Source organism: Pelagicoccus sp. SDUM812003, from assembly GCF_031127815.1.
Taxonomy (GTDB): Bacteria; Verrucomicrobiota; Verrucomicrobiia; order Opitutales; family Opitutaceae; genus Pelagicoccus.
Genome location: NZ_JARXHY010000012.1, coordinates 115344 through 173014, shown reverse-complemented (window position 1 = coordinate 173014; position 57671 = coordinate 115344). Strand labels below are relative to the sequence as shown.

Here is a 57671-nt window from a genome sequence, read left to right as displayed (position 1 = left end):
TCGGCGAAAACGCGAAGACACGCTGGTTCTTTGCGAGGACGATCAGGTTGTCTTGCGTATCGACTTCCAGCGCAATTGGTTCAAATGGGGTGTCGCGCACCAGCGACAAGGTTTCGTCTCCAGCCTCCCATCGATAGATTCGATGCAGGCGCGCATCCACGAAGTAGAGATTGCCTTGACTGTCCGTAGCGCTGCCATCGATGAAGTCGAATCCCTTGGCCAATTCTCGAACGCTACTCTCCTTCGGTCGAACCGGGCTTTTTCTCTGGTTTCTTTCCGCTGGCAGCGGCTGCGATGAAAGGTTCAGCCTAGCGATCTCACGCGAGCGAATTTCCACATCTCTCGATTGGTCGTAGAGCGTGGCGTCGAAGGAGAATTTGGTGGGACTGTAGACGTGAATCCCCTTGAAGGTCAGGTCGTCCGATCCGCGCACGCGAATCCCATGCGGATAAGGCGTGGTCATGCGATCGACTCGGTACAGATAGGTGTTGGCGAAAAGCAGATTTCGGCAGTTTTCGATTTCGATCGGAAGCGCATCGGGCCCCTCCCCGCTTTCCTCCTCGAACTGCACTGCATAGAATCTCCAGTTTTCGACATTCCTGAGTTTCATCTCTGAACGTACATGGTGCTCCAAAGAGAGTTGGTACACGCGACCTTCGGTTTTCGTATCCGAAACGTAGATACCGGCCTGGGCGTACGGACTGGGCGACCAGATGTTCTTGAAGGTTCCGCCTCCACCGTTTGTGACCCACAGACTTGCGTATTGAGAGTCCCATCGGCGTCGGTAGTCGCCATCGCCCGTTCGATTTTCGTTGTAGACGGGCACCGGCGATCCATCGGCCCGGTAGGTTCCGTGGCCCCCGAGAAAGCGCACGTCGTTCACCATGGAGTTCTCTCCGGCCATCCATTTTAGAGCGACGGCGCTAGGATTGGCTCCGCCGGTGTTCAAGCCGATGCCAGTGATCACGGTTTCGCCGCCGCGAGGGGCGAGCAATAGCGGCACCGGACTTCCCGAAACAGGGGGAGCTGCAGGCGTGAATCGCCTCAAGACAGCTGGGTCATCTGGATCCAGCCCCAAGCGCTCGATGCGTTGGAGATCGGCGGTTGGCTCTTCGGCCAGTCCCATGAAAGCCGGCGTGTAGTCGTCGATAAGGATCTGCGTGGTGATGGGGCTCAGTCCGACCAAAACGCTTTTCTCGAGAAGGTCGATGGTGTCCGTCACTCGATACCGGCCCGTCGGAAAGTAGACCGCCCTGCTCGCTTCGATAGCGGATCGAATCGCTACGGTGTCATCTGTTTCACCGTCGCCTTCGGCCCCGAAATCCTTGACGTTCGCCCAGCTCGACTGCGGCGGCAGCGGGGGGATGTCGGACGACACCGCTGCGGGCATTTCCTCGAGCGCCTCAATTTCGAAAGTGGTCTTCAGAACCGGCTCGCTGGCCAGATCGGCGATTTGCAGGCCATGTGTGAACGATGAAATCCGATAGATTTCCTCCTCGCTGCGCACGCTTTCGCCGCTCTTTCGAAACGTAGCGAGGACCGGCGTGTTTTTGGCGACCACGTTTTCAAGGTTGAACTGGGGTCGAGCGTTGAACTCGTCGCTGATGACGAGAGCCGGTCCGGAGATGTCCGTGAAGGTTGAATCCTTTAGAAAGAGCTCTTCGGCCCGGTCGGGGTTTACCAAGATGGCAGTGGGCGTATCGGAAAACTGTATACGCAGCAGGGTCAGTCCTGCTTCCTCCGTGCGGATCGATGCCTTGCGTTGTCCCTTGAACTGCGAATCGACCATCACGAACGGCCAACTCGGAGACGGCTTCGTCGTGAGGATGCCGTAGTCGCCGCCTAGGAAACGGCAGTTCTCGATTATGTTTCCCACTTTCTCCACCCCTGCTTTCCCGGAGCCGGTGTGAAAGTCGATATGGGCGAGAAAGCTATGCTGAGCGAAATGCGAGCGTACTCCGACCGCTGCTGGGTTTCCGTCATCGATGACGATATTCAGGTTGCTCAAGGCGCTGTAGAAGGTGCCCGGATTTGCGTCGCGAATCGCCTGACCTTCTCTCGGGCGATTGCTGGCGAAGTGTATCAGGTAGCGCGAGCTGCCGCCCTGGAAGCCAGGCGTATTTTTTCCGAGATAGATCTCAGGCCGCTCTTCGCCGTAGCCGATGAGGCGGATGCCTTTCCAAACGTAGACGGTATCGGTGATTCGGTAGCGTCCGGGCGGAACCAGCAGAATCCCGTATTCCGATCGCTCCTGCACCGCGTTGATCGCCATTTGCAGCGCTTCGGTGTCGTCGGCGTGGCCGTCGCCGACCACGGGAAACCGGTCCGCGCTCAAGGTGATGGCCTGGTCGTCGGGAAACGCATCGGTGTAGAACGAGCCCGAAGCGTCCAGTCGGCAGGCAAATGAGCATACGAAAACGAAAGCGGCGAGAAAGGTCGAAAATCGAGGCAGGTGCGTCATGGGGTACGAAAGGGTTACGGGGTCAGTTTTGGGTTATAAGATGCAAATCAATGCAACTTCAAGCAAAACGATGTCTTGCATATCATTGCAACAAGCGAGTGCCTTTGCTCTCCGCCGCTCTCCTTCTCGGCTTGGCCTGGCACGGCAGGAGGGACTTGAACCCCCGACCCACGGATTAGAAATCCGTTGCTCTATCCAGCTGAGCTACTGCCGCGTGAGAACCGACGCAACAGGGCGTCGAATAGAGCTGCGTTTAAAAGTCGTCGTCCACGCCTTGTCAAAGCGGAAAACAGGCGAGGGTTTCACCGCCAGCGAGCGCGCACAATTTCGTAGACAGAGAGCGCTTTAGGGCTAGCCTCTCGCCCATCTTGTAAGCCCCCAGGCGCTATGGCTCATCAACTACACCCGAACATCGATCTAGAAACCTTCGAAAGGCTTGCTCAGCAAGGAAATGTCATACCGGTTTTCGCCGACCTGATGGCGGATCTGGAGACGCCGGTCACTGCCTACGGCAAACTGAAGACCGATGGGCCAGCGTTTCTTCTGGAATCGATCGAAGGGGGCGAGAGGCTGTCGCGCTACACCTTCATCGCCTGTCGCCCTCGAAAGATTTTCAAAAGCTACCAGGACCGCACCATCATAGAGGAAGCGGGAAGAGCTCCGATCGAAATCGAAACGCCTCAGGATCCCCTGACTCTGATCGAGGAGGAAATCGCCAAGCACCAACCCGTGGAGATGCCGGACTTGGCCCCTTTCACCGGAGGCGCGGTTGGGTATCTTTCTTATGAATACATCTCGCGGATCGAACCGGTGGTCCCTTTGGCCGCGAACAATTGCCACGGCTCTCCGCTCGCCTACTACATGCTGGCCGATTCGATGGTGATCTTCGATCGCGCCAAGCAGACCATGCGCCTGCTAGTGAACGCTCGGTTGGAAGGCAAGTCCTCTCCGGCTGAAGCTTACGACTCCGCTCTCGAAGAGTTGAGCTATTTGAAGAGCAAGCTCGAAGGGCGCTGCTCGCTGAACGCCGCCCCGTTGAACCCGCCAGGCGAAATTCAGGTGCCGTCGGGCAATTTCGTTAAGAGCGACTTCGAGGATATGGTCGAGCGGACAAAGGAGTACATCCGTTCCGGAGACATCATCCAAGTGGTGCTGAGCCAGCGTTTCGAAAAGGACTTTCAAAACTCCGGCCTCGATCTGTACCGCGCATTGCGGACGGTTAATCCGTCTCCCTACATGTTCCTTCTGGAAACGGACGACTTCGCTATTGTGGGAGCGTCACCCGAGGTGCACGTACGATTGACAGGCGACAAGGTGGAGATTCGCCCCATCGCTGGCACTCGCCATCGCGGCAAGTCGGTCGAGCAGGACTTGGAGCTGGAGAAGGAGCTGCTTGCCGACGAGAAGGAGAAGGCGGAGCACCTCATGCTGGTCGACCTGGCCCGAAACGACATCGGCCGCGTTTGCAAATTTGGTTCAGTGGAAGTGCCCGACTATATGATTGTGGAGCGCTACTCCCACGTCATGCACATCGTGTCGCAGGTGGAAGGCACCCTCGCTAGCGATAAAAGCGCCTTCGATCTCATGCGAGCAACGTTCCCGGCCGGCACGGTCAGCGGAGCTCCGAAGATCAGGGCCATGCAAATCATCGCTGAAAACGAACCGGATCAGCGGGAGTTCTACTCCGGCGCCCTTGGCTACTTCAGCTACAACGGCAATCTCGACTCGTGCATCACGCTGCGCACCGCTATGATAAAGGACGGAAAAGTGATCATCCAGGCAGGCGCTGGCATCGTGGCCGACTCGGTGCCCGAGAGCGAGTATCAGGAAACCATCTTCAAAGCCTCCGCCCTCTTCAAAGCGGTCGGGCTGGCTTCGGACTTCAAGGCCTAGACTCTGCGTCCGCCTCAAGGCGAGCCTCGACGGACGAGGAATTTCAGGGTCTATCGAGGCGATTCGACATCGGCGTGGCGGCAAAGCGTAGCCGCAAGCGGCTCACCGACGCTTTGAAGCGCGTTTGCTTGGCGTCGCAGCCTCCAATTTCGCTCGAGCCAACCTGCTTGACCGAAGCCCTTTCTCAGGATTCTCCAGTCTCCTGAGGCTATTTTCCTTCAGCGACCGCGAACGCCCTGTCGTTTTACATTTATTAGCAATCGGGACTTACCCGTTTTTTAAACATAGGGGAATGCGATAGTTTTAGGACCAAAAAACTTACCTTTTCTCCTAGTTTTGGGAGAGATTTCTCGCTTTTGTGTAAACTGTCCGCTAACACTAGGTTGTCTTATGTAAAAAGACGTTAGTTTTAGCGGAGTTTTTGTAAATGCGGTTTAAAAGCTAGTGGGTGTAGTACCCTACCGCTTTTTTAAGCTCAACAGGAAGTCCGATAAGACCTTTAGTTACCTCATAGTCTCAAGCGCCTAGTCCAGTTCCAATTTCTACTCTAAATCATCGCTGGATTTTCTGATAGATCTCCCGGAAGCCCTCTAGATTCGCCGCTTGTTTTGAAAACCTAGCAACCTACGTCGGAGACCCATATCTATGCCTAAAAAAGCGTTTACCGAGCGATTGAACGTCGATCCTTCCAACTCGCAGAGTGCTGAAAGCAAACACGTTAGATCAGAATCGGCGCAGTCCGTAACTACCCCTCCATCCTTTACCGAGCCGTCCGAGAAACCCGCTCCAGTCGAGCATCTCGAGCGAAACAGCATCAAAATCTACCTACAGGAGATCGGTCGCATTCCGCTCCTTACCCCGTCTCAGGAGATATCCCTAGCGCGGCGTATCCGAAACGGCGACAAGGAGTCGCGGGACCTCATGATCAAGTCGAACCTTCGCCTGGTGGTGAAGATCGCCCACGACTACAAGGATTTCGGCCTTCCGGTGCTCGATCTGATCAGCGAAGGCAACATTGGACTCATCAAGGCGGTCGAGCGTTTCGATCCGGAAAAAGGCGGCAAGCTGAGCACCTACGCAGCGTGGTGGATCAAGCAGTCGATCAAACGAGCTTTGGCCAACCAGAGCAAAACCATCCGCCTCCCGGTCCATCTGGTGGACAAGATCTCGCGCATGCGCAAGACCGCCATGATGCTGACCGAAGAGCTCGGTCGTGAGCCTACCGATCAGGAGCTGGCAGAAGTGCTGGAATTGCCCGTCAACAAGGTTTCCCATCTGAAATCGGTCAGCGTGCGTCCGGCGTCGCTAAACGCTCCGGTGGGCGACGATGGCGAAGGCACGGAATTTGGCGAAATCGTGGGCGACGACAATTCCCCTACGCCGTACGAAAATCTCCACGAAAAGTCGCTACGCATGGACCTGCAGGAGATGATTTCCAATCTCGACGAGCGCGAAGCGGAAATCATCAAGCTTCGATTCGGACTCAATGGCGAAACGCCCATGACCCTGGAAGAAGTCGGGCAGCTTTTCGGAATCACTCGCGAACGCGTTCGCCAGCTGCAGAACATCGCTCTCTCGCGCATGCGCAAAGTCATGGCCGGCAAGGAGCGTCAGCACACGCTCGAAGAGATCGAAGAGGAGAATCGCGAACGCCAACGCATGGAAGTCTTCAAGGAATTCTACGAAGCCACGGCGTCGCGCTCGTAGCTGACGAAATCGAATACGGTTTCCGAATTGGGTTTCACATCGAAAGCCCTGTCACCGTTTTCTGGTGACAGGGCTTTTGCTTGTCCGAGCAACGAGGGCGATTCCGGTGGCGGCTCGGACAAGGCGGTGGCGTTTCCTTCCTAAAAGAGGCGGCAGATGAGAAGCTCCCGCTCGAAGATCAGTTCCTTCGGCAAGTGATCATGCAGCTTGAGGAAGAGCTCGTCGTGCATGATGACCTCGCTCTTCCAGGCGTCACGATCCACCGTCATGATCTGATCCCATTTTTCCTTTGGGAAGTCCAGGCCCTCCCAGTCAATGTCCGCGTAGTGCGGAACCCATCCGATGGGTGTTTCCCGAGCGTTGCCATGTCCTCTGGCGCGCTCGACGACCCACTTCAGGATGCGCATGTTTTCGCCGAATCCCGGCCAGATGAAGTTTCCTTGTTCATCCTTGCGGAACCAATTGACATGGAAGATGCGAGGCGTTTCGCGGATGCGGCGCTGCATCTTGATCCAGTGACGGAAGTAGTCGCCCATATGGTAGCCAGCGAACGGCAGCATGGCCATCGGATCTCGCCGGACCTTGCCCACGCTTCCAAAGGCGGCAGCCGTCATCTCGGATCCCATGGTTGCTCCGATGTATACGCCGTCCGACCAATTGAAGGCCTGGAAAACCAGGGGTATAGTCGTCATGCGACGGCCACCGAAGATGATGGCCCTGATCTCCACCCCGTTGGGGTCGTTCCATGCGGGATCGATCGTCGGACACTGGGCTGCCGGAGCGGTGAAGCGCGCGTTCGGGTGGGCTGCGGGCCGATCGCTGGCGGGCGTCCAGTCGTTTCCTTGCCAATCGATGCAGTGGGCCGGCGGCTCGCCATCCATGCCTTCCCACCAGACGTCGCCATCGTCGGTGAGCGCCACATTGGTGAAGATCGCGTTTTCCTTGATCGACTCCATGGCGTTCGGATTGGTCTTGTAGGAGGTTCCCGGGGCGACGCCGAAGAATCCCGCTTCCGGATTGATGGCTCGGAGCCGGCCGAACTCGTCCGGCTTGATCCAGGCGATGTCGTCCCCCACGGTCCAGATCTTCCATCCTTTGAAGGACTTTGGCGGGATCAGCATCGCGAAGTTCGTTTTTCCGCAAGCGCTAGGGAAAGCGGCGGCGACATAGGTCTTCTCGCCATTCGGGTCCTCTACCCCCAGGATGAGCATGTGCTCCGCCATCCACCCCTGATCTCGGGCCATGCATGATGCGATGCGCAGGGCGAAACACTTCTTGCCCAGCAAGGCGTTGCCTCCGTATCCACTTCCGTAAGACCAGATGGCACGCTCTTCCGGGAAATGCACGATGTACTTCTTTTGAGGATCTGGTTCGCAGGGCCATGGCACGTCCTCCTGCCCAGGAGCGAGCGGCATGCCCACCGAGTGCATGCAGGGCACAACGCGCTTGTCGCCAAGATTGTCCAAAACGTCCTTTCCCATGCGGGTCATGATTTTCATGTTCACCACGACATAGGGCGAATCCGTGATCTGAATGCCGATGTGGGAGATGGGAGAACCGATCGGCCCCATGCTGAACGGCACGACATAGAGGGTACGCCCACGCATGCAGCCATGGAAGAGAGCCTTGAGCTGCTTCTTCATTTCGACAGGTTCGCGCCAGTTGTTCATCGGACCTGCCGCATCCTCGCTGAGGCTGCAGATGAAGGTTCGATCTTCCACGCGGGCAACGTCCGAGGGGTCGGATCGGCACCAATAGCTATTGGGGCGCTTTTCCTCGTTCAGCCTAACGAAAGTGCCTTTGAGAACCATTTGCTCGCATAGCGCGTCGTACTCCTCTTGAGAGCCGTCGCACCAGTGGATGGCGTCCGGCTTGCACAGGTCCGCCATCTTCTCAACCCACTTGATAAGCGGCTGATTATCAGTGAGAGGGGTATTAGAGCTTCTTGTTTTCATCACAGAAAAGCGTAAATGAAATTAATAAAAGAGCAACGGAGCCGCCCTTCGGATAAGCATTTATTATACTAGTGCTTTCCGTATGTAAGAATATGTAATGCTCGAGGGTGGTTTCTACTGAATCAAAAGCGGGTAAAAAGCTCGTTAAGCTCTTCAGGATCAGCGGGTGGAACCGAATAGGTTGGAAGAGTGATTCTACACCTTTCCTACACTTAAACTCTAACCACAGGACCAGTTTTGAATAAGAAGATTCTAATCGTTCGCGGGGATCGGCAGAAGGCGAAGGCCCTGTCCTTCCTGCTGGCGGGTTCGGGCTATCAGATTTGCACGCACGCCACCGCTGGCGAAGCGGTGGAAGCGGCTAGGCACCAGCGTTTCGATCTCGCCATAACCGACGGAGTTCTGCCCGAAAACCAGCCCGACCTCGGCCTCGTTTCCACCCTCAAGGAGGCGCAGCCCAGCCTCCCGGTCCTCTACCTCTCCGACGAAGAGAATCTGGAGACAGTCATCAGCTGCATCCGGGCAGGCGTGAACGAGGTGGTGCACAACCCCAACGACCTGCAGAAAGTCATCGAGACCACGCACTCCTTTTTCCGAGCTCCGACCACCGAAGAACCGGAAAACGAAGTGACCTGGCAGGATATTCTCGAGGTGGAAAGAATGCTCGAGTCCACCATCGGCGGCGGGAGAGCCCGTGGCGGCAGCATCGAGAGCTCCGCTGAAGTGGCCCAGATGCGGCTCAAGCTGGATGAAGCGCTGAAGGAACGCGATCGCATCAGCGGCGAGCTTTCCTTCGCTATCTCGAACCTCGAAAAATCCAAGCGGATGATCGAGGAGCTCAAAAACGAGAACGGTCACCATAGCACCGATAGCGAGATCGCGGAACGAGCGGCCGAGCTCGACGAGCGCGAAAAGCGCATCAAGGACCTTTCATCCAAGATCGCCCAGCAAAAGGTGGATCTCGAAACGCAAATCGCCGAGCTGGAAGCGCAAAAGATCGAGCTGGAAGAGGCGCAGAAGGAGGTAAAGGACAACCTCGACGCCAACCCGGCCGCCTTGTACCAGCTCAATCAGGAATTCGAGGTCGAGCGGACCAAGATGAACGAGAAGCGCCTCGAGCAGGCGGCTCGCATCAAGGATCTGGAGCGCGAGCTGGAAGCCGCTCAGGCAGGCGACTCCGCGGTCGCGGAGCTCGAAGCGCGGGTGCGCGAGCTGAACGATCGGCTTCAGGACGCCCAGGAGCAGATTTCGCAGAAGGACTTTCTCATCCAGCAACGCGAGCGAGAGCTCGAGGAAGCTCGGGAGCCCCAAAACCTCAGCCAGCCGGAGCGCGAAGCTCTGGAGGAGGAAAGGCGCTTGCTGGAGATCGAAAAGCACAAGCTAAGCGAGAAGATCGACCAGTTCGAGATCGAGAAGCGCATGGCTCAGGAGACGCATACCAAGAATCAGCGCGAGCTGCAGGTGGAGCGTCGCGATGCGGAGGTCTCGCTGCGTGAGCTTCAGAACCAGATCAAGGAGGAGCAATTGAAGCTCAAGGTGGATCAGGCTTCTCTGAAGGACGAGATTCGACAGTTCGAGCAAGCCCGCCAAAACTTCCAGGAGGACGTGCAGGACCTGCAGAGCAAGCAAGCCGAGCTCCGAAAGATGGAGGCGTACCTCCAGCAGATGGAAAAAACCATCCAGAACGGAAACATGGAAAACGCCTTGCCGAAGCCGGATTCCTCCGCGCTCGATCCGATAGAGGTGAACTCTGCGGCCCACAATCCGAAGCCCAGCGCTCCGCCTCCATCCAACGGAATCGAGCAAGGCGCACCTTCCCCGTCAGCTCCCGCTTCCACGCCGCAAGGCGCCGAAGGCAAGGGCCCAGACGGGCAGCCCAAGGATCCCAGCAGCTGGGGCAAGCCGGATTTCGAAAAGAAGAAGGCAGGCCGCGGGCCGCTACGCATCGGACGTCGCTCTTCCTTCTAGTCGAAGCGGACCCGACTTTCAAGCAGCGTCATCCTCTCAAGACGGGTGGCGCTTTTTTGCGTCGAGTCCTGACGGTTCGCCAGACTTCGCAGACCGCAAGTAGCCACTGATCGCTCCGCTTGTGGTTTGCGCCACCTGCCTGACAACGGATCCAACAGGGCCCCTGTTCGGCGCGGGTTCGATCGCTCCGCTGATGAGTGGAAAAACCTGGCACGATGAAACCGGGCGGAACCGCGCCTGTCCGCGTTCGCGTGGGGCAGGTCGGAGTTTGGTTTCGCCGCAGGCGAGAGCTTGGCCCTCGCTCGAGCGGGATGGACCGGCGAGGGAAGGGTTCGCTCCCTAGTCGCGATCCGATGCGAATTCGTCCACCGAACTATCCGTGTAGTGATCGTCGTCGGTGACGTCGGATAGGTGCTTGAACAACTCGCGATTCTTATCCCAGACGCCTACTCCAGCCGTCTTGGCCTTGCTTTCGGCCTCCACCAGCGGGGCGATGTAGCCGATGCCCGTCGATTCGTAGCGAGCGAGGCCCTTGCTGAGCATCATGGCGTTCAAGCAGTCTCCGTTGGAGGACTTGAGCGATACGTAGCGGCAACCTTCGACCTCACGATGGACTTCCATGTAGAGCCGGCGTCCGACCACCACATCCTCCACCACCTCGGCGCAGTCCTTTTCGGAGCGCTGGTCGCCGGGAGGAAATCCGATACCAGCCAGGATCACCCTTTCCTTCCTCTTTTCGTGTATTACCTCCACCGTCCTGCCGTCGATATAGCCAACCACATCCACGATAGACGTTTTCGGGGAGTTGGAGCTATGCAAGACCATGTAGACGATGGCGATTGCTGCGATTGCGAGGGCGATGAAACCGATAACCATTTCTTTGAGAAGCTAGGAACGTGTTAACCTCCCTCTTCTATCGTCCTTGGTCGACGGGGCATTTAGCTCGCGATTGAAGAATTCACTGAGAAAGCTTGCCCTTCAGCTGGGGTGTTTCACTCAGGAACGTCAGATGGACTCACAAAATGCGGGGATTCTCAGCATTCAGCCCGAAGCAGCGTTCGGAGGATTTTCAGACAGCGCTCCATCTCTCCGACTTCGATAAACTCGTCGTTCTTGTGGGCTTGAGCGATATCCCCAGGTCCGAAAACGAGGGATTGCATGCCGGCCTCCTCGTAAGCCACCGCGTTGGTCATGTAGGCGACCTCCCTTTCTTCGATCGCGACGCCGGAGGCGCGGCCCGCCCTCAGCATGGACTGCACGAAGGCCTTGGAATTCTCGCCCGTGAGGGCCGGACGCTCGATGAGCGACTCCAGCCTGGCGCCCTGCCAGCGCGAACAGATCGCCTCGAATTGGCTCCGCCCATCGGCTGGCGTTTCCCGAATCCCGTAGCGTCGATCCAGATCGATGACGCAACGATCGGGCACTACGTTGAACCCGATGCCCCCTTCGATTGCTCCGATGTTGAGGCTGCCCAGATCGATCTCCATCTCACCAGGACCTGCTCGGAGCCGATCCGCCAGATCGCCCAGCTCCGCGCAGACCTTGGCGGCTTTGAGAATCGCGTTCTCGCCGAGATGGGGCGTCGATCCATGGGCCGCCTTGCCGCCTAGCTCGATGCGATACCTGCCCACTCCCTTGTGCCGGGAAACCACGTCGCTTCTGGTAGGCTCTCCCGTGATGGCCCGGTCGATGTTGAGGTCCCGTTTCAGTTCCGCCAGCTGGTACGCTCCGATCTGCTCGCTTTCTTCGTCGACCGACGCGGCGAACACCAGGGCGCCTGACAGCTCGCCAGGATTTCGATGGAAGTAGTCAAGGGTCAGCATGAAGCAGCTCAGGCTGGCTTTGGTATCGCACGCCCCCCTGCCATAGAGTCTACCGCTTCGTTCCTGCAGTTCGAAAGGAGACCCATTGGCCCAGCCAGCGACTCCGACCGTGTCCATATGCGCTTCAAGCAGCAAAGCGGGAGCATCCAAAGGACCAATACGAGCCACTACGTTTCGTCTCCCAGGGACTAGCTCATGTGTTGAAAACTGGATACCGCGCTCCTCTAGCCAGCCTTGCACGAAGCTGGCGACGGCATCTTCTCCCGATCCCCCGTAGACTGGATTCACGCTCTCGATGGCAACTAGTTTCGAAAGTAGTTCACCCGCAGATTCTCCGCTGTCATCACGCCTCATATGGGCGCACACCCTAGTACAACTCGGAAACAAAGGTATAGGGGAATATTCCACAGGCGGATGAAATACTCATAAAACTGTAGGAACGCCTTGTTACGAAGTCGAGTCTGGCTACCTTCTCACCAGCTCGACTCTAACCCGAGCTCGGGATCCGGCTGGCTATCACCTTCCTCCTAAAAACCTTACTCTTCAATGGCGAAAAACGTATCAGCGAGCACTGCGAGTCCAGAGGATTCCTCTGCCATGCTGGAGCAGCTGGAGCTCGAAATAAGCGCATTGGACAAGCTCCCCGAAGAAGGCGCCTCGTGCGCCCTGGTGGACGACTCGCTTCTCGTCCTAGACAGCGACGCCTTCGCCGCGTCCCTGCTCGGTCTTCCCACTCGGAAGCGTTGCTCCATCGACGATTGCAAGCACCTCGACAAGGCGCAGCGGCGACGCTTCAAGTCGATTCTTTCATCGCTCTTCAAGCAGTCCAACGAATCCGAAGCCTACCTGCGGCTCCAACTGACCAACGGGATCAGCAAGCGGCCCTACTGCGTAACGTTCGAAAAGCAGGAGCAGAAAAACGCCCGCCCTGTGGCCCTCTGCTATTTCGAACCGATTCACCAGCACACGCACGGCACCAAATCGGGCCCGGCCCAAATCGTCGATTCGGGCATAGAGCTGTGGTCCATGGATGTCGATCAACGCTGCTTTTTGGTGCTCTCCTCTGTCGCGAACTCCCGGACCGACGGCGTCGCCGAGAGCGTCAGCCTCGAGGATTGGATCGCCCGCATCGAGGACGAGGACAAGGCGCGGTTTCGCGACAGTTTCGAACAGCTTCTCTCCGGCAAGATATCGAGCGTGAATCTGATCTACCGGGTTCGTTCGCTCAGCGGATCCATCCGCTACCTATCCACCATCGCCAGACGCCGCACTGCGGAGAGCGGAGAACGGAGCAGAGAGCTGGTGGTCGGCATGCATCGCGACGAAACCGAAGCGACCAACGTCATCGACGACCTGAAGCTCTTTTCCTACCTCGCACAGAAGGCCCAGCTTTCCATCCTGGTCACCGATTCGCATGACTGCATCAGCTGGTGCAACCACGCCTTCACGGAAGTGAGCGGATACGAGCTCGACGAGGTGTTCGGAAAAATCCCCTACACTCTGCTGGAAGGGCCAGCAACCGATCAGAGCGCCACCGACTACGTGCGAGACCGCATGCGCCGCGGCAAGGCCTTTCACGCGGAGCTGGTTCAGTACAAGAAAAATGGAGCTCCGTACTGGGTGCGGGTCGACGGAAATCCACTGGTGGACGAAAACGGGCAGATCACTCGCTTCATCCTATTCCAGACGGATATCACTGAAACCAAGAAGACGCAGAACGCCATCCTCCGAAACGAGATCAAGTTTCGCTCCCTTTTCGACAACTCAAACGACGCCCTGCTCCTGCTTTCGCCGAAGGACGGCGTCATCATCGAGGCCAACGAAGCGGCGGTGTCCTTGCTCGACAGCAAGCGCCTCGTGGGACGAAAGCTCGACGAGGTCAGCGTCGACAGCACCTTTCTCGATATCGAGAATCTCAATACGCTGGTCGAGCAGGATGATCGGTCCATTCGCGAAAGCGGAGTCATCGTCACCAGCTCAGGAGATCGCCGTCCAGTCGAGCTCTCGGTCAATCGCACGCCGATCGGCGAAGCGATGGCCCTTTTCGTCACCTTGCGCGACGTATCCGAAAAACGGGCCCTGGAAGAGCAGCTTCGACACGCCCAGCGCATGGAGGCGGTCGGCCGTCTCGCCGGAGGAATCGCTCACGATTTCAACAACCTTCTGGCCGGTTTGCGCGGCTTCAGCGAACTGCTTTGCAATTCGCGCGACTTGACCAAGAAGGATCACGTCTACGCCCACGAGATACTGAAGATAACCGATCGCGCCAGCAAACTCACCAGTCGCCTGCTATCCTTCAGCCGAGGGAAAAGCGACAAGCCTGTCGTGGCGAACCTCAACGACATCGTAGGCAACCTTACGCCAATGCTTTCCCGTATCCTGAAAAAGGATATTCAGTTCACCTCTCAGCTCGAACCCCAGCTTTGCAACGTTCGCGTCGATCCTTCGCAGATCGAACAGGTTATCATGAACCTCGTGGTGAACGGGCAGGAAGCCATCAATTCGAACGAGGGTATCGTTACTTTGAATACAAGCGAAGTCGAGCTCACGGGCAACGAGATCTGCATCACTGGCCAGCCCAAGGAGGGTCGCTATGCCAAGGTTTCAGTACGCGACAATGGCCAAGGCATCGCGCGGGAGACCTTGGAGAAGATCTTCGAGCCGTTCTTCACCACCAAGAAAGGAGCCGGAACGGGGCTGGGGCTGTCTATCGTCTACGGCATCATACAAAGCAATGGCGGTCACCTCATGGTGGATAGCGAGGTCGGACGAGGCACCGAGTTTTCCTTCTACTTTCCGCAGGTGCACGAAGAAATTCCTCAGGAGGAGAACACTGACCACCAGGCTCGGATGCCAAGCGCTCAAGTATCCGACGGCGACGAGTTTCCAACCATCCTCGTGGCGGAAGATCAGGATCAGGTCCGCGAAATCTTGGAGCTCGGCCTGGGACAAAGCGGATACAACCTTCTCATCGGCGAAGATGGAGCCAAGGCGATCGAACTCGCGGAAAAGAACGAAGGGAAGATCGACCTGCTGCTCACCGACTCGATCATGCCGAAAGCGAATGGATTCGCGGTGGTCAAACGGGTTCGCGAGCTGTATCCAGATATCAAGGTTATCATGATGTCCGGACTTCCCCAGCAAGAAGCGGAGGAATGCAAGGGCCTGAAGATCGACGCCTACGTCGACAAGCCGTTTTCCATCCGAAAGCTCCTGGAGCTGATCGAATCCCTGCTCGGCGTGCCGAGCTGAATCGCTGCGACCTTCGTTTCTCCCACCTGATCAGCGCTCCAGGACTAGCGAGCCAAAGTGTATCCAAAGCGGCATGGTGGCAAAGCCAACAATCGTAGTGGCGAACACGATACGCACCGCCACGATGGGTTGGCCTCCGTAGTGCTTCGCCAACACGATCGGCATGATTCCCGCAGGCATGGCGGCTTGGATGACAAGGATTCGCTTCAGCTCGATGGAAAGCGGAGCGAACCAGGCGATTGCGATGCCGATAAGCGGCAGCAGCCCTAGCCTGAGCACGATTCCCCCAAGCACGTCCCGCGTATTCCAGAGCGGTTCCTTGGTATCGAGGTACTCGTAGAGATTGGCCCCAATCGCCAACAGGCCAAGCGGGATGGCGCAGCCGCCCAGAAGGCGCAGCGTGGTCATAACAATGTCCGGAAGGTCGCTTGCGAACCCGGAGAAGTTGACCGTGGCGCCGATCACCAGGGCCACCACCATGGGATTGAAGATCTTCTTTATTCCGTCCTTAGCCGAACCGCCTGCGAGCAAAGCGACCCCGATGGTCCATATGGCGAACTCGATGCCCACGTTGTGCATGAAGAGAACTGCCAGCTCATTGGGACCATAGAGGCTTTCCACCAGCGGAATCGGCAGGTAGCCGTAGTTGAAGATTCCCACCGAGAAAGCGAAGGTTCGCAGGCCTTTTCCGGTCTGCATGCCGATGGCCCGAGCAGCGAGTTTCGCCAGCAGAAAACCGCACACGATGGTGGCAAACCCAGCGACCGGGGCCAGCAGCACGTCTGGCTGCCGCCGAAAGGAGTCCGCCTCCAGCATGGACTTCACGATGAGACAGGGATAGAGCGCCTTGACCACCAGGTTCACGATCCCCTTCTCGGCTTCCGGCTGGAGAATTCCTTTCCATCGCAACCCCATCCCGATGGCCAGCAGGAGGAAGACGGGAGCGATCAAAGCGAGAACGTTCAAGTAGTTAGACATGGGCAGGTACTCGGTCCTGCTTTGCCTAGACGGCGGCGGCGCGTCAAGACTTGCTCGCGCCGAGGGCCTATTGGAATATCCGTATGCCGCCTAGCATCAGCAAGATACAAAACAGACGACCGAGAGGGGCAGCGCCGGGCAGAGGTTTTATCTCCTTGCGCCGCTGGGATTGACAAGCCTCCCTCGGCACTGAAAAACTCTCCGCCGAAACATGGCTTGGCGCATAGATAAGTACGTCGTTCGCGGACTCATTCAAAACATAGTGCCCGGAAGAGTAGTCGGCACCATCTGGCTGAAGGGTCTCAATCAACCCATCGAGCTGAACCTGCGCGGCAACTGCTACCGCGACATTGCGGGCGCCCGGCTGGAATTCAAGAACCCGAGTCCGATCGAAGGTGACTACACCGGCTTCGACCTCTTTCAGGACGGCACGGTGGGCGATATAACCGCATCGAAGAAGGTCAAGGTGCTGGTCGATCCCGAGGATGAGGAATCCGAATCCACCGACGATGGCCCAGCGTTCACATGGGCGAATTGCCTGTATCTCGAATGGTTCAGCGAGGCGAACGGACGGGTGCTGGTCGAGTCGGTGGATTTCTCTTGGAAGATCGGACTGCCGAAATGGTCCCTCTCGGCGGACGACGAGCGCCAGCAGGTCGAAGCCAACAAGCAGGCCATGTTCAAGTTCATGGAGGAAGTCTCGCGTGTGCTGGATCCCAAGGTCGAATCCGAGATATCGGACCCGGAGGGCGAGATGAACGAGTTTCAATGGGAAGCCTACCTGCAGAAGACCGACGCTCGCAGCGACATGCTGCTCGAGCTCTTCGAAAAGTACGAGGACGATCCCGATTGCGAAAACCTCATCGCGCAAGCCATGGGCTGGGACATCGAGTCCATGGAGGTCACCGAAGAAATGTTCGATGATTGGGATGACGACGATCCTGAAAACGAACCTGACGAAGCGATCCCCAATCATCCGGTGATCAGCCGCATGGTCGAGCTGACTTCGCAGCTTTATTACGAGGCGGAAAACCGAGGTCTGATCACCGAAGACACCGTCAATCCCTGGAATCAGCTGATCTGGCACGCTCAAATGACAGTGAGCAAGCTCATCGCCGCCTTGGAACCCGTTTCCGAAGGCGTGCCCGCCGAGGATGGTTTCATCATCGCCACCCTCAAGCGCGCGCTGCATTTGCTGCACCTCACCATCGCCACCCTCGAGGCATGCACTACCGTGAGCGCCGACCAATTCAAGTGGACCTCCGAAGCCCGCAAGGAGCTCTTCGAACTGCGGGAGACGATCATCGACCTGATGCAAAGCTACCGCTCCTGACCTCGGTCCACGCGGCGCTGTCGCTACGAATAGTACCGTGCGAGAACAGGTACACTATGCGTAGCGACCTCCGTAGAAACACTAGTTTTTGGTTTGCCAAATCCCTTTAGTCGGACATTCGAAGACGAATGCGTTTTCGCTTTGTTTTCTTCTCCCTTCTAGTCTCCCTACTCCTATCTCACCCCCTTCGATCCGAAGAGAAACCGGCCTTTCTCGCGGACATCCCCTTTTACGAGACCGTCAAGGATAGGCTCCTCCAAGTGGAGGACGTACGCGGTGGAATCGAACGCTTTAAGGATTCTTCCGAACCTGGAATCGTCCTGCTCAACGAGCGCATCGAATACATCGTTTCCGATACCGAGCGCTACCGGGTCGATCATGGCATCTACTATGTGCTGGCGGAGTCGGGCGTGAGCGCCTCCTCCAAGGAGATTTTCCGCTATCGTAAGGATCAGGAAGAGCCATTCCTCGTCCTGGGTAGGACTTACCTGCCAGACGGCAGAATCATCGACGTGGACCCAGACGCTGTATTCACGCAATCACCACAAGACGAAGCGGATTCCGATCTCTACACCGATCAAGAAGAGCTTGTAGTCATCTATCCCAACGTAGCTGTCGGCAGCATCACGGAGTGCATCGTCATCACGAAGGAAACCAAACCATTGGTATCCTCGCACACCATGCACAGCTTTCCCTTCCAATTCAACTGGCCGATTCATCGCACCCACTATGAACTGGATGTGCCAGAAGACTTCGCTGCCCGCATGTCGTTTTCCAATTCTGGATCAAAGGTTCCCGATCCGCAGTCGACCACCTACGACGGTCGAACCAAATGGATCTGGGAAGACCTGAATCGAGAAGGAAAAGACTACGAAGTGAAGCGAGAGCCGATGAGCGACGTCGGCCCTATCGCTCGCGTTACCACCTTCGATAGGTGGGATGTGGTTGGCAACTGGATACGCGATCTGGCGAACGAGAGGAATCAACTATCACAAGAGATGCGCACGAGCATCGACGCCTGGACTGAAGGAATGTCCGATGAACGCGAAATCGCCCAAGCCATCCTCGATCGCGTAGCCAATGACGTGCGCTACACAGGGCTGGAGTTTGGCTTGGCTGGCTTTCAGCCCGCCGACTGCAATGCGGTGTGGGATCGCAAGTATGGAGATTGTAAGGACAAATCGAATCTGCTCGCTGCCGCGTTGAGGCATAAAGGAATCCCAGCGTTTCTCGTTCTGATCGATACCGATGGATTTGGAAAATTCGACAAACGCTGCCCATCGCCCTTCTATTTCAACCACGCCATCGCTTTGGTCGAGTTCAGCGACGGCCAGTCGCTGTTTCTCGATCCTACAGTGGAAAACCTTCGCTTGGGCAGTCTGCCTCTGAGTGACATTGATCGAGATGTGTTGGTCGTTCGAGAAGACCGAGCCACCCTCGAGCGAACTCCCGCCACTCCCGCTGGCACGCTTACCTTTTCCTTCGATTTGAAGCTCACCGGTGACCACACCGCTTCCGGGTGGTATCGTCTCTACGCCACAGAGTATTACGAGTCCTCCTATCTTACCTTCTATCAAGACAAGTCGCCGGAAGGTCTTCGAAACTCGCTTCACGATCAGATCGATGGATTCTACCCCGGCGCCGAAATGGCTGACGTCATTTTCGACGGACGTCCCGCTGAAGGGCAACCCATGGTAAGCGCCTACTTCGTGATCAAAGGAGACGAATCGAGCGACCCGAATCAGTTCACCTTTGGATTGCCGGACGTCACCTGGATTCTACCAACTGTTGGCGATTCCCCGAACGATCGGTTCTCAGACTATCGAGTTGATTTCGATTCATCGATCATCGACCTAACGATCGCCTTGCCAGGAAACATCAAGCCGAACGCTCTCCCAAAGGAAATCAACCTAGCGACTCCAAAATATAAATACGCGGGCTCTTGGTGGCTTGAGCAAAATAGTCTCCGCGCTCGCATCACGGTAGAGAACCGGACCGACCGAATCGAAGCGGCCGAATTTAGCGCCTTTCACAACGCGGTCACTTCCTTGAACCGTTGGTGGAACAAGCCTATCAGCTTCTCGAATGTCGAGTCTCTGCAAAGCGCCGAGTCGGAGTCGGACGCACCTTTTCCCAAGCTCTCGTCCGCTAAGGCTCAACTCGCCCTTCTCGACGAGCTCTACGAACTGGAAAAAGAGCCGAAAAAGCGACGCGAAGCGCTTTTGCGAACTATCGAATGGTTCCCCGAAGATCGGCCTGAGCTCTACGAAGCGAAAATGGAAATCGCTCGCATCGACACGGGTGAAACGCCGCCGCTCGAATTGGCGAAGTGGATCAAGGATCAGCTCGCTGAATACGGCGATGAAGTGACTCCCTCCATGAAAGCTTGGGGCGAATACTTGCTTGCCCAAGAACTGGATACAGCGGACAAGGACAATGAGGCTTTGAAGCTCTTCAAAAGTCACCTCGGAAACGATGAGCTCACGCCCTATCGACGTGGCTGGTCAGCCTACAACGCCGCTTGGATCTATCGAGAACGCGGTTCCAAGGAACTCGTGAAAATGGCGAAAGAGGGATTGAGCGAGGAGTCGCCAGCTCAAAACGACCTCGCCTATCTGCTGATCGCTTTCCATGTCACGCAGGAGGATGCCCGCCGATTGGCCTCGGATCTAAAATGGCTCGAGAACGCGCATGCAGAGGCCTTTGAGCAAATGATCGAATACGCCGCGGAGGAACTTGAGGACAACGTCGACATTAGCTCCGAGAAGAGCCTAGAGATCTGGAAAAACGCTTTGCAGGACCTGGCGTCCAATCGCCCAAGACTGTCCGACTCTCTCGTCTCGGTCGAGAGAATCGAATCAAGCCTGAAGCTCTCTCGCCAACTAAAGGATGCCGCCGCGACTATCGCCTCCTCTTTTCAGGAACTGGATGCTAAATGGTACACCGAAAACCAGGCTCCCAAACGCGTATCCAAACAGGAACTAGAGGAAATGATTCTCGCCACCGAGCAAGAACAAGAATGGGACCGCCAAGCTGCTCTCAGTTTCGATTTCTTCACTCGCTTTCCTGACGATCAAGAACTCGCGACGAAATACCTCTACTGGGCCATCTGGAGCATCACCCACCATGTGGCGGCTCCCGAGCTGACCGATCCGCTGAAGGAGGTGCTCTCCACACTCGTGCCTAGCAACGACAACATCGTAAACGCCGACCTGAACTTCGCCCAAATCCTTCGCTCGCGCGGTAGAGCAAACGAAGCGGTCGAACTCATTGCGGGCTGGCTGGAGTATCCGGCTCACCCTGCCGGGAACCGCGGCATCCTGCGCGCGCGTCTAGGCGACGCCTTGTTGGATGCGGGGAGAACCGCTGAAGCGATCGACGCCTATCTGGAAGGAGGAAAAGACCACTTCGAAAATCGCAATATCTACGAAGGGCTGCTGAGGGCTTATTTTCTATCGCGTCTCGAAGGGTTGAATACGAAAGCTGAACAGGCTCTCGATTTCCTTGCAGATGCGGATTCCGATCAACTCGCCGCGGCGAATGTCGCGGATCAAACCGGCCGGATCCTTCGCATGCGACAAAACGAAGGGCTTTATCGTGACTATGCAACGCAGAGCCATACGCCGATGGAGGCGGTGAAAAACCTGATCGAGAAACTTGGATACAATCTGCGAATTTCCGGACTTAGTTCACTATCACCTCTTATCTCCGACTATGAAGAGCTGGAGAAATCCTGTCGCGAAGCGATACGTGATGAAGATCTCGATACGCTGCACCAAGGACTGCTACGCTACGCGATCAGCGCCTGTGCCAACGAACAGGATCTTGTCGGATTGATGCAGCTTATTTCGCTCAACGGTTTGAGCGATCCCGCCTCAGTCGAACTCTTCGCGGCCTTAGCACCACTCGGAGAATTCGCGGTGGAAAATGGCAGCTATCTCAATCGGGAGCTGCTCAAGCGACTCGTCGTTCACGCCTACTATCTCAGTCGGGATATCGATAACATGGATCGCTGGGTGTCGGAGGTCCGATCAGCTCCGGAGACCTCCGAGGAAACGATGAGCTATGCTCTTCTGATTTGGACAAGTCTGATCGCGGTCAACGGGGTGTTGGAGCATGAGTCCTTCTCCAGCTTAGAGGCCTACCTCGACCAAGCGGACATGGGGCGCTTTCGAGCCCAGGCAGTGAATCTTGTCGCTGCCCAGAAGGTCGACAAAAAGGACTACAAGGCCTTGAAGCAACTCGTTGAACGGGAGTTGCAACATCCACTGATTTCGCAAAACGAGCCGATATGCGACGCCTTGCGCGGCTACCTGGCGACCGCCAACAGGGAGTTCGATGTGAAGGGAGAATTCACGCAAAAAGTGAAGGCGTTTCGTTCCGAGAATCACCTTCTTTGGTGGGATCATGTGCGCCCGTTCGAAATGTCCGAGCTCTATGCCGATGGAACGGCCTTGCTAAATGATATTCCAGGCAAGCTTGAGAGCCTATCGGCGCTTGAGATGGCGAAGTACTATTTCCTGCTGGCGGAGAACGAGGAGGAACCGCTGTCGGTTCGCCGAAAAGCCTTGGTCAATGGCGTCTACAATTGGCAACGCTTCGCTCCAGATCCGGATTGGTTTTTCGATCGCATCGAGTCGATCACCAGCGACGAGCAAATCGATCTCCACACGCGCAACCTGATCAAGCTGAATTTTGTGGAGCACTTGGTAGACACTCGAAATGTCCAGCTGCTCGACCGCTTGATGCAAGACGCGTCCTTTCTCACTGAGTATTATAAGACTGAATACAAACACCTGCTGGAGTATCTGAAGCTGCCGCAAGAGTCGCTAGAGGACTGGAAGGCTTCGGTAGCCTTTCTTCTCGAAGGACCCATCATCGGCATGGACGTAGTCCAGATCAAGAAAGCGATCGGCTACGGAACAGTCAGGTTCGGCGAAGATGCGGCGAAGCCGATCTTGGAGAATTTGAAATCCATCGAGATCAGCGATCGTCAAAACATGGACAAATCCCAAGTGCGGCTCGACGCATTGCAGACTCTGCGAATGGCCAGCTCCTTGGCTCCCTTCTACGAGTCCGTCACTGCAAACCTCCCTGTTGGCGATTCGGCGGCTTCCAGTTTCGCCCCTTTCCAATTGCTTAGCCTATCGGAATACCCCGAACAACTGGCTCTCCAGGTCTCGAGATTCGGCTATTCGGAGCAGCTGATCACCCATCTAGCGGATATGATTTTCTATCAGAACTCTGTCGTTCACCAAGACATCACCTCTCTTCTGGCAGAGTCCGTCGAGCAACTGGAGAATCTCGCCAACCCGCTTCTAGGGAGCGCCATTGCCCTCTGTCTCCTGGAGGGAATCGATGTGGACAACCCTGAACAGCGCGAGCCTTTGCTTTCCGCTATGAGGCAGTTCGCGGTGGAGAATCAGGACGCCATGATGACGGATGTCTACAATAGCCTGTCCCTCTATTTCCCGTCTGGAACCTCGGAAGGCGTCCAACCGTTCCTGAGAATGCTTGGCTATGACCCGGCCTACGAACGAGTCGCTCGCTTGCTCGATCTCGTGGAGAAAGGCAAAAAAAGCAAAGCCTTGGCCATGCTGCAAGGCTTCGATAGCGAAACGCTGCTCGCAGATCATTTCATCGCCCTGTTCTACCAAATCGCTCAAGCCTATGGCGACGATTTGACCACGGAGCTGCTCTCTGACCGGATTGTGGAGCAAATCGAAAAGAAAGCCGCTTGGAGCATTTCCAGCTGGGAGCTCGCCCCGATCTCAATGACCAGCCTGCTGGTGGGCTTCCCGGAGCATCGCGAAAAGATGGAGTGGTTCTTCGACTACGTGCTTGAAGTTTCTCGAAACGAACTCGTTAGGGCGCACGCCGCCACCTTGAAAGCCTACGCGGAAGAGGATTGGCAAGGCGTGATCGAAAACGCGGCGGAAGCGGAGGAGGTTTCCCCCGGCTTCTGGGATCTCGAGGTTTTGCGGGGCGTCGCCTTTTACGAACTGGAAAAACCTCTGGCTTCCAAAGAGGCCTTCGAAACCTACTTGAAGTACCGATCTAGGGATTCGCTGTTGCTGTTCGTTCGCGACTACCTGAATCGGATCGATGGCTCGAACGTTTTTGAATAGGGTCTGCGACGCACGAAATCATTGCATCGCGGTTCGTGATGCTTCATTTGCAGTCTTTCACCATGGAAATCGAATTCACGAAGATGCACGGAGCCGGAAACGACTTCGTAATGATCGAAAATCTCGACGGAAAGATCGAGCTCACCTCTGAGCAGGTCGCCAAGCTGTGCGATCGTCGTTTCGGCATCGGGGCGGATGGACTCATTCTGCTCAACCCGCCTGCGGACGACTCGGTCGAAGCCACCATGGTCTACTACAACTCGGATGGCGGCCGAGTCGACATGTGCGGAAACGGCGCCCGTTGCTTCACCTCCTTCGCCATTCAAAACGGCGTGGGCGACGGTTCTCGTGTAGCGTTCAAGACCGATGCCGGGCCCATGACCGCAGATGCAGACAACGGGCAGTTCACCATTCGCATGACGCCTTTGAAGGACCTGGCCCTCGACCAAAGCCTGACGACCCCGCACGGCACGTTCAACTACCACTTCATGAACACTGGAGTGGAGCACGTGATCTGCTTCGTGGACGATGTCGAAGAGGTTGACATCCGCCCTGAAGGCAGCGCCATTCGCTATCACGAGCAATTCGCCCCTAAAGGGACCAACGCCAACTTCGCCCAAATCATGCCCGACGGCGTCATCAAGGTGCGCACCTACGAACGCGGAGTGGAGGACGAAACGCTCGCTTGCGGCACTGGCGTCACCGCGGTCGCTATCGCAGCGGTCTTGAAGGGATTGTCACAGCAGCCCGTTTCAGTGCTGGTGGCGGGAGGCGACGTCTTGACGATTGGCTTCAAGCGGGACGGCGGTTCCGTTTCGGAAATCACTTTGACCGGTCCAGCGGTGAACGTCTTCACCGGCACGGTCGAGGTGTGAGCTCAGGGCTCTTCGGCCCTGCCCACGCTTCGTCGTCCACTGCGTCGCAGGCTCGATACTGCGTCGAGCGGGCCGCTTCGCTCGAGACATCGAAACCCGAAGTCTCATGAAGCGGCGGCGCCCCACTCTATAAGTCGCCCATCTTTTCCGCCAAAGCCCTCGCGACGCGCTTGGCGACCAAAGGTCCTTCGAAGATCATGCCCGAATAGATTTGCACGATGGACGCTCCAGCGTCGAGTTTCTGAGCGGCCGTATCAGGATTAGTGATACCTCCGACTCCGATAATCGGCAGCTTGCCATCGGTCACTTTGGCGATGTGTGCGATCATCTTGGTAGACATGTCGCAGATTGGAGCTCCGCTGATGCCGCCAGGCTGGTTGATGTCAGCGAATGGTCCCTCGCGCGCCATCGTTGTATTGGTAGCGATGATACCGTCGAGATGCAGCTCGCTCAGAATCGAAAGGATATCGTCCAGCTGACCGACGCTCAGATCCGGAGCGATCTTGAGCAGGATCGGCTTTCGGCTGCCAGGATTCTTCGTTTCGCGTTCATTGTTGCAGCGCGTCAATTCGCTGAGCAGCTCGCGCAGGCGAGACTCTTCCTGCAGCTTTCGCAAATCCGGCGTATTCGGGCTGCTGACGTTGATCGCCACGTAGTCTGCATGTTCCGCGAGCAAGGTGAAGGAGCCGATGTAGTCCTCCACCGCCTTATCCAAGGGGGCGACCTTGGACTTTCCTATATTTACGCCGAGCGGAATGCGGCGCTCGCCGACCGCCGGTCCTTTTCCTAGCCGAACGGCCACTGACTGAGCTCCGTGGTTGTTGAAACCCATGCGATTGAGAACCGCCTTGTGTTCCGGATAGCGAAAGAGCCGCGGCTTGGGATTTCCCGGCTGGGCCTTGAAGGTGACCGTACCGATCTCCACGTGACCGAAACCAAAGGCTTCGAAGGCTCGCCAGCAGACCGCGTTCTTGTCGAAGCCAGCGGCCAATCCGATGCGATTGGGAAAACGCACCCCGAACAGCTCGACCGGTTTGGCTGCCGACGGCAGCTGATTGAAGGACGCCAACACCCGGGCCATCCCGGGAACGGCGCAAAGCGCCCTCAAACCGTCGACTGTGACTTCGTGAGCCCGCTCAGGGTCGAGTTTGAAAAAAAGTGGTCGTGCAAGGTTCTGGTAGAGAGCGCCCATGTCGTGGCTACTAGAATGACAAGAGCTGAGCGATGAAAAGCAAAAAGCTCGATCTACGCCTAAACTGACTCGCTCCCGAACCGAAAGGAATATCCAAAAAATCGTGACAAGTCGGACCTAGCCCAACAAGGCTCAATGGATGGATTCCCTTGCGAAACGACAATTCTCAGTTTTCGTCGTTTTTTAGGGTTTCATTGATTGACTTAGCAGCAGCTCGGTCTTTTTGGATAAGCGTAAATTGTAAAACATGCCAAGAGCAGGAAAACAACTTGAATGGTGTTCGGTACGTCTCGGAGAAGACATGAACTGGTGGGTCGTCGAAGTAAGCGACGACATTCACTGGGACGTGGACGGCCTGAGCATAATCGACCCGCGACAGATTTCCCACATCCTCGACCTCCTGGAGCCGCTGCAGGAGTACAAGCTGGATCAGGATCTTTTCGACTCAGCCTTCATCCCCTTCCGCATCCAGCGTGATTTGGGCGACGGTATCATCCGACTCGTTCGTTCGAAGGAGGGTTTTGCGGACGCAGACGAGCCGCTTTTCGGATTGCCCAATGTCGTGGACGACGAGAACAGCCCATACGCTGACTTCATCAACCACATCACCAAGGTGCGCGTGAACATGCTCAACGACATGTTCGACTTCGAAAGCAAGCTCACGGTGGATGAAGTTGAAGAGGAAATCCGCGAGGAGGAGAACAACAACTTCATCGAAGGACGCGCCATCCATCTCTTCGGAGAGGTCACCGCGATTCTCGACTACGTTCCCGCAGGCTGGGAAATCGACGAGGACGAGGACGACGATTCGGAAGAGGACGACGACCTGGACGACATCCCCGACATCGAAGAGGAAGACACGTCACAGATCTCAAAGGACGAAAGCCTCAAGTGGGACGATGACGACGAGGAGGATGAGGACGAGGATGACGACACCTATCAAGGTCCTCCCCCTGACGAAGACGATGACGATTTCGACATCGACGACGAGGAGGAAGACGACGACAAAGACAAGTAGTCACTCTGCCGGACCACAGATTTAATCAAAAGCCCGCTTCCGATTTCGGAGGCGGGCCTTTTCATGAGGTGGGGCGGGACCTCCGGGCGCGCCTAGCCTTCGGCCGCAAACTGGCGAAGGCGGATCCTCGGTTTCGAACGCTTCGGGGACGAGCCGTTCCACCCGTCACCCATTGAGCTTCGCCGCGACCTCTTTGGCGAAATAGGATAAAATCACATCCGCTCCGGCGCGCTTGATGGCGAGTAGCGACTCGTCGCGCGTCTTCTCGTAGTCGAGCCAGCCGAGTTTGGCCGCAGCGTGGATCTGGGCGTATTCGCCCGAAACCTGATAGGCCGCCACCGGCACCTCCGCAGCGTCGCGCAACTCCCGAATAATGTCCAGATACGCCCCGGCTGGTTTCACCATCACGAAATCAGCGCCTTCGTCTTGGTCCATCAAAGCGTCCATGATGGCCTCCCGACGGTTGGCGGGGTTCATTTGATAGGTTTCCTTGCCCAGCAAAGTCGTTCCTGCGGCGCTAGCGCTTCCGACGGCCTCGCGATACGGTCCGTAGTAGGCGGAAGCGAATTTGGCGGAGTAGGCCATGATCGCAGTATCGATGTGGCCAGCCTCGTCCAATGCCGAACGGATCGCCCCCACCCGCCCGTCCATCATGTCGGATGGAGCCACGATATCCACGCCAGCTTCCGCTTGCAGCAGAGCCATCTGGCACAGCCGGGCCACGGTCTCGTCGTTCATCACGTAGCTGCCGTCCTCGTTGAGCACCCCGTCATGCCCATGGGAGGTGTAGGGATCGAGCGCCACGTCGGTGATAACCGAGAGCTGAGGCACCTCCTTTTTCAACGCCCGCACCGCTCGCAGAGTCAAGGTGTCCGGATTCCCCGCTTCGGAGCCGAGGGCGTCCTTGAGGCTGGCGTCCATGTTGGGAAAAATCGCCACCGCCGGCACCCCGAGCTCGGCCAGTTCGCAGCATTCGCGCACCAGATCCTCGATGCTGAGACGATAAAGCCCCGGCATCGATCCGACCGGCTCCTTCTCGCCGGATTCCTTCACGATCAATGGAGCGATCAGGTCCTCCACCCGCACGAAGGTCTCCTGCGCCATGCGACGCAACGAGTCGGTGCGGCGCAGTCGGCGCGGGCGGCGCGGCAAATCCAGCTTGAAATCCTCGGTCTTATGGGAACTCTTCATGGCTCTTTGCAGGCAAGCTGCGGATTCGCTCGTAACACGCAAACCGAAACCTACCGCCGGATCCGACCAGCTCCTGACAGCCGAAACGCTAAACAACCTCCCACCCAGCAGTGTCCGAAGTCACTTTTCAGAACACCCTTTCTCGCAAGGCGGAACCGATCGTTCCCACCAAAGGAAACGTCGTGGGCATGTACTGCTGCGGACCCACCGTCTACGCCCAAGCCCACATCGGAAACTTCCGCACCTTCCTCAATCAGGACATCATGCGGCGCGTGCTGCAGACCGCTGGGTTCAAGGTCCTGCACGTGCGCAACCTGACCGACGTGGACGACAAGACCATCGCCCGCTCGATCGAAGAAGGAAAGCCGCTCAAGGCCTTCACCGAACACTGGACCGAGGTTTTCCAGAAAGACTGCGAGCGCTTCAATATGTTGCCGCCTATGGTCGAACCCAAGGCCACCGAGCACATCGAAGAGCAAATCGCCATGATCGAGCAGCTCATCGAGCGCGGCTACGCCTACGCGTCGGATGACGGTTCGGTTTACTTTCGAGTGTCTTCATTCGATGAATACGGAAAGCTTTCCCGCATCAAGGAGCGTCAGCTTCTCACGGATACGCCAGCGGACGAAGAGCAAGGACCGGTTGATTCCGATGAATACACCCGCGATTCGGCAGCGGACTTTGTGATGTGGAAAAGCCGCAAGCCGACCGATGGTGACGTCTTTTGGGACAGCCCTTGGGGCCAAGGCCGTCCGGGCTGGCACCTCGAATGCTCCGCCATGGCCATGAAGTATCTGGGCAACAATCTGGATATTCACTCCGGCGGGGTCGACCTGACCTTTCCTCATCACGAAAACGAAATCGCCCAGTCCGAATGCTCCTGCGGCCACCAGAAGCAGTTCTTCAAATATTGGATACACGCCGCTCACCTGATGGTCGACGGGGCCAAGATGTCCAAGAGCCTGAACAATTTCTACACCGTCGACGACATCGAAGCCAAAGGCTATGCTCCGGTGGTGCTTCGCTACGCCCTCACCAGCGGACACTATCGACAGACCATCAACTTCACCGACGACTCGCTGGTGGCCGCTCAGAGCGCCTTGGTGAAACTGCGCAAGTTCTCCGACGACATCCTGGCCGCCGCTGGCCTGAAGCGGTCCGCGGTCCTGAAAGCGATCGCCAAGGGCAAGCATGCCAAGGACGATTGGGGCGTCTTCGCCGATGCTTGGACCAAGCTCTCCCATGACATGAACGTGCCCGCGGCGCTCGGAGCGATCTTCACCGCCATCAAAGCCAAACCTACCGGCCCCGACGCGGCGGTGGCGTTTCATCGCATCATCTTCGCCCTCGGCTACGATCTGGAACAGGTGGTCATCGAAAAACCCAAGGTCGACGCCCCCGAGGAGGTCAAGGCCATCGCGGAGAAGCGTTGGCAGGCCAAACAGGAAAAGGATTGGACCGCCGCGGACGCCCTGCGCGATCAGCTCGCCGCCGCCGGTTGGAAAGCCCTCGACCGCAAGGACGGCTACGACCTGGAGCAGCTCTAGGAAAGCGCGGAAGCGCCGCCGAAACGCCCGTCCGCAGACAGCTCGCCCTCATCGGACGGGACGCTCGGCAGCCTGCGTATCCGTCCAAACCCGAAGTCGACCCCAGACGAAGACCGCATTTCAAAAAAACGCTCCCCTGCAAACGCTGGCGGGACTTGAAAATCCTACACATGTAGTATCTATTGGCCCACCATGAGCCACCCCTTCTCCGCCCCCTTGCTGCTGATTTCCGTAGTCCTTGCCCTCCAGTTGACCCCTGCGTCCCATTCCGCCCGCGCCCTCGTCAGCAAAGAGGTGGCCCTGCAGCAGATCGACCGGGGCGAAATCGATGCCGCGTTCAAGACGCTTCACAAGCTGCGCAAGAAGCAGCCTGAGGAAGCGGCCGGCTATGGGATCGCGGCTCAAGTGCTCTTTCAACAAGGAAAGGTGGATCAGGCCAAATCGATCCTCCTCAAAGGCATCGAAAAGTCGGACAATCCCGCCCCGCTGCACTTTCTGCTGGGCGAGCAGCTGCTGACCGAAGCGAGAGATGGGCCTGGCGTGATTCGTTCGCGAGGAAGCCTCAGTTTCCAGCCCGCTGGCGACGTCGACGAAGAAACGTTTCGCCGCGAGCGGTTCCGCGACGCGGCGCAGCATCTGCGCGAAGCGGCGAAATCACCCTTCCACGATCTGGAGGCCTACCCGGCTCTGATCTACGCTCTCGGCGAACTGGGCGAGCATGAGCAGGCCCTGGCGGTGGCCGAGGTGGCGCTGGAGGACGACCAGGCAGACCCGCAGGTGGTCTGCGGAGCGATGAACGCCCTGAACGCATTGGGACGCACCCAGGAGTCGCTCGATCTGGGACAGGACGCCTTGCAGCGATTCCCGCGCTACAGCGCCCTGTGGTACCTGCTTTCGCAGACCTACGAGAAACGCGACGATCCCAAGGCGATCGAAGCCAAGGCTCAAGCTGAGTTCTACGAAATGATTCCAGAGTTTATCGATCTGGAATTCGATACCGATAGCTGGTTCATCATGAAACGCCTCTTCGGCCAGACACCGCTCGCATCCGAGTCGGACGGTTTTTTTGGGGCGAAACTGGATTTCGAAGCCATGGAAAAGGCCATCGACCATCTCGCGAGCGGCTCGCACGGCGGCGACGCCAACAAGATGCTGGCAGCCCTCTGCCACAGCCACTTAGCCCACGGACGCCTCGAGAAACGAGCCTTCGAGGAGCTGGCTAATGACGGGGAGGAGCAGCTCCTGTTGGACATCTATCACCACGCCTCCAGCAATTGCGCCATCGGGGGATCCCTGCGGGCCCTCGCCACCATGAATTCTGAAACCTGCTTCCCCCTGCTGGTGGAGCAGCTTCCCAACGATTCCGGCTTCTTTCCCATGAACATCGCGGAAACCATGGCCCTTCTGGGCGACGAACGAGCGGTGCCCTACCTGGCCCGTCGACTCGATTCGATAGCTGCCGGCGAAACGAATCGAGGGAAGTCCAAGGATCTCGACGATCTGATCAGCTCCATGGTGGACGACGGCGCCCTGTTCGCCGCCCTGGCTCGATTTGGAAATCAACCAGCGATCGAGGCCATCTCCCGCTACGACGGGCGAAACGGAAGCGAGTTCATCGTCAATACCGCCTTGTACTACGCGACTGGCGACGCGAAACGGCTGGATCGAATGATCGAGCTGGCAGGAGCTAATCTCATCGACCATCCCTACGCCGCGAAGCGTTTGCTGGTCGAGCGACGAAACGACAGGCGCTGCGCTCTGCTGCTCCAGCGGGTCGACCGCTTCATCGACGAGACCTACTCCGATAGCTGAAGCCAAGCAGCGGCTCGCTCGAGGAGAACGGAAACGGTCCCGGATTAGCGAAAGCGCGACCAGCCCCAGGGCTGCGAACCAAGAATCTCCGTTTGTCTCCCTCCTCTTCCGCTGCTCAAACGCAGTCTTGATTCGCTCCCCGATCTATGCCCATCTGTGCAGTTTCGCGCTTAGAAAAGCTGCCCGATTTTCCTCATGAAAGAACAAATGACTCCTCTCGAAGAGATCCGCCACAGCTCGGCCCACGTTCTCGCCACTGCAGTTCTTCGCCTCTTTCCGGAAGCGAAGCTCGACATCGGCCCGCCAACCGACACCGGTTTCTACTACGATTTCGACCTGGATCATAAGTTCACCGCCGAAGATCTGGAAAAGATCGAGTCGGAGATGAAGAAGGTCATCAAGGAGAACCAGAAGTTCGAGCGCGTGGAGGTCTCCCGCGAGCAAGCCACCCAGATGATCCAGGAGTTCGGTCAGGCCGAATACAAGCTCGGCCGCTTGGCGGACATCCCGGAAGGCGACACCATTTCGTTCTACAAGAACGGCGAGTTCCTCGACCTCTGCGCCGGCACTCACGTCGCCTACACCAAGAAGATCAAAGCGTTCAAACTGCTTTCCGTCGCAGGCGCCTACCACCGCGGCGACGAAAAGAACAAGCAGCTTCAGCGCATCTACGGCACCGCCTTTCCCTCGAAGGAAGAGCTGGCAGCCTATCTCGAGCAATTGGAAGAAGCTCGCAAGCGCGACCATCGCCGCGTGGGCAAGGAAATGGGCCTCTTCCACATCGACGAAGCGGTCGGCCAAGGCCTGGTCCTCTGGAAACCCAAAGGGGCCATCATTCGCCAGGAGCTGCAGGACTTCATCTCCGAGCAGCTCATCACGCAGGGCTATACGCAAGTCTTCACCCCGCACATCGGCAAGCTTGGCCTGTATCGAACATCTGGACACTTCCCGTATTATCAGGAGTCCCAGTTCGCTCCCATCATCGAGCGCGACTCGCTGGCGGACCTGGCCGATGAAAACGCCCCTTGCTCCCAGCTGACCAACAAGCTGGAAACGGGCGACATCGATGGCTTCCTGCTCAAGCCCATGAACTGCCCGATGCACATCAAGATCTACGACTCGGAGCCGCACTCCTATCGCGATCTTCCCATCCGCTTGGCCGAGTTCGGCACCGTCTACCGCTGGGAGCAATCCGGCGAGCTCAACGGCATGACGCGCGTGCGCGGCTTCACTCAGGACGACGCCCACCTCTTCTGCACAGAGGAGCAGCTGCAAGGCGAGATCCAGGGCTGTCTCGATCTGGTGAAAATCGTTTTCAACACCCTCGGCATGGAGGAGTACTCGGTGCGCGTTTCCCTACGTGATCCGAATTCCGACAAGTACGTGGGCGACCCGAAGAACTGGGATAAGGCGGAAGCCGCTCTGCGCGAGGCGGTCAAAACCCTGGGCGTTCCCTACGTCGAAGAGGAAGGCGAAGCCGCCTTCTACGGACCGAAGATCGACTTCGTGGTAAAAGACGTGATCGGTCGCGAATGGCAGCTCGGCACCGTGCAGGTCGACTACAACCTGCCGGAGCGCTTCGACATATCCTACACCGGTTCGGACAACAAGCCGCACCGCCCGGTCATGGTGCACCGCGCTCCCTTCGGCTCCATGGAGCGCTTCTGCGGACTGCTCATCGAGCACTTCGGCGGCGACTTCCCGACATGGCTGGCCCCGGAGCAGGTTCGCATCCTACCCATCAGCGACAAGGTGCGGGACTACGCTCAGAAGCTGCTCGAGGAATTGAAGGCAAACGGCGTGCGGGCCGCGGCGGATTTCAACTCCGACAAGCTCGGAGCCAAGATTCGCAACGCCGAGCTCGACAAGGTGCCCAACGTCTTGATCGTGGGCGAGCGCGAAGCGGAAGAAGGCAAGGTCAGCGTGCGCAGCCGTTTCCACGACGGAAAGCCGACCATGCTCTTCGAGGAGTTCGAAACCGAGGTTCTGCAGCTCATAAACGAGCGCGTCCTGCAGATCAAACGGTAGCGGCTGCTGTCCCTAGCGGCCAACACACCCCCCCCCTTTCCCCCTAGCCGCCTCCCTCGAGAGGCGGCTTTTTCGTCAGCGGGTCCAAGGTGGAACGTGGCCTCCGGACGCGTTCATTCGCGCTCCAAGGTGGAACGCTTCCTCCGGACGCGTTCAGGGATGCCTTTCAGCGTGGTAGCGCCCACCTCCGTTCTTGTTGTCAGTGGACTGCTATTCGGCTGTATCCTCAGAATCGATACGAATAGCTCGCGTTCAGCGTATAGTCGGCGAAGGCCGCGTCGCCATGTCTGCCGCGAGGGATTTCGGGAATGCTCTGGGTTCGGTTGCGTATCAAAGCGATGGGCACGCTGACCGTGAGGCTGTGCCTTTCATTGGCGTAGGTGAAGCCTGGTTCGATCGCTATCGAGTAGCCGGGGCGGCGGCGCCCATTGCTCCCACCCCAGAGATCCTCTTCGGGCACGCCCTCCATCCTACCCCCGAGACTCACCGTGACGCCTCGCATGGGAAACGCCAAGTAGTCGACGCCCGCTCGATAGAGGTACGAATCAGGCACGGAGAACCCTGTCGCTTCCACCATTTCGCGCGGATTGGCGAGATAGGAAACGGTGGCGTAAGCGGTCGTTCGCTCGGAAAACCGATGATAGCCTTGAGCATCGAAAACCAGTCCCCACCCCCCATCTCCGGGCTGAATCGACGAGTCCACATAGCGTTCCTGCAAGCCGGTTGGCCGGTGGAAGGTATCGGTAGCCTTGTAGTCGCCGGTCGGAGCCTTGAACCCGAACCCGAGCAGCACATTGCTCCTTCGTTGGTTTTCGAGATCGAACATCCAGTAGTTGGCGGAAACGCGAAGGTCGCCGATTCCTCCCGCTTGCGTGCTAAAACGCTGACCGGAAGAGTTGCCCATGTGCTCGTAGAGCGAGGATCGATCCGAGTAGACCGTGGGAACGGTGAGGTTGAGCCAGAGACGCCGACTGATCGCACGCGTGAGGGTGACGTCCAGAAAGTGCGAATCGTTGATCACTTCGGTGTGCTCGTCCTTGCGATGCGTTTGCTCCTCGAGCCCGGAAAAATGCCGGTCCGAGTAAAGCCAGCGGTAGCTGGTCGTGACCTGCCATTGCCCCGCCTGAAGCAATGCGCTCGTCGAATGCATGTTTCCAGCGCCTCCGCGCGAGATGACGCAGCCTTGAGAATAGCCAAGACTGGAGATAAAAAGCCCCGCGACCATCAGGACGCAGGATCGAAGGGTATTTCTTGTTTTTGATGGCAACATAAGCGTATTTGTTCGCCCTTATTCCTAAGCCTAATATCTCGTTCGATGATAGGGTGTTGGGATAGACCGTCGCATCCTTGGGGTGAACGGTCCGCAAATTCCCGAATCTTGCTCGGCGCGGGTTGATCGAACCGGACCCGTCTGTCACCTTTGAAAACACTGATGAAGCGATTGCTCCCACTGCTGTTCCTCCTAATCCCCTGCGCTTTCGCCAACGAAAGCCCCGTCGGTCTCTGGAGGACCATCGACGACGAAACCGGCGAGGCGAAAAGCTTGGTGCGCATATCGCGCGACAAGGACGGCACCTTGAAGGGCGTAGTGGAGCAAATCCTCGCCCCCGACAGGCGAGACCGGGTCTGCGAGGAATGCGAGGGCGAGCGACGCGATCAGCCGATCCTTGGCATGACCATTCTCTGGGGATTCAAACCGAATAAAAACAAGTGGTCCGGCGGAGAGATCCTCGACCCCAACAACGGCAAGATCTATTCCGCTCATTTGAGGCTCAGAAAACACGGCCAAGTTCTAGACGTTCGCGGATACATCGGAATTTCGCTAATCGGCCGGAGCCAATTGTGGCAGCGCGTCAAATGAGTCCCAGTGTTCTTCTCCGACCGGAACGCGCTGCGCTGCAATCCGTTCGCTGAGGCGAACGTCTGCCCTCAAGGAAACCAACTCAACCTAACCGTACTTCATGAAAAAACGCTACACGCTATTCCTCTGCTCCGCTTTGCTCATCTCCTTCGCGTCGGCGAAGCCGCTCGAGACTGAAACCCTCTCCTACGAACTTGACGGCGTCACCTTCGAGAGCGTTCTCGTCTATCCGAGCAACGTTTCGACGAAAGCGCCTGGAGTTCTGATGATCCCCAACTGGATGGGCCCGACGGAGGCTTCCTTGGAAAAAGCCAAACTGGTGGCCGGAGACTCCCGGCTGGTCATGATGGTCGATATGTACGGGGTGGATACGCGGCCAAGCAACGGCCAGGAGGCAGGGGCGGCCGCCGGAACGCTACGCGGGGATCGCGACCTGATGCGCGCTAGGGCCCAGAAGGCGCTCGAGGTTTTCCGAGATGCGGGATCGAAGCACGGGCTGGATGAGCAAAAGATCGCTGCGATCGGCTTCTGCTTCGGCGGTGGCGCCGTTCTGGAACTAGGCAGGACGGGGGCGGACCTCGACGCGATCGTTTCCTTCCACGGCGACCTGCTGTCGCCAACATTGCAAGAGGACGCGGGTAGAACGCATGCCAAGGTCCTGGTTCTGCACGGGGCCGAAGATCCCTACGTGCCCCAGACGGATGTAGACAGCTTCGTTTCCGTAATGCTGGAGACCGGTGTTGACTGGCAGCTCGTGCAATTCAGCGGCACCGTTCACAGCTTCACCAACCCCGAAGCCGATTCGGACGGATCTCGCTACAACGCCCGCTCAGCTCAGCGTGCCTTCGAAATGATGAACGATCTGCTGGCGGAGGTATGGTAGTCGAATGGTGAATACGGTTGGTCGCCTCTCCCATTTCTCCAAACTGGACGCCGCGCGCGTTGTATGCAGATCTTAATCTTCGTAGGTCTCTACGGGCTGATAAACGTCTATCTCTTTCGGACGGCCTGGACTGCCTTTCCTCAGCTGGAGGTCTTCTGGGCCACGTCGATCGGGCTTCTCTTTCTCTCGCTCTTCGCCGCGGTCTTTCTTGAAAAGCGGAAGGCGATCCGCGCCTCGCTCCCTTTCTCCTGGATCGGCTATACCTGGCTCGGGCTGGCGGGAATCGCTTTGACCTTAGCGGCGCTGACTGACCTCGCTCAGCTCTTCACGAGCTCCTTGAGCGATCGCGCCCAGTTCTGGATCGTCGCCATCGGCACGGGCTCGCTAGGGATGTGGGCCGGTTGGGAGGCCCAGCGCGTGCGGGTCAAACGTGTATCCATGGTTTCCAACAAAGAGCTTTTCGCAGACCGGCCCTTGAAGATCATCCAGATCTCCGATCTTCATCTGGGCGATAGCAGTTCGCTCAAACGGGTCAAGAAGCTGGTAGCTCGCATCAATGAGGAAAAGCCGGACCTGGTGGTGTCCACCGGAGACCTGTTCGACGGCTATCTCGAGCTCATGGCCCCGTTTGTGGACGCACTGCGCTCGATCGACGCGCCTCTGGGCAAGTTCGCGGTCTCGGGTAATCACGAGGTCTACGCAGGGCTCGACGACGCCCTCTCGCTGACGGAGTTGGCAGGCTTCAAACCGTTGCGAAACGAAGCGAGCTTCGTACTCGAGACCATGCGTGTGGCAGGCGTCGAAGATCCCGCTTCTCCCATGCGTCCGGACGAGGACACGGCGCTTGGCCTGATCACCAACAAGGCCTTCACCCTGCTGCTGAAGCATCGACCGGCTTTCGAGCCAGCATCCAAAGGTCGGTTCGATCTCCAACTGTCGGGGCACACCCATGGCGGCCAGATCGCTCCTTTTCACCTGCTGACCAAGCTTGCATACAAAGCGAAACCTGGTCTCAGCGAACTGGCCCCGAAACAATACCTTTACCTCAGCCGCGGCACCGGATCCTGGGGACCGCAGCTCCGCCTGCTCGCCCCCAACGAACTCACCGTGATCGAAATAACCCCCAGCCCGTGACAAAAAAAAGCGAGCCCGCTCTCGCAGGCCCGCGTTTCTACAAATTCTTTGGTTTCGATTCGTCCGCTTAGCGCAATCGACGACGCGCGAAGAAGAACAACGGAGCGCTCAAAATCAGCAGCAAAGCGGTGGAACCGGCATCGGGGACTTCGAAGTCGTAGTCGTAAGGGTCGACATGTATTTCTCCTCCTGTGTATTCCAAGCTCCTTGCGACAATCATTCCGTCAATGTCATTAGATGCGTTTGAGACATCTAAGGTTGGAGCCAAAACGCTGCCAAGCCAGCCCTTTTCAAATTTTAGAACGCTATCGTCACTGGCGAAAAAATTCCATAGGATGAAATCCGCGCTATCAGCAACGAGACTTGCGTTGCGTCCTTGGACGTTAAAGTTTCCGAAGGAGTTTGTACCTATTCCAGTTAAGTCTACGTTAATTACGTAAGCTTCGCCGGCGAGTGCCGTACCTATTGTCTGCAAGTTCCCGACGATATTGGTTATGCTATTCCATGTAGTACTAATAACCTTCAATCCCGGACTTGCTCCAAACTCTAGTGTTAGATTTGTGTTCGGCGCCGAGTTGGTGTCAAAAAAGTCGCTGATTACATTAGTGTCATCAAGTCCCTTGAGAGTGTTGGAGAAATCAACGAGCCCTCCAATCTTGCGGCTAAAATAATTCGAATCGATAGCATCTTCAACAGCGCTACCCTTACCATCAAAATTGAAGATGCGAGTGCTGCCTTCGTAGATTCCGTCAGGTTGGATCACTTGGCTGTTCAGCGTCCCTATTCTCGAATTGTGGTTATGATCGTTAGCGTACTTCCCGTTATCAATACCGTTAAAGTCGACTGAATTTGCGAGAATCGTGTAGTCAGACGCAGAGGGGTGGTATCCAAACGAATTCTGGTTCCCGTTGGTGGTTAAAGTACCCCCAACAGCAATAGATCCTTCCACATGAACGCTTCCATTTAGAGTAGCGTTACCCTGTACGAATACGTCGTATCCGTCAGTCAGGGACTTGAGCGATACCGCGGAGGCGGTGCTTGTGGCAACGAGGGCGGTGGTTGCGGCGAAGAAGAGTGTGGCGAGTGTCTTGTTTGTCATCTTGGCGATAGATAGTTGGAGTTCCGCAAGCTCTCAGCAAACCCCATGCCGCCTTACGTATAGCGCCGCAAGCGGACGCGTTACGCTTTGTTCCACAGCAACTTGCGCAAATGTTAATTTATCGATCAATTGATCGATGCAGCAGTCCCTGTAAGCGTTGTCGACGCTTGTCGGCGAAGGTGACAGGCGCTCGCCTAAAACGGCAGGCCACTCTCGAAGGGCACCACATCGTACTGGATGGTGCGATAGAGCTCTCCATCGATGTAGATGCTGAGCTCGTACTGTCCGAGCGGATCGTCTTCCGAAAACCAGAATGGACTGCTGTAGAGCCCCCAATGCAACTCGGATTCGGAGCGGATCACCCGCCCCCCCTCAAGCACTGTGTAATGCTTCTCCAACTCGGGAGAAATCTCGATAGGCTCCGGGAAACGGACCTCGAAGTACCCCATGAAACGCCCGTTGTCGCGTCGCTTCACTTCGAAGCCATGCGCGTAGTCCTGGGAAACATGGCGATGGATCTGGGTGGTTTCGGCATAGACGTGGTACTTGCCATCCGGACCTAGGGACATCACGCCGAATCGCGACGCATAGCCTTGCTTGTTGTACTGGATGTTCGATGACTCGCAACCGGATAGCAAAAGGAGCAGGCCCGCCACGATCACTGTCATCAACGCTCGATACCCATTGAGACCTTTATTCCGCATGATGAGCAACGCGATAGCCAACACTCGCGAGGTGGTCAATCCAACAACGAGCCCAACAGCCAAGCTAGTTCCCTGAAATGGGAGCCTTCGCCAAGGGCAAGCGTAGCTCGAAAATCGCTCGCGTATCCACATCCGAAGCGACGAGCCTCAGATCGCCTCCTTGAGCGTTGGCGAATTCCATAGCCAGACTCAGTCCCAGCCCAGTCCCATCCGTGCTACGATTTCGCGAAGCGTCACCCCTCGTGAATCGATCGAACAAGGTATCGCGCTCCTCCGGCGAGAGCGGGGCGCAATCGTTTTCGATTCTCAACGCCATTCGGCTAGCGTCCTCGATCAGGACCGAAATTTCGATGCGGCTCTTCTCCGGATAGCGGTATTTCTCCGCGTTGCTGATCAGGTTCATCAGAATCTGTCGCGTCAGCGAGACGTCGCATTCGACCCTAACATCTCGCCCGTTCTGATACTCGATGCGCAGCGAATCGCTATCAATATCCAAAGCATCGATACAGTCTTCCAACAACACCCTTACACTCGCGCTTTCGAGGTTTAACGGCAGCTTGCCCGCGTCCGCCCGCGCGAGAAGAAGCAGCTTTCGAGAAACGCTTTTCAAACGTTCCACCTCCTCCAGCAAATTCGCCAGCAGCCGTTGTTGTTCGCTATTGTCAGGAGCCTTCTGAAGGCCAAGCTCCAGTTGGCCTTGCAGGATGGCAAGGGGGGTCTTGAACTCGTGGGCCGCATCGGCGCTGAAGCGGGTAGCTTGGCGAAAACTCTTCTCCAATCGCTCCAGCATGGAGTTAAAGACATGGATCAACTCGGCGAATTCCTTATCCTCTCCTTGGGCATCAAGTCGAGCGTCCAGTCTCCGAGCGGAAACAAGCCGGGCCGCTTCACTCAACCGTCTGATCGGTGACATCGCTCTCGTAGCGAAAATCCAAATACTCGCGGCGAGTATCGCGATGGCCAGCGGAAACATGCTAACCAAGGCCAGACGGGACTGTCTCAGTTCCGCCAATACCGGTTCCAAGTCAGCCCCGAGAAGAACATTGTATCCAGAAAACTGAGCCACGACGAACCTCCAACGAGCATTGTCCTCGCCGCTGGACTGATGATCAAAGAATGAGATGCGCGGTCTCTGGCCGTCGAATGCGGGAAAGCGGTCCGGCCCGACACGCCGCCAGCCTCCTTGCCTTACACGGGGTTCCGGCGCCAACGCGCTCTCCCCTGGAGGCGGCGGCGATTCCGGAGCTTCATCCAGCTCGCCAATCACGCCGGGCAAAGACACGCTCTCGCTGAAAACAGCGTCCCAATCGCCCCAATAGCGAGCGTCCCCTTCCGTCGCCTGCTCTTTCGTTCGCGGAGCCTGCTCTTGGTATATGAGCGTGAAGGCGCGCGTTCCGAGATCGCGTTCGATTTCGTAGATCGCCTCGTTTCCGAAGCGCTGCCAATAGCGAGAATGGGAGAGAGGCGGCGCGGGGCGATCGACAAACCGCTCCAGTTGGGCGTTGAAGCTCTTCAATCGCAGGGTCCTGATCCCGATGTCGGTACCGATACCAAAGACGAGCATCACGGTCCCGCAGATCAGGATCGTCCAGAGGATCAAACGCAAGCGAAACGACCTCATAGCTTCTTCATTCGATAACCCGCTCCCCGTACGGTCTCGATCAAGGCGGTTTCCCTACCGGCGTCGACCTTTTTTCGAAGCCTTTGTATGCAAACATCGACTACATTGGTATTGGGGTCGAAATCGTACCCCCACACGTGCTCCAAAATTTGGGTACGCGTGAGCACGCGGGCTGGCGAGCGCATCAAATACTCGAGCAGATTGAACTCGCGCATGGTCAGCTCGATCGCCTCGTCGCCACGCTTTGCTTCTCGTGTGGTTAGATTGATCACGAGATCTCCCACCTGCATCAAACTAAGCTGAGTCCCGGTCGAGCGCCGATGCAAAGCCTGGATGCGAGCGATGAGCTCGTCCAAGTAGAACGGTTTCGTCAGGTAGTCATCGGCGCCTAGATTCAAGCCCTCCAACCGCTCATCAAGCTCGCCCCGCGCCGTCACGAGAATGACGGGCACCGTATTGCCCGATTTGCGAAGCGCTTTGAGAATGCTCAGCCCATCGCGCCCCGGTAGCATGATGTCGAGAATGATCACATCGTAGCTTTGCGTGGTGGCGTGCAGGTAGCCATCGTTCCCATCGCTAGCATGTTCGACCACGAACCCCTGCTCCCTCAGCCCTTTGACGACAAAGTCCGAGATCTTCTTCTCATCTTCGATCAGTAGCAGCTTCATTTCTTCGACGAGTATTGCCCGCCTCGTCCTCAATACAAGCGCCTGCTTCATTACAAATGTGTAATGGGCGCCGCCAAAGCCCTGTAATTTCCCTGCGCTTTACTAGGGACCTGCAAACGAGGAGCCAGAGCGCTTCCGAAAACGGACTCAAACGAATCAACGAAAGGAAAACGTAATGAAAACGAAACTACTCATCGCCGGAGGGCTTGTTCCATTGGCCAGTATCATCGCAGCCACCGCATCCGCCCGACCCTGGGGACCACCCCCGCCTCCTCCGCCTGCCGAAGAGGTCGTGGTCGAGTTCTTCACCGACTACGATACGGACGAGAGCAATACGCTCACTCAGCAGGAGCTTGCCACCGCCCTGCAAGGAATGCGAGAGAAGCGCATGGAGCAACGGGCGGAGCGCCCAGGCAAGGGGCTGAACAATGATCGCAAGGGTCGTGGACCGATAGGTCCTGAAGACCTCGCCGCCCGACTGATCGAAGACTTCGACGCCGACGAAGACGCCGTGCTCGACTCCGAAGAGCTTCTCAACGCTCTATCGGCTATGGGCCGGAAGCATCGGGGCGGACCGGGTCGCGGAGACTGCCCGCTCGACAACTCAGACGACGCTGCCGAACAGTGATCGTCCAGAAGCCCGGAACGATCCGTGCCACTTGGCGGCGCTTCGAAACGCGAGACCGGTTTTCTAGACATCTTCCGGTCTCGTCCGTCGATCGCCGCTGATGAAGCGCCTGCGTGTGAAGGTTCATTCGCAACGATAGGATTCGACAGGGGGATGTCGATTGGAAGGCGGAACCTGGCTTGAAGCCCGGTTGCGCTTTTCTCTCCTCTTCTCCGCGCTCGTTTCGCTATTGCCTGATCCACCCGCTCCTTCCACGCTTGAGCCGAATGCAGAGCGAGCGCGAAAAGATCCTGTACCGCAAGACCTTGACCTACGCAAACGGGTATCGCGAGCTCGGCATGTTTGACGACGCGCTGCGGGAGCTCGCGGACTTGAGTCCGCCGAACGAGCAACGCAAGGAGACCCAGCAAATGAAACTGGCGATTCTGATGGAAGCCGAGCGGTGGAACGACGCCTTGCCAGTGGCGAACCATCTGGCGTCGCTGGAAACCAGCGATCCCGGAAACCTGGTCAATCTCGCTTTCGTCACGCGCCGGGCGAACTCGCTCTCGGGCGCCCGCAGCATTCTGGAGACAGCCGCCAAACGCTTCCCTGACGAAGCCATCATCCACTACAACCTTGGCTGCTACGCGTGTTGCAGTGACGAATTGGATTCCGCCAAGCTCTATCTTCTGAAAGCGTTCGAGCTCGACCCGAACTACTTGAAAATGAGCCTGAAGGACGAAGATCTGTCGACGCTGCGCGACTGGCTCGTCGAGCAATCGGATCGAAGCCTCTAACTCGAGGCATCTCCAATTTCCGGATACGAGAAGACGCTTCGCGGTTCGCCCGCTTGCGGCGACATGGGCCAGGGCGGTCAGCCGGCAGGCCTACTTTATCTTTTTCGGATTCACTCGCTCCACCTTCTGGAGCTTGGCCCGAAAGAGTTCCTCCATCAGCACCTGCGTCTTTTCAGGAATGCGCTTCTTCAACGTATCGATGTCCGGCAGCTCGGACCCGTCTTCCGGCACGATATCCTCGTCTCTCACCGGCATGGCGCTGCCGAGCATTTCGGCGAGATCGGCGTCGTCGGGAGCGTCGATCTGGTAGTCCGCCTCGTGGGCCGGGGTTAGCTCGTCTGTAGCTGGGGGACTGCCCGGCGGAGGGGCTACCGGATCCGGACGAGCAGGAGCGGCTTTGATGGAATTCGCAGTGTAGGGAATCCGTTCAGGGACGCTCAGCCGTTTTTTTTTTCGTCAGCGGTTTCCGGAAGGTTCTCCGCTAGGGACGAAAGTTCGCGAATCAAACTGTCGATGGCCCGGGCTCGGCATTCCTCGGAGGCCTTCAACAACGCGACCTCGAAGTTGACCTTTTCGGTGAGGCCAAACTTCAAACCGGATTCGCTCTGCCGCAGGCTATCGAGCAAACGGGTGAGCGATTCGGTGCTCAGCGGGGTGCCGAGACTATCGGTCTGCCCTCCTCCGCGCACCGCTTCGATCAAGGCGTGGCGCACCCGGGCCTGCAGGTCCACCAGTGCGCGGTAGAAATCCTGTCCAGAGGCGTCGAACTGGTCGCTCAATTCCAGCACGCGCGGGTGGTCACCCGTGGCGATGGCGATGGCGAGGGCGTCAATGTCGTCCGCGCTGACCAGACCGTAGACCTGAAGCACGTCCGCTTCGGTGATCTTCTTCCCGCAGAAGGCGATCAGCTGGTCGAGGATGGACTGCGAATCGCGCATCCCTCCGTCTGCCAGCCGAGCGACGGCGCTCAGGGCCGCGTCGTCGGCCTCAATGCCCTCCGCCTTAGCGATGAAGGCGAGGCGCTCCTGGATGAGCTTTTCCGGAATTGGCTTGAGGTCGAAGCGCTGGCAACGCGACACGATGGTCGGCAGGACCTTGTGCGCCTCTGTGGTGGCGAAAACGAACTTCACGTGGGCCGGCGGCTCTTCGAGGATCTTCAGCAGCGCGTTGAAGGCTCCGGTGGAAAGCATGTGCACCTCGTCGATGATGTAGACCTTGAACTTGCCTTGGCTCGGGGCGTATTGGGCGTCCTCGCGCAGAGCCCTCACCTGCTCCACCCCGTTGTTGGATGCCCCGTCGATCTCCAGCACATCCATGCAGCTGCCGTTCATGATCGCCTTGCAGATCTCGGAGTCTTCAGGCGGATCGACCAACGGGCCGCCTTCGCAATTGAGGCATTTGGCGAAGATGCGGGCGGTGGTGGTCTTGCCGGTCCCGCGCGGTCCTACGAAGAGGTAGGCGTGAGCGATGCGATTCTGCTCGATAGCGTTCTTCAGGGTCCGCACCACGTGCTCCTGTCCGACCACGTCGTCGAACTTCTGCGGGCGCCACTTGCGGGCAATTACCTGATAGCCTTCGCTGCTCATGTCTTGGGAAAAAAAAGGTGGCCAGGCACCCTACGGCGCATGTGGAGCGTGACTACCGTTGCTACCTTCCGGTCCTGGCGGGATTCGCCCGTCCATCATCGCATAGGACCTGGCCAACGCGGAGGCTCGACGGTCTTCACCGACGTTTCAACCCCTTTTTTGCAAAAATGAAAACTCCCTGGGGGAGAGAGGCTTGCGAATCGCGAGTCGCCGAGCGGGTACGACCTGCCGCGCTCTAGTTCACTCTGAAACGGAGCAGGCGCGCCCGGCCTGGAGCATGCGGATTGGCTACAGGTCCGCCGGATCCATCCATCGAAAGGCGATCACCTCGAACTTTCGACCGAACTCGCCGGCGTCGGACGAAGTCGCGCTCATGGTGTCTGATGGATTGGAGTCTGTTTCATGTTTTTCCACCGTCCTTCTCACCACCGCTTCGCAGTAGGCCCTCGCCCAGACGTCACTCGGATCGGCGGGATCCACCGCATCCCCATAGGCCCGAATCAAAAATGTTTCGCTCCGAGCCGATAGATAAGGCGCCAATGCGTTCATGATGGTGGATTGAGTGAGTATGCCGCGAGGTTCCTCTCCATCCGGTACTGGGTCGTTGATCGATGTTTCAGCGATCGCGCTTTCGAGGATCGCCGAATCTAGAAAATCCTCGATAGACCTGAACGGCCTACCACCTTCTGCCACGAAGTGTTGTCGTATTTCGGATACAATGTTATGAGCAAGATCCACAATTTCCCCATCGTCTAGTGGAATGATTCCTCTACGAAGCTTCACGATTCTGTCGGCAAAAGGGGAATCGTAGGAACCTGAATAAACCTCTTGTGAAGCTTGCGGAAAATTGAAAAACAGGAACTTGCCGCTTGTATCTAACATACCAATACCCTCGTCCTCCTCTTCGACGATCGGCGCCACATATTGCCAGTTATCCATCGCGACTGCTCTCAATATCGCCGCCCAAGCATTCTTCGAGGTAGAGTTCACGTTGAATTGCCCGTGTACTTTGAGGTACTGAGCGCTCCTGATGGATTGCAGGTCGCTGACGGTCGGAGTTCCTTCGATTCGCAGATGCGCATTCGGTAGAATGAGATTGTTTAGAGCATTCAGACCGGTGCGAGGAACCGTGGAGAAAAAACTCGTATCAAAAAGAGGGTTGAGTATCGAAGAGACTTTTCCTGGCTGACCTTCATAGCTGCCTCCGAATTGGTTGAGCATTGCGACAGAAGTGAGTTCTTGTCGCGGTATCTCAGCGTATGGAATATCGTAAGACCAATCATCAGATGAAGCAGACACTGGCCTTCTGCCGAGGAGCGTGATTGAGCCATCTACGATCTGAGAATTCAACGCATCCTCTGAAATCACTTCGCTGGTGAAACTCGACGCAATGTCCGCGAACTCGTATTCAGTTTTTTGTACATTGAAAGAATCCGAACTTAAAACCTCGTCACTCAATGACCACGTAAATGCAAAGGTTGCGTCCGATTCGATACCTAGGTCAACCGTTTCTTCGCTGGCACGAAAAAGTAAATCTTCACCTGACAAACGGTAAGTAGCCAATCGTATAAAGGATCCGTCTCGATCGATCTCGAGAACAACGTCGAGAGACGCAGGAACGACTGTGGTCGGGTCAGCAGGATCTACGAAACTAAAATCAAGTTGGACAGTCTCGCTTTCCGACTCTCGAAAGATTCTTGGTTGCAACCCCTCAGCAATAGAGGCGTGGTTGAATCGATCAAGCTCATGTACGTCGCTTGAAGGTTGAACTGCGCTGATCCCGGAGAACAACGCGATCTCTCCGGGTCTCCAAACCGATTTACTCAGCTCGTATATTGGTCTCGAGACCTGGCTTTCATCCTCCAGGTTAAGTAGAAATTCACGTGTATCACTAGGCCCTCTCAGGGTTCCTGCGATAGACGGCAGTTTTTCGATCCTAACCCTGATATTGCCATCTTGAATCAATGTGGCAGAGTAAGGATTCCATAGCTCGGTTGCCAAGTTGTATCCCAGAACCAACTCTCCAACATTACCTTGGAATCGTAGCCAAAACCCTACCCGCAGATTGAAGTCGGTGAGAATGGGATGAAAAAAGAGAGTATCTGATTCACTGTCACTTGGACTGATCTCGTAGGCCAAGGCCAAGCCATTCGAGGCGCTTGCGGTAGGCTCTATTAGAAACGACAAATTACTGAATCGTTGTAGCTCTGTTCCATCCCATAGCTCCTCTCCTTCAGATTCCCCAATATCAACTCCAGGTGTCAGATCCTTTTTCAAACCGCCCTCGGCGGTGTTGCAGAGGATGCCGATAGAGAGGGGCGTGTAGTCATGAAAACGCCTTTGGACGTCGTCTTCGGTGAGGTCGTTTAAGAAAAAGTACGGATCGTCATTGGCGCTGCCAAACCGATGGCGAAACTGGAAGTCGTTCACATATTGATCGATTCGAATCGGGTTCGTGTCGTCATACGACACGGTTCCATCGTCTGCGACGACGGGCACGGGGTTTGTATCGACTGTGTCGTGACGAGGATTAGACGCGGTCATTTGCCGCAGGCGTAGCTTCTCGCTGTCCTTGTAGTGTTCCACTTGGCCGCTCTTGTCGTACAAGGCGTAGCTGGCTTTGACGCCGAGGTCGCCGACCCAGTAGGCGGTGTGGCCAATGGCTCTTTCCTCTTGCGCAGGGTAGCCTAGCACGCCCTTTGCCTTGATCGGAGCCTTCGGGACTCTGACATCATGCCTGGCTTGATCCGAGTCGTTGGCCGGCTTCGCTGAGCCTCTAGCCACGAGCGTGACAGGATCCGGTATTTCTTTCAGCGGATCCGGTTCCAAGGATTGACCGAAAGGCCTAGACACCAACCATCGCGGCCCGCCGGTTACGTTGGATACGCCAGTCCAGAAGGGTTGATAAACGCCCGAGGTGGCAGGATCGCTCGGCGCATTGAAATCCTCATCCCTTGGCGAACGATAAGCGTCCGCGGTGAACGTCACCGTGGTATCCTGCCCGGCATGTCGCTGAAGCTCGCCCAAGGCCATTTCGAAGGATGCTCGGGCGTGGTCGCGGGCGAGCTGCATGCGTTGATCGTATTGGGCCGAAGCGCGCTGTAGTTGCGACACGGCGACGAGCGAGGCCCCCAGTAGAAACACCAATCCGGCGAGAGCCGCCACCAATACGATGGCAAATCCTTTTCGCTGACGCAACGAAACCGTCGGCTTTCCTGTCTCGATCCGTTTCATTGCTCCGATTGAGTTCCCGCTACGCTCACCGTCCTTCGGTAGACTCGGCTGTGACTCGACACGATGGCTTCGTAGTCGGACTGCCCTGCTCCATTTTCTAGCTCTCTCAGGAGATCCGCTCCATTTTGGGTGAGCACTCGAACGAACACTTCGACGACATCAGGATAACGGTTCTCACTCGTCACGTTGCGGCGTGCTCGGCCCCGATGCGTTCGATCCGCATCGGACAGTCGCGAATTCTCGTCAGCAGGGAAGACGAGCCGCATCCCGAACGGAGCATCTTCCGTCCGAGCTCCGGCTTCGTACACATAGAGGCGTACCCCGAAATCCACTACGTTTTCCAGAAACGCGTTGTCGATGGTGGGAAACTTGATGTTCGGAGCGAGATCGTATGACGTTCTCGAAATCGAGCCATCCACGTAGTCGCCCTTGGTGATATCCCAGCCCGCAGCCAACGTGTGATCCTGTCTGACCACGCTTCGGTTGAGCACATAGCGATCGGTCGAGGAATCGGTGAAGCCTGGCCTCCGAATGATGCGATAGGAAACGGCGTTCACGCTCGGCTGGCAGGAAAAGAAGCGCAGCCAAGCGCCGGCCCAGCCGTAGTTGTGGTTCGAGAGATGCACGTCGAGCGTTTCCGGCCGGCTGGCGCTGCCGATCTTCCAGAGGCGATCGTTCAAGGGGATGGCTGAGATATCCTCCTTGGACAGCATGTCGACAGCGAACATCACATCGCCACTCGCTTTCTCCAGCATGATCGCTGACTCCAGATCGCGGGCGATCTGATCCAGAGCGAGGTTGGCATCGAGTTCGGCATCGATTTGCCCGCTGGCGTTTTTCCAAATGCCGGCTAGGCTCGAGCCAAAACTGAAAACGAAAGCCGCGATCACCACTGAGATCGCCATCGCGACGATCAGCTCGATCAGCGTAAATCCGTTTCTAGAGAAATTCGTCATAACTTTCTGAATACGGTCGTGAAGAAAAGCTGGTTCCGATCCGGATTTTCTCCGTTCCAAGGCCACACGAACTCGTAAGTCATCACCCGATAGGCGTCCTCATCCGCATAGCGATAGCCAGCAGGCTCGGAGACCGATATGCGATAGAATTGGTCGTTCTCCTCGCTGAGCGTTCCGTGCTCGATGTACTCGAGGTCTTCGCTCGCGAAAATGACGAACGGTCCGCTTTGCAGGAAGGATTCCTCGAAAACGCCTGAGGTCAGGTCCCGATCCGCTTTGAGGGCCAGATCGATACGGTTTTTCAGTTCGGTGGCATTGCCGATGGTCATCTGGTCCTTGTTGCGACTAATCGCCATAGTCGCGAGACCAAGAGCTGGGATGGCGATGACAGCCAACATAGCAAGGGTCACCACGACTTCCAATAGGGTGAAAGCGCTTCGTTTCCACGCAGCGCGTCTGTCGACGAAAGGATGGCGATGCCGGGTCATTCCATCTCCTCCAATTCCGTCAGTTCGTTTTGGATACTGGCGCCCGATAGCTTGAAGGAAATCGCGATCAACCGCTCCGGCGTGCGAAAAGCGATCTTATCAGCGTCCCATCCCGCGTTGGCGAGCACGATGCGATTTGCGGGTTGGTGGTCGCCACCGCCCCATTGGGCCGGCGACACCCTGCCGTTCGGGGCGAACTGATAGACGATCCAATCCTGGCCCTGCCCCTCCGGCACCGCCGCTTTCAGGGGATAGTCGTATTTGAACACTGCCGAATTTTCCGCTTCGTTCTGATCGATGCGGTACCAGCTGCGCCGCTCTTGAGAAGTCCAATCTTCGGAGAACGAAACAGCATCTCCGCTCCACGGCACGACGAAGACGCCTTGCGGAAGCATGGTCCCGCGCTCGACGGCTCTCCAGCGATCCTTCCCTGCGTTCGGATCCTCAACCACCACCCCGATCTGTCGCAGGCAGCTTTGGCGGTCGCTGGGGTCGTAGTTGATGATCAGGCGAGAATGCACGCCGTTGGTGATGGCTTGGGTTCGAGCGACGCGAATCATGGCGTGCATGCTTCTTGCCGCTTTATTGAGTGCTCGACGATCCTCGCCTCTTCCTAGCGAATACAAACCCGCGCCGGAGATGATCGCGATGATCCCCAAGGCAACGAGCACCTCGAACAAAGTGAATCCCGTTTTAGCAAGTCCTCTCATTCCGCGACGATATCATCCCCCTCTCCGGAATCGTCGGACCCGTCGGGACCGAACGAATACAGCTTGTAGCCAAACATCAGCCAGCCAGCGTCCTTTGGGCGATAGTCGTACGCGTAGGCATGCCCCCAGGGATCAACCAGCTCGTTGTCCACCGCGTCCTCCATGGGGTATCCGTCCTCTGGATTCGAAAGCGTGAGCAAGCCATGGTTGAGCATCGAGGGCACATCGTCCACCACCGCGTGAGACGGGCCGATCTTGCCGCTTAAGGCGTTGAGCAGATAGCTGTTGTTGGAGGTGACTGGATCTGGAAAGACCGCTCCGCCGTCGATGTCGGGAATCCTAGGATAGTCGCCGAATCTGCCTCGATACTGCTCGAGCCCTACTTGGATGACGTGCAGATCCGCGTTGGCCCGCTTGATCTTCGAATCCACCCGCGTCTGCGAAAACGCCACTACCAGCAGCGAGGTGAGGATGCCCACCACCGCCATCACCAGTACTAGCTCGATCACAGTGAGGGCAGCTCTCTCTCGACTCAGGGAAATGTCAGTACGCAACATGGGACAGTAGCTAATATCACCTCCGTGGCTCTTTGTAACCCCGTAGTTGAGCAAAACGCCCTGGGGCAGGATCGCGATCCGGGAGCGAGGGACCAGAGCGCGAGCTCCGCTTGCCCCCTACTCTCCGCGCAGCTTCGCCAGCACGCGGGGAGCGATCTTCTGAAGCGGCAAGGTCTCGTGGGTCCCGCCGTGCTTGATCGCCTCGTTGGGCATGCCGAAAACGACGCAGGTGTCGCGGTCCTGGGCGATGTTGTAGGCTCCTGCCGCCTTCATTTCCGCCATGCATGCAGCCCCGTCGTCGCCCATGCCTGTGAGGATCACGCCGATGGCGTTGCGGCCCGCGCTGGCGGCCACCGAGCGAAAGAGCACGTCGACGGATGGCCTGTGACGGCTGACCAGCGGTCCCTCGCGCACGTCGACGGTGTAGCGATTTCCCGCTCGACGCAGCATCATATGGTAGCTGCCCGGGGCGATCAGGGCCAAGCCCGGCTCCACCACATCGCCATTTTTGGCCTCCTGCACGCGAATGGCGCAGGTTTCGTTCAAACGTCGAGCGAAAGAGGCGGTGAAGTGTTCCGGCATATGCTGAACGATCACGATGCCGGGACAGTCGGTCGGCATGCCTTCCAAAAACGTTTTAATCGCGTCGGTACCGCCGGTGGAAGCGCCGACGGCGATGATCTTCTGGGTGGCAGGGATTCCCGCGATGCTGGTCGGGCTCGGGCGGGCGAGCACCTCGTCAGGAGAAAGCTTGGCTTTGGGCTCGAAGGCCGGCGCAGGATCGGATTTCGCTGCTCGGCTGCTCACCAGGGAACCGGAGCGCGAACGGAATCGAGCGACCGAGGCGGAGCGTATCACGTCGTGGATGCGCATTTCCAGCTCCTGCATGTCTCGCTTGGTGGCGATGCGCGGCTTGGCGATGATTTCCACCGCTCCGTGCTCCAGGCATTCGAAGGAAATCTTGGAGCCTTCTTCGGTGAGGCTCGAGCACATGACGACCGGCAGCGGATGCTGCACCATGAGTTTCTTCAGAAAGGTGATGCCATCCATGCGAGGCATCTGCACATCCAGAATCATCACGTCCGGGGTGCGTCGCTTCAGCTGGGCCACCGCCTCGTAGGGATCCGAGACGGCTGCGATGACCTCCATGTTGTTGCCTCGCTTGACGATATCGCTCAGGATGCGTCGAGCGGTCGCCGAATCGTCGACGATCATCACGGAGATTTTATGTGCTTCGGCCATTTGTGTTGCAGCTCTTCTTTCACCTCATCCCAACCGGAGCGAATCTCAAGCCAGCCAGTGGTGAATGGAATGTAAAAAACGTTTTTCCAGTCCCTACTCCAAGCCGCAGGCGATCCGAGCCCGTTTGTTGACGACCGAAGCGATGGAGCGAGCCTTTTCCGCCCCCTTGTCCAGCACCTCCTGCACGTAGTCGAGGTTGGCCATCAGCTCCTCACGACGCTGACGTGCCTCGGCGAAATACTCCCAGTAGCATTCGAAGAGCTTCTTTTTCAGGTGCCCGTAGCCGTAGCCGCCCGCTTTGAGCGCATCCAGGGTTTCCTGGTAGGTGCTCTCGTCGGTCACGTACTTGAGGATCTGCACGGCGAAATTCTCTTCTGCGTCCGGCTTCGGCTCCTCCATGCTTCGGCTGTCCATGACGATGCTCATGATGCGTTTCTTGATGGCCTTCTGGTCGCCGAAGATGTCGACGGTATTGTTATAGCTTTTGCTCATCTTGCCGCCGTCGATCCCTGGAACCTTGGCCACGTCCCGGCGTATGCGCGGCTCCGGCACGACGAAGGTTTCGCCGTAGAGGTCGTTGAACTTGTTGGCGAGGTCGCGGGTGACTTCCACGTGCTGCTTCTGGTCCTGTCCGACCGGCACCACTTCGGCGTCGTAGATGAGAATGTCGGCCGCCATGAGCACCGGGTAGGCGAACAGGCCATGGTTTGGCGAAACGCCTTTGGCGATCTTGTCCTTGTAGCTGTGGCAGCGCTCCAGAAGGCCCATTGGGCAAACGGTCGAAAGCATCCATGAGAGTTCGACGTGTTCCGGCACGTCGGACTGCTTGAAAAGCACCGCCCGCTCCGGGTCGAGCCCACAGGCCAGGAAGTCGATGGCGACCCGCTGGGTGTATTCACGACGCAACTTCGCGTCGGTGAGCGACGTCATGGAATGGTAGTCGGCGATGAAGTAGAACGCTTCTCCTTGATCCTGAAGCTCGATGGAGGGCTTCATCATGCCGAAGTAGTTGCCTGCGTGCAGGATGCCAGAGGGTTGAATGCCGGAAAGAATTCTCATGTCGGGAAGGAAGATGATGGAAGCTGAGGGCGACGCTTCTGGAAACGAAGCAGCGGGGTTTAGAAGCAGCGCCGCAATTGTTCAAGCGAAAGCTGCGGCGAAAACGGGGCCTATCGCTCCTGGATCGAGGTTTCCGGCTTGCTGACCAGCAGCTTGTTGGGCCCTAGCGTGCCCTTGAAGGGAGTCAGCGGTCCGACAAGGGAGCGTTTGCCTAGGATGGATCCGGGGTTGAGCACCGCGTTGCAGCCGACCTCCGCTTGGTCGCCCACCAGGGCCCCAAACTTGCGCAATCCGGTGTCCACCGACTTGCCGTCGACCAGCGCCTTCACCGGCTTCTGATCCAGGCGAAGGTTGGAGAGAATGACTCCCGCTCCCAAGTGCGAACCGTTGCCCAGGACGGAGTCGCCGATGTAGCTGAAGTGCGGCGTCTGCACGTCCTCCAGCAGAAGGCAGTTCTTGTACTCGCAGGAGTTTCCCACCACCGAACCGGCGCCAATGATCACGTTTCCACGAATGTAGGCTCCCGGGCGGATCTGCGCGCCCTCCCCGATCCACGCCGGACCTTCGATGGAGCAAAAGGCCGGCAACTCAACGCTCGGATGGATGTAGACCTCTCCGGAGATGCGAACGCCGGGCGGGATCGAGCCTGGAACATTCGTTTCGAAGCCGCTGGCCAAGGCTTTCTTGATTTGCCCGATCCATTGCCAAGGGAGGGCGTCGGCGCGAAAGAAATCGGCGAAGGGGATGCTGGCGGGAAACTCGAATAGGTCGGCGGCTTTCATGCGCTCGACTGTGCGATCAAGCGCCTGTTCCTCAAGCGAATAGACGCAAAAAAGCCTCCCGTTTCAGGGAGGCGGAAAATGGAGCGGGCGAAGAGATTCGAACTCTCGACAGCCACCTTGGCAAGGTGGTGCTCTACCAACTGAGCTACGCCCGCATGCAACGATTTGACCAATCTCCCCATAACGAGGAAATGGAGCGGGCGAAGAGATTCGAACTCTCGACAGCCACCTTGGCAAGGTGGTGCTCTACCAACTGAGCTACGCCCGCTTCGTTGAAGAGGTGCGTCAGAATCCATTTCGAAACAGCCAAGTCAACAGAAAATTGAGCAAAATCGTCTTTCATCGGCCGTATCCAGAATGCTGGCGCGAGCCGCCATCGGGACGAGGCGCTTCCTATCGGTCCAGCACGTCGAGTTCGGGCCACTGCTGCAGCTTGCGATGCAGGGTGCGCCGGCTGATTCCCAGCAATGCAGCCGCTCGAGTGCGGTTTCCTTTGGCGTCGGCGAGCGCTTCGCGCAGGAGCCGTTTCTCGTTCTCCTCCTTGTCCAACGGGGAAACCACCTTGCCCGATCCGTCGATGGACTTGCTCTCGCCGCGAAACTTCGACTCCAGGTCGTAGTCGTGCACCACGCCGCCGCGATGCAGCACCACCGCGTTTTCGGCGAAGTTGCGCAGCTCGCGGATGTTTCCCGGCCAGGAATAGCGGCGCAGGCACTGGATGGCACCCGGCTCGAACTGCGGCGGCTCCATGCCGTTTTCCTCCGCGAATTCGTTGAGGAAGTGGTTGAGCAACTGAGGCAGGTCCTCCGCTCGCTCGCGCAGCGGCGGCATGCGAATCTGCACCACGTTGAGCCGATAGTACAGGTCCTCGCGAAAGGTTCCCTCCTTGGTCATGGCCAGCAGGTCCTTGTTGGTGGCTGCGACCAGGCGGGTATCCACCTTGATGGACTTCGAGCTGCCGATGCGCTCGAAGGTGCGCTGCTCGAGGAAGCGAAGCAGCTTGACCTGTATGGTGAGATCGATCTCGCCGATTTCGTCTAGAAACAAGGTTCCGCCCTCCGCCATCTCGAAGCGTCCGATGCGTCGCTCGGTAGCCCCGGTGAAGGAGCCCTTCTCGTGCCCGAAGAGCTCGCTCTCCAGCAGATTGGCCGGTAGGGCAGCGCAGTGCACCGCCACAAAAGGCCCCTTGGCCCGCCCGCTGTTTTGGTGAATGGCCTGAGCGATCATCTCCTTGCCGGTACCGGTCTCGCCCTCGATCAGCACGCTGGCTTTCGACGGAGCGACCAGTTTCACCCGGTCGATGACCTTGATCAGCTCAGGAGAGTTTCCCACGATGCCCTCGAAGCTGAACTTGGTGTCGAGCCGCTCGTGCAGCTGTTGCACCTCCGTCTCCAGATTCTTCGACTGCAGGGCCCGCTTGATCAGGATTTCCAGCTTCTCGAGATTCACCGGCTTGGTGAGAAAGTCGTAGGCCCCTCGCTTCATGGCCTCCACCGCGGAATCGACGTCGCCGTAAGCGGTCATCATGATCACCGGCGGGCGATGAGAAAGGGCCAAGGCCTTGTCGATCACCTTCATGCCCGACTTGCCCGGCATGCGCAGATCGGTGAGCACGATATCGAACTTTTCCGACTCCATGAGGTTGAAGGCCTGCTCCGCGTCCTCCGCCAAATAAATGTCGTAGGAGTCCTCCAAAATCTGCATCAACCCCTCACGGGTATGCCGCTCGTCATCGACAATGAGAATAGATGGCACCATGCTGCATGCCTAGAATACAGGAACTTGCAGGTCAAGTGAGATGTTTTGTCTCACTTATTCATCGAAAGAATCATGCCCCGCTCCCCTCCCTTGTCGCGTAAGCCTACAACGTTGTAGTCATACACGACAAAACGAGTCGGCGGGCGGGCGCGGGTGCGTGGCGACGCGCGGGGGCGGTCCTTGCTCTATTAGAAAAGGGTTCGATACGGCAAGGTGGGGCTGGCGGCGTGGACCTAACCTTCCAGCATGCGCACCTGGCGGTTTCGTTTCGGAAACTCCAGGGTGACGACCGTGCCCACGCCTTCCTGGCTGTCGATGCCGACTAGGCCTCCGTGTTCGCGCATGATGCGCTGCACGATCATGAGGCCGAGACCGGAGCCGCCCTTTTTGGTGGTGTGGTACGGCTCGAATACCCGGGACAGCTCCGACTGCTTTATTCCGGTGCCGGAATCCCCGAACTGCAGATAGATGCGCTCCTCGTCGTCCCTGGTTTTCACCCGCAGGCATCCGCCGGGTTTCATGGCCTCCATGGCGTTCTTGATCAGGTTGAAAAAGACCTGCTTCATCTGGTTCTTGTCGGCCCGCACGATGGGCGGCGCGGACTCGACCTCCACTTCCACCGCGATGCCGCGATCGTTCAATTCGGAGCCCACGAACTGCAACACCTCCTCTAGGATGGAGTGCAGGTTCAGCACCTGGAAATCTGGCTTTTGCGGGCGGATCGCTTCCAGAAAGTTCTTGATGATGCCATCCAACCGCTCCACCTCCCCCCGGCAGACCTCTAGCGAATCCTGCATCTTCTCCGAAGTCGGGGTGGAAACATCGAGCCTGTCCAGCTGCCGCTTCAAAAGCTGCAGATGAATGGTGAGCGAGTTGAGCGGATTGCCGAGCTCATGGGCGACGCCCGCCGCCAGAAGCAGGATGGAGGCGATCTTTTCCGACTCGATGGTCTCTTCCTTGCTGATCTTCTCGCTCGTGATATCGGAAAGGATCACCACGAACTGCTTCTCCTCCGCCTCCACATCGATCGGCTCCTTGAACGGAAGAATGTAGATGCGAATGTATCGCTTTTCGGGATAGGTGATCTCCAGCTCGCGCGAGCTGATGGAGTCCTGCAGCATCTCGCCGTCAAGCATGCCAAGCGAACTCCGAAGACCGGGGATGAGCCGCCACAGGACCGCAGAACCCAACTCGCTCTCCTGCAAGCCGATCAGCCGCAAGCTGGATTCGTTGGCGTATTCGATCACGCCATCCTGGTCCACCACTAGGATCCCCTCCAGAGCGGTGTTGAAAATCGTCTCCAGGTAGTCGCGTTCGCGGGCAAGCTTCTGGGCGAGGTTGGTCAAGTTGATCGCGTCGAGCGATTCGATCCGTCCGAGAATTCTATCAAGAGAAGACGCTTTTTTTGCCATTCGCGAAAACCTTCAACGCAACCAGGCTTTCAAGGCAACCCTTCCCTTTCGAGCCGACTCGGATGCGTCCGCCTTATGCCAACCATTAGCCAGATTCATCTGGGCCGATTACGTCCGGTCCTGCTTGATTTATCCGTTTAGAGATACTTATGTCCTCAAAAATCAAATGATTGAACGCCGATTCCGTCCTGTCCTGCCAGTTCTACTGTTCGTCCTGCTCGCTTCCAGCGGTTGTCGCGAGGAAGTGCGCGTTTACGACGCTCCGAAGGAGGACGTCGACCCAGTGGGCGTATCCGGTGTGATCCCGCAAGCGCCGAGCGGCAACGTGCTTTGGCAAAAGGCCGAGCAGTGGCAGGAGCTGCCGCCGACCCCGTTTCGCAAGGGAAACTACCTTTTTCAGCAGGAGGATGGCGAACCAGTCGAAATCACCGTCTCCTCCTTTCCGGGCAGCACCGGCGGACTGCTGGCGAACGTGAATCGTTGGCTCGGCCAGGCGGAGCTGGAAACGGTTGACCAAGCGCAGCTCATCGAACTGCTGAATCAGCGCGAGCTCCCAAGCGGCGAGAGCTATGTGGTGGTCGACCTGAGCGGCGACTCCGACGATTCCCAGGCGACGCGCATCTACGCCGCTGTGCTGATGTACGGAGGGCAGAGCTGGTTCTTCAAAATGACGGGCCCGTCGCAAGCGGTCGAAAGCCAGATCCCGGCATTCGACGAGATGATGCGCGGCTTGCAACTCGACGAGCCGGAGATGGCGGCCGGGGCCGCGGAGCCCGACATGAGCGAGTCGGACCATGTCCATTTCACCGCGCCCAAGGGCTGGGTCGAATCGGAAGGATCCTCCCTTCGCATCGCCAGCTACAAGATCGAAAAGGAAGGCCTGCCTCCGGCCGATTTCGCAATCACCTCCTTCCCGGGCGACACCGGCGGTCTTACCGCCAACGTGAACCGATGGCGTCGCCAGATCGGACTGGAGCCTTGGAGTCCCGATCAGGTCACCGGGGCGATGACGACCTTCACGTCCGCCAACGGATTGAAATTCAGGAGCTTCGATTTGAAATCGAGCGCCGAGGGCCAGCGCTCGGAGGGAGACCAGCGCATCCTGGTCGCCATCCTGGAACACGGCGGCCGCTCGTGGTTCTTCAAGCTTCGGGGCGACGCATTGCTCCTAGAAACGCAGCGCAACAAATTCCGCGCCCTGCTCGAAAGCGTGACCTTCGAGCACAATCACCCGTAAGCCGCTCCGGCTGATCGCTCCCGAACATCACAACATGAAGCCGATCCTTAAGTTTCTCTCGTCGCTAGAGCTGACGATCCTCTGCCTTTCGCTATCCATCGTGCTCATCTTT

Annotated in this window: 42 protein-coding genes, 3 tRNA genes and 1 other RNA gene (2 of these 46 cut by a window edge); 18 read left to right on the top strand and 28 right to left on the bottom strand. The window is 57.5% G+C overall.

The window, feature by feature from the left end:
* Together QEH54_RS16345 and QEH54_RS16340 are read right to left on the bottom strand one after the other, a co-directional pair.
* A protein-coding gene (locus QEH54_RS16345; RefSeq protein ID WP_309019779.1) for a glycosyl hydrolase family 28-related protein crosses the window boundary here: on the bottom strand, positions 1-2461 show its 5' portion. Its footprint begins 548 nt before the window's first position; the window shows 2461 of its 3009 coding nt (coding positions 1-2461); it begins with the start codon at positions 2459-2461; the stop codon falls past the left edge of the window.
* Between the two features lie 137 nt (positions 2462-2598).
* Positions 2599-2675: transfer RNA gene (locus QEH54_RS16340), tRNA-Arg, on the bottom strand.
* Between the two features lie 173 nt (positions 2676-2848).
* On the opposite strand from QEH54_RS16340, the gene trpE reads away from it, so the two are divergent.
* Both trpE and QEH54_RS16330 read left to right on the top strand, forming a co-directional pair.
* Entirely contained in the window at positions 2849-4354 is a 1506-nt protein-coding gene (trpE, locus tag QEH54_RS16335; RefSeq protein WP_309019778.1) for an anthranilate synthase component I, read from the top strand.
* A 645-nt stretch (positions 4355-4999) separates the two neighbouring features.
* Entirely contained in the window at positions 5000-6061 is a 1062-nt protein-coding gene (locus tag QEH54_RS16330; RefSeq protein WP_309019777.1) for a sigma-70 family RNA polymerase sigma factor, read from the top strand.
* A gap of 140 nt (positions 6062-6201) precedes the next feature.
* On the opposite strand, the gene QEH54_RS16325 is transcribed toward QEH54_RS16330, so the two are convergent.
* Complete coding sequence (locus tag QEH54_RS16325; protein ID WP_309019776.1) at positions 6202-8016, bottom strand: phosphoenolpyruvate carboxykinase (GTP); 1815 nt, start codon at positions 8014-8016, stop codon at positions 6202-6204.
* A 237-nt stretch (positions 8017-8253) separates the two neighbouring features.
* Between QEH54_RS16325 and QEH54_RS16320 the strand changes: the two genes are divergently transcribed.
* The gene (locus QEH54_RS16320; protein WP_309019775.1) at positions 8254-9984 is read left to right on the top strand and encodes a response regulator; all 1731 of its coding nucleotides are present in this window, start codon (positions 8254-8256) and stop codon (positions 9982-9984) included.
* A gap of 339 nt (positions 9985-10323) precedes the next feature.
* Here the strand turns inward: QEH54_RS16320 and QEH54_RS16315 are convergent, their stop codons facing one another.
* On the bottom strand, positions 10324-10860 hold the full coding sequence (locus tag QEH54_RS16315) for a hypothetical protein (RefSeq protein ID WP_309019774.1): 537 nt from the start codon (positions 10858-10860) through the stop codon (positions 10324-10326).
* Positions 10861-11018: 158 nt separating this feature from the next.
* Positions 11019-12095 (bottom strand): M20/M25/M40 family metallo-hydrolase, encoded by a 1077-nt coding sequence (locus QEH54_RS16310; RefSeq protein ID WP_309019773.1) that lies wholly within the window; start codon positions 12093-12095, stop codon positions 11019-11021.
* 258 nt (positions 12096-12353) lie between these two features.
* Between QEH54_RS16310 and QEH54_RS16305 the strand changes: the two genes are divergently transcribed.
* Complete coding sequence (locus QEH54_RS16305; RefSeq protein ID WP_309019772.1) at positions 12354-15059, top strand: PAS domain S-box protein; 2706 nt, start codon at positions 12354-12356, stop codon at positions 15057-15059.
* A gap of 30 nt (positions 15060-15089) precedes the next feature.
* On the opposite strand, the gene QEH54_RS16300 is transcribed toward QEH54_RS16305, so the two are convergent.
* The gene (locus QEH54_RS16300) at positions 15090-16037 is read right to left on the bottom strand and encodes an AEC family transporter (protein ID WP_309019771.1); all 948 of its coding nucleotides are present in this window, start codon (positions 16035-16037) and stop codon (positions 15090-15092) included.
* A gap of 211 nt (positions 16038-16248) precedes the next feature.
* On the opposite strand from QEH54_RS16300, the gene QEH54_RS16295 reads away from it, so the two are divergent.
* From QEH54_RS16295 to dapF, 3 genes are all read left to right on the top strand, one after another.
* Complete coding sequence (locus QEH54_RS16295; protein ID WP_309019770.1) at positions 16249-17370, top strand: hypothetical protein; 1122 nt, start codon at positions 16249-16251, stop codon at positions 17368-17370.
* A 128-nt stretch (positions 17371-17498) separates the two neighbouring features.
* On the top strand, positions 17499-23498 hold the full coding sequence (locus QEH54_RS16290) for a DUF3857 domain-containing protein (RefSeq protein WP_309019769.1): 6000 nt from the start codon (positions 17499-17501) through the stop codon (positions 23496-23498).
* A gap of 62 nt (positions 23499-23560) precedes the next feature.
* A complete protein-coding gene (gene dapF, locus QEH54_RS16285; RefSeq protein WP_309019768.1) occupies positions 23561-24373 on the top strand; it encodes a diaminopimelate epimerase in 813 nt (270 codons plus the stop codon).
* 127 nt (positions 24374-24500) lie between these two features.
* On the opposite strand, the gene QEH54_RS16280 is transcribed toward dapF, so the two are convergent.
* The gene (locus tag QEH54_RS16280) at positions 24501-25565 is read right to left on the bottom strand and encodes a quinone-dependent dihydroorotate dehydrogenase (protein ID WP_309019767.1); all 1065 of its coding nucleotides are present in this window, start codon (positions 25563-25565) and stop codon (positions 24501-24503) included.
* Between the two features lie 247 nt (positions 25566-25812).
* Here QEH54_RS16280 and QEH54_RS16275 point away from each other — a divergent pair, with 247 nt between their 5' ends.
* Positions 25813-26583: a hypothetical protein gene (locus tag QEH54_RS16275; protein ID WP_309019766.1), complete on the top strand. Its 771-nt coding sequence runs from the start codon at positions 25813-25815 to the stop codon at positions 26581-26583.
* A gap of 165 nt (positions 26584-26748) precedes the next feature.
* Here QEH54_RS16275 and hemB read toward each other — a convergent pair whose 3' ends face one another.
* Positions 26749-27774, bottom strand: coding sequence for a porphobilinogen synthase (gene hemB / locus QEH54_RS16270; RefSeq protein WP_309019765.1), 1026 nt, complete (start codon positions 27772-27774; stop codon positions 26749-26751).
* Positions 27775-27884: 110 nt separating this feature from the next.
* Between hemB and cysS the strand changes: the two genes are divergently transcribed.
* The 3 genes from cysS to thrS all read left to right on the top strand — a co-directional run bounded on the left by cysS (position 27885) and on the right by thrS (position 33161).
* Positions 27885-29321: a cysteine--tRNA ligase gene (gene cysS / locus QEH54_RS16265; RefSeq protein WP_309019764.1), complete on the top strand. Its 1437-nt coding sequence runs from the start codon at positions 27885-27887 to the stop codon at positions 29319-29321.
* A gap of 192 nt (positions 29322-29513) precedes the next feature.
* Complete coding sequence (locus tag QEH54_RS16260; protein ID WP_309019763.1) at positions 29514-31133, top strand: hypothetical protein; 1620 nt, start codon at positions 29514-29516, stop codon at positions 31131-31133.
* Positions 31134-31328: 195 nt separating this feature from the next.
* Positions 31329-33161, top strand: a complete 1833-nt coding sequence (gene thrS / locus QEH54_RS16255) for a threonine--tRNA ligase (protein WP_345785667.1) — start codon at positions 31329-31331, stop codon at positions 33159-33161.
* A gap of 226 nt (positions 33162-33387) precedes the next feature.
* Here the strand turns inward: thrS and QEH54_RS16250 are convergent, their stop codons facing one another.
* The gene (locus tag QEH54_RS16250) at positions 33388-34311 is read right to left on the bottom strand and encodes a transporter (protein ID WP_309019761.1); all 924 of its coding nucleotides are present in this window, start codon (positions 34309-34311) and stop codon (positions 33388-33390) included.
* A 282-nt stretch (positions 34312-34593) separates the two neighbouring features.
* On the opposite strand from QEH54_RS16250, the gene QEH54_RS16245 reads away from it, so the two are divergent.
* From QEH54_RS16245 to QEH54_RS16235, 3 genes are all read left to right on the top strand, one after another.
* Positions 34594-35022 carry a DUF2147 domain-containing protein gene (locus QEH54_RS16245; RefSeq protein WP_309019760.1) on the top strand — a complete coding sequence of 143 codons (429 nt, stop codon included), beginning with the start codon at positions 34594-34596 and terminating at the stop codon, positions 35020-35022.
* Between the two features lie 100 nt (positions 35023-35122).
* Positions 35123-35905, top strand: a complete 783-nt coding sequence (locus QEH54_RS16240; protein WP_309019759.1) for a dienelactone hydrolase family protein — start codon at positions 35123-35125, stop codon at positions 35903-35905.
* 63 nt (positions 35906-35968) lie between these two features.
* Positions 35969-37039: a metallophosphoesterase gene (locus tag QEH54_RS16235; protein ID WP_309019758.1), complete on the top strand. Its 1071-nt coding sequence runs from the start codon at positions 35969-35971 to the stop codon at positions 37037-37039.
* A 67-nt stretch (positions 37040-37106) separates the two neighbouring features.
* Here QEH54_RS16235 and QEH54_RS16230 read toward each other — a convergent pair whose 3' ends face one another.
* From QEH54_RS16230 to QEH54_RS16215, 4 genes are all read right to left on the bottom strand, one after another.
* On the bottom strand, positions 37107-38138 hold the full coding sequence (locus QEH54_RS16230) for a VPDSG-CTERM sorting domain-containing protein (RefSeq protein ID WP_309019757.1): 1032 nt from the start codon (positions 38136-38138) through the stop codon (positions 37107-37109).
* Positions 38139-38332: 194 nt separating this feature from the next.
* Positions 38333-38842, bottom strand: coding sequence for a hypothetical protein (locus tag QEH54_RS16225; RefSeq protein WP_309019756.1), 510 nt, complete (start codon positions 38840-38842; stop codon positions 38333-38335).
* Between the two features lie 64 nt (positions 38843-38906).
* Positions 38907-40463, bottom strand: coding sequence for an ATP-binding protein (locus QEH54_RS16220; protein ID WP_309019755.1), 1557 nt, complete (start codon positions 40461-40463; stop codon positions 38907-38909).
* Entirely contained in the window at positions 40460-41131 is a 672-nt protein-coding gene (locus tag QEH54_RS16215; protein ID WP_309019754.1) for a response regulator transcription factor, read from the bottom strand. Before QEH54_RS16215 ends, QEH54_RS16220 begins: the two co-directional genes overlap by 4 nt.
* A gap of 175 nt (positions 41132-41306) precedes the next feature.
* Here QEH54_RS16215 and QEH54_RS16210 point away from each other — a divergent pair, with 175 nt between their 5' ends.
* Both QEH54_RS16210 and QEH54_RS16205 read left to right on the top strand, forming a co-directional pair.
* Positions 41307-41759 (top strand): hypothetical protein, encoded by a 453-nt coding sequence (locus tag QEH54_RS16210; protein WP_309019753.1) that lies wholly within the window; start codon positions 41307-41309, stop codon positions 41757-41759.
* A gap of 257 nt (positions 41760-42016) precedes the next feature.
* The gene (locus tag QEH54_RS16205; protein WP_309019752.1) at positions 42017-42538 is read left to right on the top strand and encodes a hypothetical protein; all 522 of its coding nucleotides are present in this window, start codon (positions 42017-42019) and stop codon (positions 42536-42538) included.
* A 90-nt stretch (positions 42539-42628) separates the two neighbouring features.
* Here the strand turns inward: QEH54_RS16205 and QEH54_RS16200 are convergent, their stop codons facing one another.
* From QEH54_RS16200 to QEH54_RS16130, 15 genes are all read right to left on the bottom strand, one after another.
* On the bottom strand, positions 42629-42808 hold the full coding sequence (locus tag QEH54_RS16200) for a hypothetical protein (RefSeq protein WP_309019751.1): 180 nt from the start codon (positions 42806-42808) through the stop codon (positions 42629-42631).
* 167 nt (positions 42809-42975) lie between these two features.
* Positions 42976-44124, bottom strand: coding sequence for a DNA polymerase III subunit gamma/tau (gene dnaX, locus QEH54_RS16195; RefSeq protein WP_309019750.1), 1149 nt, complete (start codon positions 44122-44124; stop codon positions 42976-42978).
* 16 nt (positions 44125-44140) lie between these two features.
* Positions 44141-44239, bottom strand: an RNA gene (ffs, locus tag QEH54_RS16190) — signal recognition particle sRNA small type.
* 173 nt (positions 44240-44412) lie between these two features.
* Positions 44413-47358: a hypothetical protein gene (locus tag QEH54_RS16185; protein ID WP_309019749.1), complete on the bottom strand. Its 2946-nt coding sequence runs from the start codon at positions 47356-47358 to the stop codon at positions 44413-44415.
* Positions 47355-48314: a prepilin-type N-terminal cleavage/methylation domain-containing protein gene (locus QEH54_RS16180; RefSeq protein ID WP_309019748.1), complete on the bottom strand. Its 960-nt coding sequence runs from the start codon at positions 48312-48314 to the stop codon at positions 47355-47357. The genes QEH54_RS16185 and QEH54_RS16180 overlap by 4 nt, the downstream gene beginning before the upstream one ends.
* The gene (locus QEH54_RS16175) at positions 48311-48802 is read right to left on the bottom strand and encodes a type II secretion system protein (RefSeq protein ID WP_309019747.1); all 492 of its coding nucleotides are present in this window, start codon (positions 48800-48802) and stop codon (positions 48311-48313) included. Before QEH54_RS16175 ends, QEH54_RS16180 begins: the two co-directional genes overlap by 4 nt.
* Positions 48799-49512, bottom strand: a complete 714-nt coding sequence (locus tag QEH54_RS16170; protein WP_309019746.1) for a type II secretion system protein — start codon at positions 49510-49512, stop codon at positions 48799-48801. Before QEH54_RS16170 ends, QEH54_RS16175 begins: the two co-directional genes overlap by 4 nt.
* The gene (locus QEH54_RS16165; protein ID WP_309019745.1) at positions 49509-50069 is read right to left on the bottom strand and encodes a type II secretion system protein GspG; all 561 of its coding nucleotides are present in this window, start codon (positions 50067-50069) and stop codon (positions 49509-49511) included. The genes QEH54_RS16170 and QEH54_RS16165 overlap by 4 nt, the downstream gene beginning before the upstream one ends.
* 117 nt (positions 50070-50186) lie before the next feature.
* Positions 50187-51311 carry a chemotaxis response regulator protein-glutamate methylesterase gene (locus QEH54_RS16160; RefSeq protein WP_309019744.1) on the bottom strand — a complete coding sequence of 375 codons (1125 nt, stop codon included), beginning with the start codon at positions 51309-51311 and terminating at the stop codon, positions 50187-50189.
* Positions 51312-51404: 93 nt separating this feature from the next.
* Positions 51405-52370 (bottom strand): tryptophan--tRNA ligase, encoded by a 966-nt coding sequence (gene trpS, locus QEH54_RS16155; RefSeq protein WP_309019743.1) that lies wholly within the window; start codon positions 52368-52370, stop codon positions 51405-51407.
* A gap of 110 nt (positions 52371-52480) precedes the next feature.
* Positions 52481-53152, bottom strand: coding sequence for a UDP-N-acetylglucosamine diphosphorylase (locus QEH54_RS16150; RefSeq protein WP_309019742.1), 672 nt, complete (start codon positions 53150-53152; stop codon positions 52481-52483).
* A gap of 79 nt (positions 53153-53231) precedes the next feature.
* Positions 53232-53307, bottom strand: a tRNA-Gly gene (locus QEH54_RS16145).
* 37 nt (positions 53308-53344) lie between these two features.
* Positions 53345-53420, bottom strand: a tRNA-Gly gene (locus QEH54_RS16140).
* 125 nt (positions 53421-53545) lie between these two features.
* Complete coding sequence (locus tag QEH54_RS16135) at positions 53546-54910, bottom strand: sigma-54 dependent transcriptional regulator (RefSeq protein ID WP_309019741.1); 1365 nt, start codon at positions 54908-54910, stop codon at positions 53546-53548.
* A gap of 233 nt (positions 54911-55143) precedes the next feature.
* Positions 55144-56322 carry an ATP-binding protein gene (locus QEH54_RS16130; protein WP_309019740.1) on the bottom strand — a complete coding sequence of 393 codons (1179 nt, stop codon included), beginning with the start codon at positions 56320-56322 and terminating at the stop codon, positions 55144-55146.
* Between the two features lie 166 nt (positions 56323-56488).
* On the opposite strand from QEH54_RS16130, the gene QEH54_RS16125 reads away from it, so the two are divergent.
* Positions 56489-57559, top strand: coding sequence for a hypothetical protein (locus tag QEH54_RS16125; protein ID WP_309019739.1), 1071 nt, complete (start codon positions 56489-56491; stop codon positions 57557-57559).
* Between the two features lie 34 nt (positions 57560-57593).
* Positions 57594-57671, top strand: the beginning of a protein-coding gene (locus tag QEH54_RS16120; protein ID WP_309019738.1) for a cytochrome c biogenesis protein ResB. The gene runs 1092 nt beyond the window's last position; only the first 78 of its 1170 coding nucleotides appear in the window; it begins with the start codon at positions 57594-57596; the stop codon falls past the right edge of the window.

What these genes read in the sequence shown, in the direction of transcription:
- QEH54_RS16150 (WP_309019742.1), bottom strand. Translation starts at nt 53,152, where the DNA reads ATGAAAGCCGCCGACCTATTCGAGTTTCCCGCCAGCATCCCCTTCGCC.
- QEH54_RS16170 (WP_309019746.1), bottom strand. Translation starts at nt 49,512, where the DNA reads ATGAGAGGACTTGCTAAAACGGGATTCACTTTGTTCGAGGTGCTCGTT.
- QEH54_RS16210 (WP_309019753.1), top strand. Translation starts at nt 41,307, where the DNA reads ATGAAAACGAAACTACTCATCGCCGGAGGGCTTGTTCCATTGGCCAGT.
- thrS (WP_345785667.1), top strand. Translation starts at nt 31,329, where the DNA reads ATGAAAGAACAAATGACTCCTCTCGAAGAGATCCGCCACAGCTCGGCC.
- trpS (WP_309019743.1), bottom strand. Translation starts at nt 52,370, where the DNA reads ATGAGAATTCTTTCCGGCATTCAACCCTCTGGCATCCTGCACGCAGGC.
- QEH54_RS16180 (WP_309019748.1), bottom strand. Translation starts at nt 48,314, where the DNA reads ATGACGAATTTCTCTAGAAACGGATTTACGCTGATCGAGCTGATCGTC.
- QEH54_RS16185 (WP_309019749.1), bottom strand. Translation starts at nt 47,358, where the DNA reads ATGAAACGGATCGAGACAGGAAAGCCGACGGTTTCGTTGCGTCAGCGA.
- QEH54_RS16130 (WP_309019740.1), bottom strand. Translation starts at nt 56,322, where the DNA reads ATGGCAAAAAAAGCGTCTTCTCTTGATAGAATTCTCGGACGGATCGAA.
- QEH54_RS16200 (WP_309019751.1), bottom strand. Translation starts at nt 42,808, where the DNA reads ATGCTCGGCAGCGCCATGCCGGTGAGAGACGAGGATATCGTGCCGGAA.
- QEH54_RS16125 (WP_309019739.1), top strand. Translation starts at nt 56,489, where the DNA reads ATGATTGAACGCCGATTCCGTCCTGTCCTGCCAGTTCTACTGTTCGTC.
- QEH54_RS16135 (WP_309019741.1), bottom strand. Translation starts at nt 54,910, where the DNA reads ATGGTGCCATCTATTCTCATTGTCGATGACGAGCGGCATACCCGTGAG.
- QEH54_RS16300 (WP_309019771.1), bottom strand. Translation starts at nt 16,037, where the DNA reads ATGTCTAACTACTTGAACGTTCTCGCTTTGATCGCTCCCGTCTTCCTC.
- QEH54_RS16305 (WP_309019772.1), top strand. Translation starts at nt 12,354, where the DNA reads ATGGCGAAAAACGTATCAGCGAGCACTGCGAGTCCAGAGGATTCCTCT.
- QEH54_RS16325 (WP_309019776.1), bottom strand. Translation starts at nt 8,016, where the DNA reads ATGAAAACAAGAAGCTCTAATACCCCTCTCACTGATAATCAGCCGCTT.
- QEH54_RS16250 (WP_309019761.1), bottom strand. Translation starts at nt 34,311, where the DNA reads ATGCATTCGACGAGCGCATTGCTTCAGGCGGGGCAATGGCAGGTCACG.
- QEH54_RS16275 (WP_309019766.1), top strand. Translation starts at nt 25,813, where the DNA reads ATGCCAAGAGCAGGAAAACAACTTGAATGGTGTTCGGTACGTCTCGGA.
- QEH54_RS16245 (WP_309019760.1), top strand. Translation starts at nt 34,594, where the DNA reads ATGAAGCGATTGCTCCCACTGCTGTTCCTCCTAATCCCCTGCGCTTTC.
- QEH54_RS16175 (WP_309019747.1), bottom strand. Translation starts at nt 48,802, where the DNA reads ATGACCCGGCATCGCCATCCTTTCGTCGACAGACGCGCTGCGTGGAAA.
- QEH54_RS16220 (WP_309019755.1), bottom strand. Translation starts at nt 40,463, where the DNA reads ATGAGGTCGTTTCGCTTGCGTTTGATCCTCTGGACGATCCTGATCTGC.
- QEH54_RS16330 (WP_309019777.1), top strand. Translation starts at nt 5,000, where the DNA reads ATGCCTAAAAAAGCGTTTACCGAGCGATTGAACGTCGATCCTTCCAAC.
- QEH54_RS16315 (WP_309019774.1), bottom strand. Translation starts at nt 10,860, where the DNA reads ATGGTTATCGGTTTCATCGCCCTCGCAATCGCAGCAATCGCCATCGTC.
- QEH54_RS16160 (WP_309019744.1), bottom strand. Translation starts at nt 51,311, where the DNA reads ATGGCCGAAGCACATAAAATCTCCGTGATGATCGTCGACGATTCGGCG.
- trpE (WP_309019778.1), top strand. Translation starts at nt 2,849, where the DNA reads ATGGCTCATCAACTACACCCGAACATCGATCTAGAAACCTTCGAAAGG.
- QEH54_RS16290 (WP_309019769.1), top strand. Translation starts at nt 17,499, where the DNA reads ATGCGTTTTCGCTTTGTTTTCTTCTCCCTTCTAGTCTCCCTACTCCTA.
- QEH54_RS16165 (WP_309019745.1), bottom strand. Translation starts at nt 50,069, where the DNA reads ATGTTGCGTACTGACATTTCCCTGAGTCGAGAGAGAGCTGCCCTCACT.
- QEH54_RS16230 (WP_309019757.1), bottom strand. Translation starts at nt 38,138, where the DNA reads ATGACAAACAAGACACTCGCCACACTCTTCTTCGCCGCAACCACCGCC.
- hemB (WP_309019765.1), bottom strand. Translation starts at nt 27,774, where the DNA reads ATGAAGAGTTCCCATAAGACCGAGGATTTCAAGCTGGATTTGCCGCGC.
- QEH54_RS16235 (WP_309019758.1), top strand. Translation starts at nt 35,969, where the DNA reads ATGCAGATCTTAATCTTCGTAGGTCTCTACGGGCTGATAAACGTCTAT.
- QEH54_RS16215 (WP_309019754.1), bottom strand. Translation starts at nt 41,131, where the DNA reads ATGAAGCTGCTACTGATCGAAGATGAGAAGAAGATCTCGGACTTTGTC.
- QEH54_RS16280 (WP_309019767.1), bottom strand. Translation starts at nt 25,565, where the DNA reads ATGGGCGCTCTCTACCAGAACCTTGCACGACCACTTTTTTTCAAACTC.
- QEH54_RS16225 (WP_309019756.1), bottom strand. Translation starts at nt 38,842, where the DNA reads ATGCGGAATAAAGGTCTCAATGGGTATCGAGCGTTGATGACAGTGATC.
- dnaX (WP_309019750.1), bottom strand. Translation starts at nt 44,124, where the DNA reads ATGAGCAGCGAAGGCTATCAGGTAATTGCCCGCAAGTGGCGCCCGCAG.
- dapF (WP_309019768.1), top strand. Translation starts at nt 23,561, where the DNA reads ATGGAAATCGAATTCACGAAGATGCACGGAGCCGGAAACGACTTCGTA.
- QEH54_RS16260 (WP_309019763.1), top strand. Translation starts at nt 29,514, where the DNA reads ATGAGCCACCCCTTCTCCGCCCCCTTGCTGCTGATTTCCGTAGTCCTT.
- QEH54_RS16240 (WP_309019759.1), top strand. Translation starts at nt 35,123, where the DNA reads ATGAAAAAACGCTACACGCTATTCCTCTGCTCCGCTTTGCTCATCTCC.
- QEH54_RS16295 (WP_309019770.1), top strand. Translation starts at nt 16,249, where the DNA reads ATGGCTTGGCGCATAGATAAGTACGTCGTTCGCGGACTCATTCAAAAC.